Origin of the sequence: Rhodococcus sp. CH91, assembly GCF_022554085.1 — a bacterium.
Taxonomy (GTDB): Bacteria; Actinomycetota; Actinomycetes; order Mycobacteriales; family Mycobacteriaceae; genus Rhodococcus.
The window spans coordinates 113834-171071 of record NZ_JAKFYR010000011.1 but is presented as its reverse complement, the minus strand read 5'-3'; the positions used below and the strand labels follow the sequence as shown (position 1 = coordinate 171071).

At 68.4% G+C, this 57238-nt stretch carries 49 protein-coding genes and 5 tRNA genes (2 of these 54 cut by a window edge); 38 read left to right on the top strand and 16 right to left on the bottom strand.

Translation table 11 applies throughout. The features are described from left to right. Positions 1-158, top strand: partial view of an acyltransferase gene (locus tag MOM01_RS19570; protein ID WP_241387094.1) — the 3' end only. The gene continues 598 nt to the left of window position 1, outside the view; 158 of the gene's 756 nt are visible here — the last part of the coding sequence; the start codon falls outside the window, past its left edge; the stop codon is at positions 156-158. A 36-nt stretch (positions 159-194) separates the two neighbouring features. Continuing rightward, positions 195-1715 (top strand): amidase, encoded by a 1521-nt coding sequence (locus MOM01_RS19565; protein ID WP_241387093.1) that lies wholly within the window; start codon positions 195-197, stop codon positions 1713-1715. Here the strand turns inward: MOM01_RS19565 and MOM01_RS19560 are convergent. Genes MOM01_RS19560 through MOM01_RS19545 form a run of 4 tightly spaced genes read right to left on the bottom strand, consistent with a single transcriptional unit; the run spans position 1658 to position 5832 of the window. Further along, complete coding sequence (locus MOM01_RS19560; protein ID WP_241387092.1) at positions 1658-2248, bottom strand: GNAT family N-acetyltransferase; 591 nt, start codon at positions 2246-2248, stop codon at positions 1658-1660. The two genes, MOM01_RS19565 and MOM01_RS19560, sit on opposite strands and share 58 nt — an antisense overlap. A 13-nt stretch (positions 2249-2261) precedes the next feature. After that, positions 2262-3509, bottom strand: coding sequence for a glycosyltransferase family 4 protein (locus MOM01_RS19555; RefSeq protein ID WP_241387091.1), 1248 nt, complete (start codon positions 3507-3509; stop codon positions 2262-2264). Then, entirely contained in the window at positions 3506-5026 is a 1521-nt protein-coding gene (locus MOM01_RS19550; protein WP_241387114.1) for a 1,4-alpha-glucan branching protein domain-containing protein, read from the bottom strand. The genes MOM01_RS19555 and MOM01_RS19550 overlap by 4 nt, the downstream gene beginning before the upstream one ends. 26 nt (positions 5027-5052) lie before the next feature. Beyond that, the gene (locus MOM01_RS19545; protein ID WP_241387090.1) at positions 5053-5832 is read right to left on the bottom strand and encodes a class I SAM-dependent methyltransferase; all 780 of its coding nucleotides are present in this window, start codon (positions 5830-5832) and stop codon (positions 5053-5055) included. Positions 5833-6060: 228 nt separating this feature from the next. Between MOM01_RS19545 and MOM01_RS19540 the strand changes: the two genes are divergently transcribed. The 9 genes from MOM01_RS19540 to MOM01_RS19500 all read left to right on the top strand — a co-directional run bounded on the left by MOM01_RS19540 (position 6061) and on the right by MOM01_RS19500 (position 16850). Further along, the gene (locus MOM01_RS19540) at positions 6061-6846 is read left to right on the top strand and encodes an electron transfer flavoprotein subunit beta/FixA family protein (RefSeq protein ID WP_241387089.1); all 786 of its coding nucleotides are present in this window, start codon (positions 6061-6063) and stop codon (positions 6844-6846) included. A gap of 47 nt (positions 6847-6893) precedes the next feature. Then, positions 6894-7850, top strand: coding sequence for an electron transfer flavoprotein subunit alpha/FixB family protein (locus tag MOM01_RS19535; RefSeq protein WP_241387088.1), 957 nt, complete (start codon positions 6894-6896; stop codon positions 7848-7850). 208 nt (positions 7851-8058) lie between these two features. Further along, positions 8059-9294, top strand: a complete 1236-nt coding sequence (locus MOM01_RS19530; protein ID WP_241387087.1) for a cysteine desulfurase family protein — start codon at positions 8059-8061, stop codon at positions 9292-9294. After that, positions 9291-10370, top strand: a complete 1080-nt coding sequence (gene mnmA, locus MOM01_RS19525) for a tRNA 2-thiouridine(34) synthase MnmA (RefSeq protein ID WP_241387086.1) — start codon at positions 9291-9293, stop codon at positions 10368-10370. The genes MOM01_RS19530 and mnmA overlap by 4 nt, the downstream gene beginning before the upstream one ends. Next, positions 10367-11392 (top strand): methionine synthase, encoded by a 1026-nt coding sequence (locus MOM01_RS19520; RefSeq protein ID WP_241387085.1) that lies wholly within the window; start codon positions 10367-10369, stop codon positions 11390-11392. The genes mnmA and MOM01_RS19520 overlap by 4 nt, the downstream gene beginning before the upstream one ends. A gap of 37 nt (positions 11393-11429) precedes the next feature. After that, a complete protein-coding gene (gene ligA / locus MOM01_RS19515) occupies positions 11430-13538 on the top strand; it encodes an NAD-dependent DNA ligase LigA (protein WP_241387084.1) in 2109 nt (702 codons plus the stop codon). 133 nt (positions 13539-13671) lie between these two features. Then, positions 13672-13893: a hypothetical protein gene (locus MOM01_RS19510; protein WP_241387083.1), complete on the top strand. Its 222-nt coding sequence runs from the start codon at positions 13672-13674 to the stop codon at positions 13891-13893. A gap of 169 nt (positions 13894-14062) precedes the next feature. After that, positions 14063-14869, top strand: coding sequence for a hypothetical protein (locus tag MOM01_RS19505; RefSeq protein ID WP_241387082.1), 807 nt, complete (start codon positions 14063-14065; stop codon positions 14867-14869). A gap of 4 nt (positions 14870-14873) precedes the next feature. Beyond that, positions 14874-16850, top strand: a complete 1977-nt coding sequence (locus MOM01_RS19500) for a YhgE/Pip domain-containing protein (RefSeq protein WP_241387081.1) — start codon at positions 14874-14876, stop codon at positions 16848-16850. A gap of 27 nt (positions 16851-16877) precedes the next feature. Here the strand turns inward: MOM01_RS19500 and MOM01_RS19495 are convergent, their stop codons facing one another. Next, a complete protein-coding gene (locus MOM01_RS19495; protein WP_241387080.1) occupies positions 16878-17528 on the bottom strand; it encodes an amino acid-binding protein in 651 nt (216 codons plus the stop codon). A 342-nt stretch (positions 17529-17870) separates the two neighbouring features. Here MOM01_RS19495 and gatC point away from each other — a divergent pair, with 342 nt between their 5' ends. Beyond that, the gene (gene gatC, locus MOM01_RS19490) at positions 17871-18170 is read left to right on the top strand and encodes an Asp-tRNA(Asn)/Glu-tRNA(Gln) amidotransferase subunit GatC (protein WP_241387079.1); all 300 of its coding nucleotides are present in this window, start codon (positions 17871-17873) and stop codon (positions 18168-18170) included. Beyond that, complete coding sequence (gene gatA / locus MOM01_RS19485) at positions 18167-19642, top strand: Asp-tRNA(Asn)/Glu-tRNA(Gln) amidotransferase subunit GatA (protein ID WP_241387078.1); 1476 nt, start codon at positions 18167-18169, stop codon at positions 19640-19642. Before gatC ends, gatA begins: the two co-directional genes overlap by 4 nt. A 53-nt stretch (positions 19643-19695) precedes the next feature. Here gatA and MOM01_RS19480 read toward each other — a convergent pair whose 3' ends face one another. Beyond that, positions 19696-20967: an alpha/beta-hydrolase family protein gene (locus tag MOM01_RS19480; protein WP_241387077.1), complete on the bottom strand. Its 1272-nt coding sequence runs from the start codon at positions 20965-20967 to the stop codon at positions 19696-19698. Then, positions 20964-21575 (bottom strand): hypothetical protein, encoded by a 612-nt coding sequence (locus MOM01_RS19475; RefSeq protein ID WP_241387076.1) that lies wholly within the window; start codon positions 21573-21575, stop codon positions 20964-20966. Before MOM01_RS19475 ends, MOM01_RS19480 begins: the two co-directional genes overlap by 4 nt. Before the next feature lie 106 nt (positions 21576-21681). On the opposite strand from MOM01_RS19475, the gene MOM01_RS19470 reads away from it, so the two are divergent. The 4 genes from MOM01_RS19470 to gatB all read left to right on the top strand — a co-directional run bounded on the left by MOM01_RS19470 (position 21682) and on the right by gatB (position 26246). Continuing rightward, entirely contained in the window at positions 21682-22905 is a 1224-nt protein-coding gene (locus tag MOM01_RS19470; RefSeq protein ID WP_374112335.1) for a sensor histidine kinase, read from the top strand. Between the two features lie 10 nt (positions 22906-22915). Continuing rightward, the gene (locus tag MOM01_RS19465) at positions 22916-23593 is read left to right on the top strand and encodes a response regulator transcription factor (protein WP_308197014.1); all 678 of its coding nucleotides are present in this window, start codon (positions 22916-22918) and stop codon (positions 23591-23593) included. A gap of 73 nt (positions 23594-23666) precedes the next feature. After that, positions 23667-24695: a 6-phosphofructokinase gene (locus MOM01_RS19460; protein WP_241387074.1), complete on the top strand. Its 1029-nt coding sequence runs from the start codon at positions 23667-23669 to the stop codon at positions 24693-24695. Between the two features lie 42 nt (positions 24696-24737). Further along, positions 24738-26246 (top strand): Asp-tRNA(Asn)/Glu-tRNA(Gln) amidotransferase subunit GatB, encoded by a 1509-nt coding sequence (gatB, locus tag MOM01_RS19455; RefSeq protein ID WP_241387073.1) that lies wholly within the window; start codon positions 24738-24740, stop codon positions 26244-26246. A 27-nt stretch (positions 26247-26273) separates the two neighbouring features. Here gatB and MOM01_RS19450 read toward each other — a convergent pair whose 3' ends face one another. Continuing rightward, complete coding sequence (locus MOM01_RS19450) at positions 26274-27422, bottom strand: PQQ-dependent sugar dehydrogenase (RefSeq protein WP_241387072.1); 1149 nt, start codon at positions 27420-27422, stop codon at positions 26274-26276. A gap of 77 nt (positions 27423-27499) precedes the next feature. On the opposite strand from MOM01_RS19450, the gene MOM01_RS19445 reads away from it, so the two are divergent. After that, entirely contained in the window at positions 27500-28261 is a 762-nt protein-coding gene (locus MOM01_RS19445; RefSeq protein ID WP_241387071.1) for a DoxX family protein, read from the top strand. 78 nt (positions 28262-28339) lie between these two features. Here the strand turns inward: MOM01_RS19445 and ilvD are convergent, their stop codons facing one another. Together ilvD and MOM01_RS19435 are read right to left on the bottom strand one after the other, a co-directional pair. Then, complete coding sequence (gene ilvD / locus MOM01_RS19440; protein ID WP_241387070.1) at positions 28340-30181, bottom strand: dihydroxy-acid dehydratase; 1842 nt, start codon at positions 30179-30181, stop codon at positions 28340-28342. A gap of 104 nt (positions 30182-30285) precedes the next feature. Continuing rightward, positions 30286-30864: a PH domain-containing protein gene (locus tag MOM01_RS19435; RefSeq protein WP_374112338.1), complete on the bottom strand. Its 579-nt coding sequence runs from the start codon at positions 30862-30864 to the stop codon at positions 30286-30288. Positions 30865-31128: 264 nt separating this feature from the next. On the opposite strand from MOM01_RS19435, the gene MOM01_RS19430 reads away from it, so the two are divergent. From MOM01_RS19430 to MOM01_RS19405, 6 genes are all read left to right on the top strand, one after another. After that, positions 31129-33066 (top strand): acetolactate synthase large subunit, encoded by a 1938-nt coding sequence (locus tag MOM01_RS19430; protein ID WP_241387068.1) that lies wholly within the window; start codon positions 31129-31131, stop codon positions 33064-33066. Further along, positions 33063-33566: an acetolactate synthase small subunit gene (gene ilvN / locus MOM01_RS19425; protein WP_006554535.1), complete on the top strand. Its 504-nt coding sequence runs from the start codon at positions 33063-33065 to the stop codon at positions 33564-33566. The genes MOM01_RS19430 and ilvN overlap by 4 nt, the downstream gene beginning before the upstream one ends. Positions 33567-33616: 50 nt before the next feature. Beyond that, on the top strand, positions 33617-34618 hold the full coding sequence (gene ilvC / locus MOM01_RS19420) for a ketol-acid reductoisomerase (protein ID WP_241387112.1): 1002 nt from the start codon (positions 33617-33619) through the stop codon (positions 34616-34618). Between the two features lie 145 nt (positions 34619-34763). Next, entirely contained in the window at positions 34764-36578 is a 1815-nt protein-coding gene (locus MOM01_RS19415) for a SulP family inorganic anion transporter (protein ID WP_241387067.1), read from the top strand. Between the two features lie 211 nt (positions 36579-36789). Then, a complete protein-coding gene (gene serA, locus MOM01_RS19410; protein WP_241387066.1) occupies positions 36790-38382 on the top strand; it encodes a phosphoglycerate dehydrogenase in 1593 nt (530 codons plus the stop codon). Between the two features lie 80 nt (positions 38383-38462). Then, positions 38463-39473, top strand: a complete 1011-nt coding sequence (locus MOM01_RS19405) for a 3-isopropylmalate dehydrogenase (protein ID WP_241387065.1) — start codon at positions 38463-38465, stop codon at positions 39471-39473. Positions 39474-39519: 46 nt separating this feature from the next. On the opposite strand, the gene MOM01_RS19400 is transcribed toward MOM01_RS19405, so the two are convergent. Continuing rightward, a complete protein-coding gene (locus MOM01_RS19400; RefSeq protein WP_241387064.1) occupies positions 39520-40716 on the bottom strand; it encodes an MFS transporter in 1197 nt (398 codons plus the stop codon). Between the two features lie 110 nt (positions 40717-40826). Here MOM01_RS19400 and MOM01_RS19395 point away from each other — a divergent pair, with 110 nt between their 5' ends. From MOM01_RS19395 to MOM01_RS19365, 7 genes are all read left to right on the top strand, one after another. Then, positions 40827-41603 (top strand): fumarylacetoacetate hydrolase family protein, encoded by a 777-nt coding sequence (locus tag MOM01_RS19395; RefSeq protein WP_241387063.1) that lies wholly within the window; start codon positions 40827-40829, stop codon positions 41601-41603. Between the two features lie 66 nt (positions 41604-41669). Beyond that, positions 41670-43142 (top strand): glutamate--tRNA ligase, encoded by a 1473-nt coding sequence (gltX, locus tag MOM01_RS19390; RefSeq protein ID WP_241387062.1) that lies wholly within the window; start codon positions 41670-41672, stop codon positions 43140-43142. A 182-nt stretch (positions 43143-43324) separates the two neighbouring features. Then, a tRNA-Gln gene (locus MOM01_RS19385) sits at positions 43325-43396 on the top strand. Between the two features lie 202 nt (positions 43397-43598). Continuing rightward, a tRNA-Glu gene (locus MOM01_RS19380) sits at positions 43599-43671 on the top strand. A gap of 83 nt (positions 43672-43754) precedes the next feature. Next, a tRNA-Glu gene (locus tag MOM01_RS19375) sits at positions 43755-43827 on the top strand. Positions 43828-43910: 83 nt separating this feature from the next. Beyond that, a tRNA-Glu gene (locus MOM01_RS19370) sits at positions 43911-43983 on the top strand. Between the two features lie 83 nt (positions 43984-44066). Further along, a tRNA-Glu gene (locus MOM01_RS19365) sits at positions 44067-44139 on the top strand. Between the two features lie 53 nt (positions 44140-44192). Here MOM01_RS19365 and MOM01_RS19360 read toward each other — a convergent pair. Next, on the bottom strand, positions 44193-44705 hold the full coding sequence (locus tag MOM01_RS19360) for a pyridoxamine 5'-phosphate oxidase family protein (protein ID WP_241387061.1): 513 nt from the start codon (positions 44703-44705) through the stop codon (positions 44193-44195). A 72-nt stretch (positions 44706-44777) separates the two neighbouring features. Next, a complete protein-coding gene (locus MOM01_RS19355) occupies positions 44778-45479 on the bottom strand; it encodes an IclR family transcriptional regulator (RefSeq protein WP_241387060.1) in 702 nt (233 codons plus the stop codon). Between the two features lie 124 nt (positions 45480-45603). Between MOM01_RS19355 and leuC the strand changes: the two genes are divergently transcribed. The 3 genes from leuC (at position 45604) to MOM01_RS19340 (ending at position 48568) form a co-directional block, all read left to right on the top strand. After that, positions 45604-47022 carry a 3-isopropylmalate dehydratase large subunit gene (leuC, locus tag MOM01_RS19350; RefSeq protein ID WP_241387059.1) on the top strand — a complete coding sequence of 473 codons (1419 nt, stop codon included), beginning with the start codon at positions 45604-45606 and terminating at the stop codon, positions 47020-47022. A 28-nt stretch (positions 47023-47050) separates the two neighbouring features. Further along, positions 47051-47647, top strand: a complete 597-nt coding sequence (leuD, locus tag MOM01_RS19345) for a 3-isopropylmalate dehydratase small subunit (RefSeq protein WP_241387058.1) — start codon at positions 47051-47053, stop codon at positions 47645-47647. A 159-nt stretch (positions 47648-47806) separates the two neighbouring features. Continuing rightward, positions 47807-48568: an HU family DNA-binding protein gene (locus tag MOM01_RS19340; protein ID WP_241387057.1), complete on the top strand. Its 762-nt coding sequence runs from the start codon at positions 47807-47809 to the stop codon at positions 48566-48568. Between the two features lie 96 nt (positions 48569-48664). On the opposite strand, the gene MOM01_RS19335 is transcribed toward MOM01_RS19340, so the two are convergent. From MOM01_RS19335 to cofC, 3 genes are read right to left on the bottom strand one after another with little or no spacing between them, the layout of a single operon-like run. Beyond that, the gene (locus tag MOM01_RS19335; protein ID WP_241387056.1) at positions 48665-49624 is read right to left on the bottom strand and encodes an NUDIX hydrolase; all 960 of its coding nucleotides are present in this window, start codon (positions 49622-49624) and stop codon (positions 48665-48667) included. Between the two features lie 13 nt (positions 49625-49637). Next, entirely contained in the window at positions 49638-51836 is a 2199-nt protein-coding gene (locus MOM01_RS19330) for an RNA degradosome polyphosphate kinase (protein ID WP_241387055.1), read from the bottom strand. A 21-nt stretch (positions 51837-51857) separates the two neighbouring features. Next, positions 51858-52535: a 2-phospho-L-lactate guanylyltransferase gene (gene cofC, locus MOM01_RS19325; RefSeq protein WP_241387054.1), complete on the bottom strand. Its 678-nt coding sequence runs from the start codon at positions 52533-52535 to the stop codon at positions 51858-51860. A gap of 144 nt (positions 52536-52679) precedes the next feature. On the opposite strand from cofC, the gene MOM01_RS19320 reads away from it, so the two are divergent. The 4 genes in view from MOM01_RS19320 to MOM01_RS19305 are tightly spaced (at most 55 nt apart) and all read left to right on the top strand, a layout consistent with a single transcriptional unit that may run on beyond the window. After that, positions 52680-53678 carry an NAD(P)H-dependent glycerol-3-phosphate dehydrogenase gene (locus tag MOM01_RS19320; RefSeq protein ID WP_241387053.1) on the top strand — a complete coding sequence of 333 codons (999 nt, stop codon included), beginning with the start codon at positions 52680-52682 and terminating at the stop codon, positions 53676-53678. After that, positions 53675-54799, top strand: a complete 1125-nt coding sequence (locus MOM01_RS19315; protein WP_241387052.1) for a cystathionine gamma-lyase — start codon at positions 53675-53677, stop codon at positions 54797-54799. Before MOM01_RS19320 ends, MOM01_RS19315 begins: the two co-directional genes overlap by 4 nt. Before the next feature lie 55 nt (positions 54800-54854). Then, positions 54855-55961: a D-alanine--D-alanine ligase family protein gene (locus MOM01_RS19310; RefSeq protein ID WP_241387051.1), complete on the top strand. Its 1107-nt coding sequence runs from the start codon at positions 54855-54857 to the stop codon at positions 55959-55961. 50 nt (positions 55962-56011) lie between these two features. Then, positions 56012-57238, top strand: partial view of a glutamate-5-semialdehyde dehydrogenase gene (locus MOM01_RS19305; protein WP_241387050.1) — the 5' portion only. The gene runs 57 nt beyond the window's last position; only the first 1227 of its 1284 coding nucleotides appear in the window; its start codon is at positions 56012-56014; the stop codon falls past the right edge of the window.

Sequence of the window (57238 nt, the reverse complement as noted above, 5' to 3'; positions counted from 1 at the left end):
TCCCCGACTACAGCATCGCCGTCGGCTCGCCCGCCAAGGTGGTCAAGAATCGTAAGATGACGTGGGAGAGCGCGGCCGCCGAGCGCGCCGCACGGGAGGCAGCACTCGCCGACATCGCACGGAAGAAGGCGGGGGAGACACCCGCGGACGTGCACTAGTCACCGAGCGCGCCGGAACACTGTCGGGGGACAGCGATGGACTATTCGGAATATCGGCGTCACGACGCGGTCGGTCTCGCCGAACTCGTCGCGACGGGGCAGGTGTCGGCGCATGAGCTGCTCGATGCCGCGATCGGCAGACTCGAGGTCGTCGAACCGGCCTTGAACACCGTCGTACGCCGCCTCGACGAGGACGCCCGCGCGCGGGCGGGCGAATCGCCTTCCGGCCCGCTGGGAGGGGTGCCGTTCCTCGTCAAGGACCTCGGTCAGGACATCGCCGGAGTGCCCACCTCGAGTGGCTCCCGAGCCCTCGCGGCGCTGCCCGCCGAGGACAACTCGGCCATCGTCGACCGCTGGCTCGGCGCCGGACTCGTCCCGTTCGGCAAGACCAACACCCCGGAATTCGGAGCGAAGGGGATCACCGAACCGGAGGCCTTCGGCGCCACCCGCAACCCCTGGGACACCTCGCGGACGCCGGGTGGATCGTCGGGTGGTTCGGCTGCGGCCGTCGCGGCGGGGGTGGTCCCGGCCGCCGGTGCCAGTGACGGCGGAGGGTCCATCCGGATCCCCTCGGCATGTTGCGGACTGGTCGGTCTCAAACCCGGTCGCGGACTCGTGCCGACCGGCCCCCGGGGCGGAGAACCGCTGCACGGCGCCGCCACGAACGGGGTCATCACCCGGACGGTCCGCGACGCCGCCGCGTTTCTCGACGTGATGGCCGGCCCGTATCCGGCGGGGCCCTACAGCGTGGTGCCGCCCGCGGAGTCCTTCGCCGGGGCCATCGCACGACCTCCGGCGCGCCTGCGGATCGGCTACACGACGCCGTCCCCGCTCGGGACCCCGGTCCATCCGGAGGCGATCGCTGCCGTGGAGGACGCTGCCGCGCTTCTCGGCGAGCTCGGGCACCGGGTGGAGCCTGCGGCGACCGGCATCGACGAGCGGCGACTCGCCGAGGACTTCCTCACGATGTGGTTCGCCACGGCCGCCGCCGAAATCGACGATGCGCGCAGGCGATCGGGAGCCGGTGCGGATGCGTTCGAGTTCGACACCCGCATGATGGCCGCCCTGGGGCGAGCCGTCCCGGCGTCGGAATATCTCGCGGCGCTCAGGAGGTGGGCGGACCATACCCGCGGCCTCGCCGCCTTCCACGAGCGCTACGACCTGTTGCTCACACCCACTCTCGCTACGCCTCCGGTCCGGATCGGCGAACTCGCGACACCGCGGTGGATGCGCGCCGTCGGGCAGGTGCTCCTGACGAGCCGCGCGACGTGGATCGCCCGACGTGCGGGGTTCATCGACAGGATGGTCGACGAGAATCTCGGTCCCGTCCCGTACACGCAACTGGCGAACATCACCGGCAGACCGGCGATCTCACTGCCTCTGCACTGGACTCCGGAGGGTCTTCCACTCGGGGTGCAGTTCGTCGCGCCACTCGGCGGGGAGACGACACTGCTCGCGCTCGCGGCCGAACTCGAACAGGCACGCCCGTGGTTCGACCGTCAGCCGCCGCTCGCCCCGGCCTCCGGCCTGCCGAGCGAGCCGAGTGCCTTGAGATAGGGGACGACCTCGCACGGAACTGCCGTCGCGGCAACGAGTTCGGGATGTCTTTCGTCGAGCGAGGCCGGCCGCTGCGCGTGGTAGCCGAGTCGGCGGTACCACGAGTCGAGGAACTGTTCGGACTCGTGCGTGTCGTCTCGGGGGCGGATCACTTCGAGCTGCATCGTCGTGAAACCTGCTGCTGCGCACTCCGTTTCGACGGAACGCACGAGAAGGAGCCCGATTCCGGTGCCGCGGACCGTGGGATCGGTCGCCAGCATCCCGAATTCCGCGGTGGTGTCGTCGATCCGCGCGATGCGGATGCACCCGACGATGCGGCCGTCGAGCCGGGCGATGCGGATCTCCCCGTCCCGCGCCGATCGCGCGACGTCGTCGGCGTCGGTCCGGGTGGTACCCGGACGCCACAGTCCGTCCTCCGCGACGGCGTAGACGGCATTGACGAGCTCGGCCACGGCCGCGATGTCGGGCCCGGGCGTGCCGTCGGGGGCACGGAGTCGCTCGACGAGGACACGCTCTCGGGTCTCCGAGGTCATCGGATCCACTCCCTCAGCCTCGATCCGGAAGCGGACGCTGGGGGATGGTGGGGCGTGCGAGCGGATGGCGGACCCGCCGTTTCGCCGCCGAGTAGACCTGCGCGGTCTCCTCGGCCACGCGCCGCCAGTCGAAGTCGTCCGTCAGCCGTGCCCGCGCAGCGCGGGCACGGGTCTGGGTGGCGGCCGGGTCGTCGAGTGTCTCCCGGACGGCGGAGACCAGGCCCGCGACGTCGCCGGGCCGGAAGGACAGTCCGGTCACACCGTCGACCACGGCCTCGCCCAGGCCACCCGCGGTGGACGCGACGAGCGGGGTCCCCGCCGCGGCCGCCTCGAGGGCGATGATCCCGAACGGCTCGTAGCGACTGGGCAGCACGATCGCGTCGGCGCCGTGCAACCATCCGAGCAGTTCGGTGTGGTCGAGATTGCCCAGGAAACTCACCGATCGTGCGACGCGGTGTACCCGCGCCTGTTCGCGCAGCCACTCGAACTGGGTGCCTTCGCCGGCGACGTAGAGGGTGGTTCCGGGATGCGACCGGCGGATTCGGGGGAGCGCGGCGATCGCGTCCTGCACACCCTTCTCGTATTCGAGGCGGCCGACGTAGAGCAGCCGTGCCGGCCCGGTCCTCGGCTCGCGTTCGCGGTACGACCAGGTGGTGAGGTCGATGCCGTTGCGGATGATCGAGATCTCGGGCAGGTCGGGACCGTACAGTTCGGTCACCTCGTCGTGCATCGACGCCGAACAGGTGATGAGCCTGTCCGATTCGTTGGCGAGCCACCATTCGACGGAGTGCACCTGCCGGTTGATCCGTCCCGACAGCCAGCCGCTGTGGCGACCGGCTTCGGTGGCGTGCAGGGTCGACACGAGCGGCACGTCGAAGTACTCGGCCAGCGCGATCGCCGGGTGCGCGACGAGCCAGTCGTGGGCATGGACGACGTCGGGATGCCATCCCTCACCGATGCCGCCGCGGCTCAGTCCCACCCCGGCGCGGACCATCGCATGCCCCATGGCCAGGGTCCACGAGATCATGTCCTCCCCGAAGTCGAAGTGGGGCGCGTCCTCCGCGACCGCCACCACGAGGACCCCGTCGGCGACATGGCTGACGGTGGGGTGCGTCGAGGCGTCGGTACCGGTGGGCCGCCGCGACAGCACCACGACCTCGTTGCCCGCGCCGGCGAGTTCGGTGGCGAGATGGTGGACGTGTCTGCCCAGACCTCCGACGACGACGGGCGGGTACTCCCACGAGACGAGAAGGATCTTCATTCCGGGCCTCCGTGGCGTCGGGGCAGGCGTCGGGCATCGAGTGCGGGGAAGAGGTTGTCGGCGCGATTCCACGCGTGGGCCAAGCGCAGTGCCGTGTCGTCGCGTCCGGCATCGACCGCTTCGGCGATCTCACGCAAGGCGTGCGCGTGCTTGTGCGCGCGGTCCCGCGCATACTCGGCGGCGGTGTCCTTGCTCACCATGAACGCCCAGTCGCTCGAGACGGTGAGCAGTGCCTCGCGCAGCATCTGGTCATGCGTGCGATTGCGGAATTCCCTTGCACCGGCGTTCTTCTCGCGGGACTTGTCGATGCTGTCGAGGGTCGTACGCACCACCTCGTCGTTCAACCGGACCAGATCGGAGACCTGGTCTCCGGCCCAGACCCGCCAGTCCTTGCCCGATCCCCACGACGAATTCTCGAGATCGACGGAATCGCCGACGTACCCGCGGTCGCGTGCCTCGGCCAGTGTGCCGACCTCGATCCCCGCCTCGGGGAGGGCGCGCAACAAACGCTCGAGGAAGATCGGGCCCTCGAACCACCAGTGCCCGAACAGTTCCGTGTCGAATGCGGCGACGACGAGCGCGTCGCGGCCGATACGTTCGGATTCGCTGCGCAGGCGACGCCGGACGGTCTCGACGAAATCCGCGACGTGCCGGTCGACGGTGCGCGAGGCGAGTTCCGGGTCGTAGGGCGCCTTCTCGTGCGAGGCCACCGTGCGGCCGGTGACGCGGGCAGGCTTGAGTCCGGTGTCGTGACAGTAGGTGTGGAAGTCGCGGTAGGCGCCGTGACCGGGATAGCCGGATTTCGGCGACCACACCCGGTACGAAACCTGCAGGTCACGGCCGAAACACACGACGTCGGAGTCGCGGACGGTCCGGCCGAGCGCGGTGTCGCCGTGCAGTGCCGGGCCGTCCACCATGAAGTGTTCGACACCTGCTGCCGCGTAGCCGGTTTCCATGCCCGGGGTGTAACCGCACTCGGGGCCCCAGATGCCGCGTGGCCGGTGCTGCCAGCGGGCGTGGGCGTCCGAGAGTCCCTCCGACAGGGAGAAAGCGCGGAGGCGAGGGTCGAGCAGGGGCTGGAAGGGATGTGCCAGCGGTCCGCCGAGCAGTTCGACGGCGTCGGCGTCGATCAGTTCGCGTACGACCGGGGATCCTCCGTGACGCCATCGGGTTTCGAACATCTCGAGAGCGGCGGAGGCGGCGCGGTGCTCGCGGGCTCCGAGCGCGCGGTAGGACTCCTCGCGCATACCGGCGGCCTCGTGCGCCCGCAGTTGCCAGTTGCCGAGCCAGTGATGCATTCCGGCGAGGCAGTGCGGGTCGTCCAGCTGCGCCGCGAGCACGGGGGTGATGCCGAGCGTGAGCATCTTCGTGCGGCCTTCGGCGGCGAGTCGCCGGAGTACGTCGGTGACGGGCAGATAGGTCGCTGCCCACGATTGGTAGAGCCATTCCTCGCCGACCGGCCAGCGCCCGTGATGGGCGAGCCAGGGCAGATGCGAATGGAGGACGAGTGCGAACATCCCCGGTTCGCGGGTCGCGGCGGCACTCACGGCGCGGGGTCCTTCACTGCGACGGCGACGAGATCGAGGCTCGCGTCGATGTTCTCGGGGACGATGGAGAAGTCGTCGACCGACACCGCGGCGACGTCGGCGGTGAGATCGTCCGGCCACGGCTCTCCGGCGAGTGCGCGTTCGATCTGGGCGTCGATGAACGATCCACCGTGTTTGGCGTCGAGGGCGCGCAGGGCCGGGCCGTGGTGCACACCGGTGACGAGTTCGACGCGGAAGCCCGCCTCGTCGAGCAGTTCGGTGAGTTCGGCCGCGTTCAGCTCGCGGGTGTGGAACGGATTGAGGGGAGTGTCGCGGCCGGGGGAGAAGGTGATCCGATTGGGCGTGCTGATGAGCAGTTCCCCGCCCGGAGCCAGGACGCGGTGGCATTCGCGAAGGAACTGCGCCTGATCCCAGAGGTGCTCGATGACCTGGAAGTTCACCACGACCTCGACGGACTCGGCGTCGAGGGGAAGTTCGGCGAGGTTCCCCTGCCGCATGTCCACTCGCGGATAGCGGGCGCGGATGTGCGCGACCGCGCTCTCGTCGTAGTCGAGGCCGATGACCCGGTTCGCGACGTCGGCGATCATGTCGGCGCCGTACCCTTCGCCGGCACCGGCCTCGAGTACGGTCCGGCCCGCACATCGGGCCAGGAAGTGCCGGTAGACGACCTCGTGTCGGCGGAACCAGTAGTTCTCTTCGGCGATGCCGGGCACGGTCCGTTCGCCGGTGAGGGGGAGGGTGTGCGCGTCGTCGGCGCGGGCGGGGGTGTCGCTCACCGCGACGACATTAGCCTCCCGTCCACGACTCCCGTCTCCGGTGGTCCAGATCACAGGTTTGCCCGTCCTTCCGTCCGGCTATGGTGAACCGGGTATCCAGTCAAGTTACTGGCTGGTAACTTAGCGTTTGATAATCTATCGCACACGCCGTGTGAAAGACACGAGTGCTCGGTTCAGGCAGCGCCTTGCCGACAAAGGCAGCTACACACAGGAGGTCGACGCAGACCCATGACGAACATCGTCGTTTTGATCAAGCAGGTCCCCGACACGTGGTCCGAGCGCAAGCTCTCGGACGGCGACTACACCCTCGACCGTGAGGCTGCGGACGCCGTTCTCGACGAGATCAACGAGCGCGCCGTCGAGGAAGCTCTGCTCATCAAGGAGCGCGACGGCGGCGAGGTCACCGTCCTGACCGCCGGCCCCGACCGCGCGACCGACGCCATCCGCAAGGCGCTGTCGATGGGCGCCGACAAGGCCATCCACCTCAACGATCCCGCCCTGCACGGATCGGACTCCATCCAGACCGCCTATGCACTCGCCGCGGCACTCGGCCAGATCGAGGGTGTCGAGCTGGTCATCGCGGGCAACGAGGCCACCGACGGCCGCGTCGGTGCCGTCCCCGCGATCATCGCCGAGTACCTCGGCCTCCCGCACCTGACGCACCTGCGCAAGCTCACCCTCGCGGACGGCAAGGCCACCGGCGAGCGCGAGACCGACGAGGGTGTCTTCGGCATCGAGGCTCCGCTGCCCGCCATCGTCTCGGTCACCGAGAAGATCAACGAGCCGCGCTTCCCGTCTTTCAAGGGCATCATGGCCGCCAAGAAGAAGGAAGTGCAGACCCTCACCCTCGCCGACATCGGCCTCGATCCCGAGATCTTCGGTGTCGCGAACGCTGCGTCCACCGTCACCGGTGTGACCCCGAAGCCCCCGCGCACCGCCGGTGAGCGCGTCGCCGACGAGGGCGACGGCGGCACCAAGATCGCCCAGTACCTGGTCGGCCAGAAGATCATCTGATCGCGCCCCCGCGACAACACCTGACATATCTAGGGAGAGAAGCAGTAATGGCAGAAGTACTCGTGCTCGTCGAGCATGCCGAGGGCGCGCTCAAGAAGGTCAGCACCGAACTCATCACCGCCGCACGCGCGCTCGGTGAGCCCTCCGCCGTCGTGGCAGGCGCTCCCGGCACCGCCGACGCACTGCAGGACGCACTCGCCGCCGCCGGCGCCGTCAAGGTCTACGCCGCCGAGTCCGACGATGTCGACAACTACCTGGTGAGCCCCAAGGTCGACATCCTCGCGTCGCTCGTCGAGTCCACCAGCCCCGCCGCCGTCATCACCGCCGCGTCCGTCGAGGGCAAGGAGGTGTCGGGCCGTCTCGCCGCCCGTATCGGTTCGGGTCTGCTCGTCGACGTCGTCGACGTCAAGGCCGACGGTTCGGCCGTGCACTCGATCTTCGGTGGCGCGTTCACCGTCGACGCCAAGGCCAACGGTGAGGTCCCCGTGATCTCCGTCCGCCCGGGTGCCATCGAGGCCAAGCCCGAAGCTGCCGCCGCCGAGCGCGTCGCGGTCGAGGTCCCGGCCCAGGAAGAGAACGCCGTGAAGGTCGTCTCGCGCGATCCGATCGTCGGCGGCGACCGTCCCGAGCTCACCGAGGCGTCCATCGTCGTCTCCGGTGGCCGCGGTGTCGGCTCGGCCGAGAAGTTCTCCGTCGTCGAGGAACTCGCCGACTCGCTCGGTGCCGCCGTCGGTGCTTCCCGCGCCGCCGTCGACTCCGGCTACTACCCCGGCCAGTTCCAGGTCGGTCAGACGGGCAAGACCGTCTCGCCGCAGCTCTACGTCGCCCTCGGCATCTCCGGCGCCATCCAGCACCGGGCCGGCATGCAGACGTCGAAGACCATCGTCGCCGTCAACAAGGACGAAGAGGCCCCGATCTTCGAGATCGCGGACTACGGCGTCGTCGGCGACCTGTTCAACGTCGCTCCGCAGCTGACCGAAGAGGTCAAGAAGCACAAGGGCTGATCGTTCCGGCGATCACTCCACCCCGCGGCCCCGCTCCCGTCAGGAGCGGGGCCGCGCGGCGTATGCGGGATCGGGTGATCTCCCTGTGGCCGACGCCATATCCACGCTGCCGACCGTGCGCGGGACTGCCCACCCTCCGGGTCCGGCCGGGCCGTGGCCACCCTGAGCGCGACGGGCACCCCCGCTCACCCGCTATCCTGGATCGGTCATGACCTCGCCCGCCTCCGGTCCCTCCGGTACATCCACGACCGTCTACCTCGATCACGCCGCGACCACGCCGATGCTGCCTGCGGCCGTCGAGGCGTTGACGGAGGTCCTCACCACGGTCGGAAACGCCTCGTCCCTGCACGGCTCGGGTCGTGCGGCCCGTCGCCGCATCGAGGAGTCGCGGGAGTCGATCGCCGCCGCGCTCGGTGCCCGGCCTTCCGAGGTGATCTTCGTCTCCGGTGGCACCGAGGGAGACAACCTGGCCGTCAAGGGCATCTACTGGGGGCGGCGCGCGCAGGATCCCCGCCGCCGCAGGATCCTCGCGAGCGCGGTGGAACATCACGCGGTGCTCGACGCCGTCGAGTGGCTCGTCGAGCACGAGGACGCGCAGGTGACCTGGCTGCCGGTGGACAGGCTGGGCCGCGTCGACCCCGCCACCCTGCGCGAGGAACTGTCGCGTCACGGCGACGAGGTCGCACTCGTATCCGTCATGTGGGCGAACAACGAGGTGGGCACAGTGATGCCCATCGCCGAGCTCGCCGCCGTCGCCGCCGAGTTCGACATCCCGATGCACAGCGATGCCGTCCAGGCCGTGGCGCATCTGCCCGTCGACTTCGCCGCGAGCGGACTGTCGGCGCTGACGCTGGCCGCCCACAAGTTCGGCGGACCGCAGGGCGTGGGGGCACTGCTGCTCGGAAGGCAGGTGCCGTGCGTGCCGCTCGCCCACGGTGGCGGTCACGAGCGCGACGTGCGTTCCGGTACCCAGGACACCGCGTCCATCGTGGCGATGGCGGCCGCGTTGCGAGAGGTCACTGCGGATCTGCCCGCCCGTACCGCCGAACTCGCGGCGCTGCGCGACTTTCTCGTCGCCGGGGTCGAGGCGGAGATTCCGGATGCGATCCTCAACGGCCCGCGCGGCGCGGAACGCCTTCCCAACAACGCTCATTTCACCTTTCCGGGGTGCGAAGGGGATTCGCTGCTGATGCTGCTCGATGCTGCCGGCATCGAGTGCTCCACCGGTTCCGCGTGCACGGCCGGGGTCGCGCGCGCGAGCCACGTGCTCGTCGCCATGGGCTCCGACCCCGCTACGGCGCGGGGATCCCTGCGATTCTCGCTGGGCCACACGACAACTCGACGCGATGTCGAGAGACTGATCGAGACTCTCCCTTCCGTGGTGGACAGGGCACGCGCCGCCGGGCTGGCGAGCGCCGGTGGACGAGGAGGTGACCGGGGATGAGGATTCTTGCGGCAATGAGCGGCGGTGTGGATTCGGCGGTCGCCGCTGCGCGCGTCGTGGACGCCGGCCACGAGGTGGTCGGAGTGCACCTCGCGTTGTCCACCGCGCCGGGGACGCTGCGCACCGGATCGCGCGGATGCTGTTCCAAGGAAGACGCCGGCGACGCGCGACGCGCCGCCGATGTTCTCGGAATTCCTTTCTACGTCTGGGATTTCGCAGATCGGTTCAAGGAAGACGTGATCGACGACTTCGTCGCCTCCTATGCGGCCGGCGAGACGCCGAATCCGTGCCTGCGATGCAACGAGAAGATCAAGTTCTCGGCACTCGCGGACCGCGCGGTGGCGCTCGGTTTCGATGCCGTCGCCACCGGCCACTACGCGCAGCTGAACGACGGAGTGCTGCGCCGCGCCGTCGACGCGGACAAGGACCAGTCGTACGTGCTGGCGGTGCTCACCGCGCAGCAGCTCTCCCGGGCGATGTTCCCGGTGGGCGACACCCCCAAGAGCCGGATCCGCGAGGAGGCCGCCGAGCGTGGCCTCGCGGTGGCGAACAAGCCCGACAGCCACGACATCTGCTTCATTCCTTCGGGGGACACCCGTGCATTCCTCGGGGCCCGGATCGGTGTGCGCCCCGGCGCCGTGGTGGACGATCGCTCGGGTGAGGTCCTCGCCCGGCACGACGGCGTGCACGGATTCACGATCGGTCAGCGCAAGGGTCTCGGCATCGCGGGTCCCGGGCCGGACGGCCGGCCCCGGTACGTCACGGCGATCGAACCGGACAGCGGTACCGTCCGCGTCGGCCCCGCGGAACAGCTGAAGGTCGCGTCGATCCGCGCCGAGCGGGCCGTGTGGACCGCCGGCACGGCCCCCGTGGGGCCGATCGAGTGCGTCGTCCAGGTGCGCGCCCACGGCGGTCTCGCGCCGGCGGTCGCCGAGGCCGTGGGCACCGGCATCGAGATCATGCTGCGTGAACCCCTCACCGGTGTCGCGGCCGGCCAGGCCGCGGTGCTGTACCGGCCCGACGCAGGCGGCGACATCGTCCTCGGCAGCGGCACCATCGCGGCAGGGGACCGGTGACGGCGCCTGTCACCGGCCGCGAGGTCTGGTCCGGTCTCGCGACCGGGATCGGATCGTGGCCCGGCACGGATGCGCGCGAGGCGGCCGCGGTGGTCGTCGGCGAACTCACCGACCTGCCCCATCTCGTCGAGTTGCCCGCCCGCGGGCTCGGAGCCGACAGCATCGGACGTACGAGTGCACTGCTCGTCGACATGTATCTCGACACGTCGACCACCGGATATCGCCTGGTATCGCGACGCGGTGCCGTGGCCGCGCGGGCGAGAGACCTGCTCACGCAGGACCTCGACGCGCTCGAGGAAGCCTGGGAACGCGCCGGCCTGGACTCCGCACGCCCCGTGAAGGTGCAGTCCGCCGGACCGCTCACCCTCGCCGCCCACGTGGAACTCGCGACCGGCCGGCGTGTGCTCACCGACCACGGTGCCGTGCGCGACCTGGCCGAATCGCTCGCGGAGGGATTGTCGCGGCATGCCGCCGAGATCACCCGCAGGCTCGGTGTGCGGGTCGTCGCGCAACTCGACGAACCGTCGTTGCCGGACGTCCTCGCCGGAACGCTGAAGGGCAGAACCGTCCTCGAGACGGTGCCCGCCGTGCCCGAGCCGGAAGCTCTCGACGTGCTCGACACGACGATCCGGGGGAGCGGGCTGTCCGTCGCGGTGCACTGCTGTGCGAGCACGCTCCCGGCCGATCTTCTGCGGCGCAGCGCGGCCGACGCGGTCGCCTTCGACGTCGGACGAGTGCGGCGAGCCGACCTCGACGCACTCGGAGAGCTGTTCGACTCGGGAACGGTGCCGGTCCTCGGACTGGTACCCGCCACGGCTCCGGCCTCCACCGGCTGGCGGGATCACGCGGCGCCGGCAGTGGACCTGATCGACCGCCTCGGCTTCCCCCGGAAGGTCCTGCGCACGGTCGCGGTCAGCCCGGTCTGCGGCCTGGCCTCCGCCTCCGCGGACCAGGCGCGAGCAGCCCTGCGAACCGTACGGGACGTCACCGCGGCATTCACGGAGGAGCCCGACACGCTCTGAGGGTTCCGGTCGGTCCCCTCGACTAGGCTTGCAGGCTGTGAGTGAACCGACGGACGCACCCATCACCGCTCCTCCGGAGGCGCGTGAGCGCTGGCAGGATCTCGCCGAGCAGGTGCGCGAACATCAGTTCCGCTACTACGTGCGCGACGCGCCCATCATCTCCGACGGTCAGTTCGACGCGCTCCTCGGGGAATTGCAGGCGCTCGAGGAGCAGTACACCGAACTCCGCACCCCGGATTCGCCCACCCAGCTGGTCGGCGGTGGCTTCGCCACCGAGTTCGGTGCCGTCGAACATCTCGAGCGGATGCTCAGCCTCGACAATGTCTTCACCGAGGACGAATTGCGCGCGTGGCTCGCGCGCGCCGAGACCGAGACCGGCGCCCACCCCGACTATCTGTGCGAGGTGAAGATCGACGGTGTCGCACTGAGTCTGGTCTACGAGGACGGCAAACTCGTGCGCGCCGCGACCCGCGGCGACGGCCGCACCGGTGAGGACGTCACCCTCAACGCCCGCACCATCGACGATGTTCCCGTAAAGCTCACCGGCAGCGACGAATACCCGGTTCCGACCCTGCTCGAGGTCCGGGGTGAGGTGTTCTTCCGCCTCGAGGACTTCCAGGCGCTCAACGCCGGGCTGGTCGCGGAGGGCAAGCCACCCTTCGCCAATCCCCGTAACTCGGCTGCCGGTTCCCTGCGGCAGAAGAACCCCGCCGTCACCGCGCGCCGGCGTCTGCGCATGTACTGCCACGGCTACGGCCGGATGGAGGGCTTCGAGCCCCGCTCGCAGTCCGAGGCCTATGCCGCCTTCGCGGCCTGGGGGCTGCCGGTCTCCCCGCACACCGCCCGTGTCCAGGATGCCGAGGCGGTCGTCGAGCGGATGCGCTACTGGGGTGAGCACCGGCATGACATCGAGCACGAGATCGACGGCCTGGTGGTGAAGATCGACGACATGGGGCTGCATCGCCGCCTCGGCGCCACCTCCCGCGCCCCGCGGTGGGCGATCGCCTACAAATACCCCCCGGAGGAGGTCACGACCAAGCTTCTCGACATCCGCGTCAGTGTCGGACGCACCGGACGCGTGACGCCGTTCGCCTACATGGAACCGGTCACCGTCGCCGGGTCCACGGTCTCGCTGGCGACGCTGCACAACGCGTCCGAGGTGGAGCGCAAGGGCGTGCTGATCGGCGACACGGTGGTCATCCGCAAGGCCGGTGACGTGATCCCGGAAGTGCTCGGCCCGGTCGTCGATCTGCGCGACGGCTCCGAGTACGCCTTCGAGATGCCGTCGGAATGCCCCGAGTGCGGCACGCCGCTCGCCCCGGCGAAGGAGGGCGACGTCGACCTGCGGTGCCCGAACGCGCGGTCGTGCCCGGCGCAGTTACGCGAGCGGGTCTTCCACGTCGCGGGCAGGGGAGCGTTCGACATCGAGGCCCTCGGTTACGAAGCGGCCACCGCGTTGTTGCGAGCCGAGATCATTTCGGACGAGGGCGATCTGTTCTCCCTCACGAAGGACGATCTCGAACGGGCACCCTTCTTCCGCACCACGAAGGGCGTGTTGTCGAAGAACGGCGAACGCCTGCTGCAGAACCTCGACAAGGCGAAGGAGCAGCCGCTGTGGCGCGTGCTCGTCGCCCTGTCCATCCGGCACGTCGGACCGACCGCGGCACGTGCGCTGGCCACCGAGTTCGGCAGCCTCGAGCACATCCGGGCGGCGTCCGTCGAAGAGCTCGCGGCCGTCGAGGGCGTGGGCCCCACGATCGCAGCTGCCGTGGTCGACTGGTTCACCGTCGACTGGCACGTCGCGATCGTCGACAAGTGGGCGGCGGCCGGGGTGCGCATGGCCGACGAGCGCGACGAATCGATCCCGAGGACACTCGAGGGACTGTCGATCGTCGTCACCGGCACCCTTGCCGGGTTCTCTCGTGACCAGGCCAAGGAGGCCGTCCTGGCTCGTGGGGGGAAGGCGGTCGGATCGGTGTCGAAGAAGACCGCTTTCGTGGTGATCGGCGACAATCCGGGATCGAAGGCCGACAAGGCGGCCGATCTCGGCGTCCCGGTCCTGGACGAGGACGCCTTCCGGGTTCTGCTCGACGAAGGCCCCGAGGCCGCACGGGCAACACTCGATGACGGCGGATCCGGAGACTGACCGGATTCCGGCCCTGCCACCGCGGTACTGCCGAAATATTCGTCTCGAAAGACCCTGTGACCGCCTCTATTCGGAGTCGATTCCGAATTCCGTGCGAAGGTGACCCTGCCCGCGCATCAAGGGTCGATCCGTCGTGCCCGCACCACGGCACCGGTGCGCCGAACTCGGCGGCCGGCATTGTCCCGCACACAGCGACGAACTGCTGCTCGAACCGTGGATCTCCGTGGCGGCGGAGCCGCACGACCCCGCGCCGCGGACGTCACCGATCCGGCACGGATCGGAGACCGATCTCCGATCCGGCAACGAATATGCGGTGATCGTGAAGAATGGACGCAACGTCGAGAACATTCCGTGAGCAGAGAACATTCTGCGCGCACGGCATCGTGACGGAGAACCGGGCGGTGGATCGCCCACGAACACGATCCGCCGTAGGGACAACGAGGCAGTAACAAGGGCGCTCGATGACTCGGAACGGAAGGCACGAAGACGTGGGAGCATGGGGTGAGGATCTGTCCGGACCCCCCGTGGGGAATCCGCCTGCGGCGGATGCGGACAACGACTCCTCGTCTTCGCAGGAGAGCTCCGACTACGTGACGGAGGAGCTCGGCCCTCCCGCGCATTTCCTGTCGGACAAGGACACCGGCACCCTCGTATCGGCTCGTGGAATCGAACTGCACGGGCCGTGGGGGCACGTCTTCGGCCCCCTCGACCTCGACATCGACGAAGGGGGCGTGACGGTTCTGGCGGCACCGCCGGGCGCCGCACGTACTGCGCTGCTGATGGCATTGTGCGGCAGGATGCGTCTGACCCGCGGTTCGCTGACGGTCCTCGGCTTCGAGAACCGGCCCCGCAAGGTGATCGCGAATTCGGCGATCGCCTGCCTGAACGAACTCGACGGAGTACGCCCCTCGGTCACCGTCCGCGATCTCGTGACCGAGCAGAAACGATGGGATTCGCGCTGGTACAAGATTGTTCCGCGGGTGGACGAACAGGGTGTCGCCGACATGTGCGGGGAGGTCTTCGGCGACGTACCGCTCCCGGCTCTCGGGGCGTTCATCGACGATCTACCCGAACTCCAGCAGTTACTGCTGCGGATCTCGGTGGCGAACACGCGCCGACCACCCCTGCTGGTCGTCGGCCGGACCGACAAGGTCTCCGACGACGCCGAACACGCGAAGTTGCTCGAACGGCTCGTGGCCCTGGGAAAGACCCAGTCGGTCATCACCGGTGACGTCAATCCCGTCGATCCCGCCGTCGGAGTGACGTCCGTGGTGGACATGCACGATCTGCTCGGCCCCGGCGACGTCGGTGTGCTCACCGTGAGGAGGTGATCGAGTGCTCGCAGGACTTTCGCTCGGCAGCGATTCGAAGCGGTACTTCCGGGGCACGCTGCCGCGGATCGCGATCGTCACCATCATTCTCATGCCGCTGCTGTACGGAGCCATGTACCTGTGGGCGTTCTGGAATCCGTTCGCTGCGGTCGACAAGATTCCCGCGGCGATCGTCAACAACGACAGCGGACGGTCGTCCACGGGCGAACAGGTCGACGTCGGAGATCAAGTGGTGAAGTCGCTCGTCGGGTCGGGTCAACTCGATCTCGTCGAGGTGTCGGAGCAGGAGGCCGTCTCGGGGCTGGCCGACGGGAAGTACTACTACACCATCACCATTCCCGAGAACTTCAGCGAAGCAGTGGAGTCTCCGAGCGGCGACGATCCCGAGAAGGCCGATCTCGTCTTCACGTTCAACGACGCGAACAACTACCTCGCGAGCATCATCGGACAGGATGCGTCCGAACAGGTGCTCGGACAGCTGAACTCGACCATCGGGGCCGAAGGTGTCGGCACCGTCCTCACCGGTCTGGAGTCGGCCGGTTCCGGTCTGGAACAGGCCGCTTCCGGGGCCGGCCGGCTCGAGGACGGGATCGGCACCGCCAAGAACGGTGCGGATCAGCTCGCCTCGGGCTCACGGGACCTCGCGAACAACCTCGTCACCGCCCGGGACGGGTCGGCACAGCTCGCCTCCGGCGCGGACGAACTCGCCACCACGGTCGACGGTGTGACAGGCCCGCTGCTGAACTCGATCGAGGGCGGAAGCCTGTCCGGTCTGGCCGCGCAGGCGACCGAATTGCGGGCATCGCTCGAAGCCCTCGAAGCGAGGGTGCCGCCGTCCGCCGTGAACCAGGCCGTCGACCAGGTCCTGGCGATCCTGAATCTGAGTTCGGATCCGCTCGTCCAGCAGGCCATCGCCGTCCTGTCTCCACTGAGCGGGCAACAGGCGATCGCGGAAGCCGAAGCGTTGCGCGCGGAGATCCAGCGCCTGCAGGGCGAGGCGCGCGAACTCGAATACCAGCTCACCGATCCGAACAGCCCACTGCAGAGCGGTCTCGCGCTGCTGACGAGCGGTGATCTCGCGGCCGATGTGGAGCGATTGCGCAGCGGTGTCGACGAACTGAGTTCGGGCGCGAAAGCCCTGAATTCCGGCCTCGTCCAGCTCACCGACGGCAGTTTCCGGCTCGCGGACGGAGCCGGGCAGCTGTCCTCCGGCATGGTCGAACTGCAGTCGGGTTCCCAGGAACTGGCCCAGGCGCTGGGGGAAGGCGCGAAACAGGTGCCGAGCTGGACGGACGCACAGCGCACCGCCACGGCGGAGACGCTGGCGGCCCCGGTGTCCCTGCAGCGCGACTACACGAACGAAGCATCCACCTTCGGTACGGGATTCGCCCCCTTCTTCCTCCCGCTGGCCCTGTTCGTCGGCGGCATCATCGTCTGGATGCTTCTCACCCCGCTGCAGTCGCGGCCGACCGTCGCCGGGCTCGGTGCCTACCGCACGGTTCTGGCGTCCTACTGGCCGGCGCTGCTCGTGGGAATCCTCCAGGTGATCGTGATGTACGCGGTGGTGCACCTGGGTGTGGGTCTCGACGTGAAGCACGTCCTGGGGACGATTCTGTTCCTGATGCTCGTCTCGGCCACCTATCTGGCGATGATCCAGGCATTCAATGCGGTGTTCGGGATCGCGGTCGGTCGCGTCGTGACGCTCGCCTTCCTCATGCTGCAACTGGTGTCGGCCGGTGGTATCTATCCGGTGCCCACCACGGCCAAACCGTTCCAGTACATCCACCCCTTCGATCCGATGACCTACGCGGTCAACGGGCTGCGTCAGCTCACGGTGGCCGAACAGATCGATTCGCGGCTGTGGATCGCGATCGCCGTCCTCTCGGGCCTGCTGTTCCTGTCCCTGACCGCGAGCGCGCTGTCGGTCCGGCGGAACCGGCGGTACACAATGGAACGGCTGTATCCGCCCATCGAGGTCTGATCCGAACTGCTCGCCGGAGGCGGGGTGCTACCGGAGTACGGTGCCGACGATGCCGGCGAAGTAACCGATCCGCGCGATCTCGGACGGGCGGAATTCCGGGCCACCGGGTCGTCCGAGCACGAGAACCCGCTCGGACGACCCGAGGGGCGCTGCCGCGAGCATCGTGTCCATGTCCCGCCAGAGTTGCGGAACCCAGTCGCCGGTGTGGTCGAGCACGGTGGCCTCGTCGAGAGGCATCCAGGGAACGCCGCTCAGATGGGTCTCGGGCGAGCCCGGGCTCCCCGCGATGCGGTAGACGCCGTTCGGCCCGATGCCGAGGACTGTCGCCCAGCCGACCCTCAACACCCGGGGGGCTCCGTCGACGAGGATCTGGATGCGATCGTCGCGCGCGGCGGCGATGTGATCGATCAGTTCGAGTTCGCGGTGCGTGTCGAGGATTCCGGCATAGGGTTTGATCGAGTCGACCGAAACTCCGGGGAGCGCCTCCGCTGCGGTGAGGAGCGTGTCGGGCAGTTTCCCGGGTTCGACATCGACGACGAGATCGTCGATTGCGAAGTCCCGGCCCCGTTCGACGACGTCGAGCGACAGGATGTCGGCACCGACCGAACCGAGCGCCAGGGCGAGCGAGCCGAGGCTACCCGGACGATCGGGGAGCCGGACACGCAACAGATACGACACGTGGGTCCTTCCCGAGTCGAGGGGCCACCGGCCCCGTGGCAAGGGGGCCACCGGCCCCGATCCTCCGGCACTCGCGTGCCGGCCCGGAGCCCGTGTCGGTCTCCGGCAGAGCACATCCTTGCACCTCGCACCCCTCCTTCGGGACGCTGCGACGACGAAGATTTGCCGCGCACCCCCGAATGCCGGGTCAGGGCCGGTTGTGTCACGCGAATGCAACCCAGCGTTGCGAAAGCCGAAACATCTCGGACACGGGAGGGGCCGTCACACCGCCTGCACCGCCGTATCCAGGACGCATTACCCTGGACAGGACGTTCACTCTCCATCGGAAAGGGGCCACTTACGGTGCCTGCCATCTCCCGTGACGAGGTCGCGCATCTCGCCCGGTTGTCCCGGCTTGCGCTGACCGATGCCGAACTCGACGAGTTCGCCGGTCAGTTGGATTCGATCCTCAACCACGTCAAGGCGGTGTCCGAGGTGGCCGCGGACGATGTGGCGCCCATGGCGAATCCGAACGCCGTCACCAACGTGACGCGGCCCGATGTCATCGCGCCCGGTCTCACGCCCGAGGAAGCACTGTCCGGTGCACCGGCCGTGGAGGAGAACCGCTTCTCGGTGCCGCAGATTCTGGGAGAGGGCGAATGAGCGCCGATACGACACGCCTCGACGCCGCGACCCTCGCGTCGAAGATCCACGCCGGTGAGTTGTCCTCGGTGGAGGTCACCCAGGCTCACCTCGATCGCATCGCCGAGGTGGACGGGGAGTACAACGCCTTCCTGCACGTCGCGTCCGAGCAGGCGCTGGCAGCAGCGGCCGAGGTCGACCGTGCCGTCGCGGCAGGCGAGAAGCCGGCGTCCGCCCTCGCGGGTGTCCCGATCGCGCTCAAGGACGTCTTCACCACCACGGACATGCCGACGACCTGCGGCTCGAAGATCCTCGACGGCTGGGTGTCGCCCTACGACGCGACGCTCACGACGAAGTTGCGCGAGGCGGGCATCCCCATTCTGGGCAAGACCAACATGGACGAGTTCGCGATGGGCTCGTCCACGGAGAACTCGGCCTACGGCCCCACCCGGAATCCGTGGGACACCACGCGTATCCCGGGCGGCTCCGGCGGCGGCTCCGCCGCGGCCCTCGCGTCCTACCAGGCGCCGCTCGCGATCGGCACCGACACGGGCGGGTCGATCCGCCAGCCCGCCGCCGTCACGGCGACCGTCGGTACCAAGCCCACCTACGGAACGGTCTCCCGGTTCGGCCTGGTGGCCTGCGCCTCGTCGCTCGATCAGGGCGGGCCGTGCGGCCGAACCGTGCTCGACACGGCACTGCTGCACGAGGTCATCGCCGGGCACGACCCGCGCGACTCGACGTCGGTGAACGCTCCCGTGCGTCCCGTCGTCGAGGCCGCACGCCAGGGCGCCGCGGGCGACCTGAAGGGTCTCAAGGTCGGTGTGGTCAAGGAGCTCCATTCCGACAGCTACCAGCCGGGTGTGCTCTCGTCCTTCGACGCGGCGGTCGAGATGCTCACGAAACTCGGCGCAGAGGTGGTCGAGGTGTCGTGCCCGCACTTCGAGTACGCGCTCGCCTCGTACTACCTGATCCTGCCGTCGGAGGTGTCCTCCAATCTCGCCCGGTTCGACGCCATGCGGTACGGCATGCGTGTCGACGACGGCGCGATGAGCGCCGAGCAGGTCATGGCCGCGACCCGCGCCGCCGGATTCGGCAAGGAGGTCAAGCGCCGCATCATGATCGGCACGTACGCATTGTCCTCCGGCTACTACGAGGCCTACTACGGTCAGGCGCTCAAGGTCCGCACCCTCATCGCGCAGGACTTCGACAAGGCGTACGAACAGGTCGACGTGCTGGTCTCGCCCACGAGCCCGTTCACACCGTGGAAGCTCGGCGAGAAGGTCGACGATCCGCTGGCGATGTACCTGTCCGACCTGTGCACGCTGCCGACCAATCTGGCCGGGCACTGTGCGATGTCGGTCCCGTCCGGACTGTCGGAGGACGACGGTCTTCCGGTCGGCCTGCAGATCATGGCTCCCGCCCTGGCCGACGAGCGCCTGTACCGCGTCGGCGCGGCCTTCGAAGCCGCCCGGGGACCCATCGTCGCCTGATCGGCTTCGGACAGCGACCCGTCGTGCCGTACCACCGGCCGGCGGGTCGCCGTCTATCCCGACTGTGCGGAGCACTGCGTCTGATCGTCGCCGTAGCGGTGTCCGTGCCCGGTCGGTGCGACGAGCGAGGTGAGCAGGTCCACCGTCGTGTGGGCGAAGGTCACCACCGGCAGCCAGGGTGGTGCGGGGGCATCGGTGCGCGTGTGCGACAGATCCGGCGGCGACCACAACAGCGACGGTTGCCACCACACGACCGGATCGGACGCGTTCGCGAGGACGGACGCTCCCGCCGTGCGAACGCCCGCAGGCGGGCCGGTGAGAAAGAGCTCGCACGGCCCGGGTTCGGTGTCCGTGAAGGCGGCGCCGGCTCCCAGCGCTCCGAGCGACTGCCCGTAGACGTGCAAGTCGGGACGCCGCTCCTCCGGAAGCGTGGACAGATGGGCGCGCAGCGCGGCGACGAGCGCTCGGCCCTCCTCGCTCGCTGCCGCCCGATCGAGCAGGAAGGCCGCCCAGCTCGGAAGATCCGCGTACTGCTGCGCGACGAGCGCGACGTCGTCTCCCCACTGGTCCTCGAACCCGCGTACCGCGGCCGCGTCGACCCATCCCGAACCTGTCGGTACGGCCACCACGAGGTGTGCCCGTCCGAACGCGCCGGCCCGGCGTAGTTCGTCCACGGCGAGGGCGGCCCGCGCGGAGGGATCCGGTGCGGCCGACAACGGCACGTAGACCCGGATCGGGGAGTTGTGCGCGGGCAAGGACACGAACCGTTGTCCTTCGCGTCCCAGCTCGTCCCAGGAGACGGCCGAGTCCGCACTGCCGGAGAGGCCGGCCGAGAGCGTGGTGGGTGAGGAGACGGTATCGATCGACCCACCCGGCGACGCGGACACCGTGGCGGCGGAGATTGCCAGCACCGCGACACCGACCGCTGCCGTCCGACGGCGTCGCGCGAGCACGCGCACGAGGTGTGGAACGGCGAGCAGGGCGGCCGCGACGAGCGCGGCGACCGCCGATGCCTCGAGCCAGTACCGTGCGTCGAGGGCCGGCAGCGACATCGCCTCCCGCAGGCGGTTCTGCCACCGATGGGCACCGGCCGCCGCGAGCAGCACCACGGCCGCCCCGACGAATGCCTCGGGCAGGCGGAGTTCGGCCGGTCCGGATCGAGGAGCTCGTCCGCTCCGGCGCAGTACCGCCACGACGAGCCGCACTGTCAGCAGAGCGACCACGATCGTCACTCCCGTGACGGCACCCTGCACGAACGACGCCCTGGGCAGCAGGGAAGGAGCGAGTGAGATCACTGCGGCGAGAACCACGGTGAGGATCGTCATCGTCGTACCTTCCGTGCGGTGAAGACGAGGAGCGCCGAGCCTGCGACGAGGGCCGGGGGCCACGGTGATTCCGCGACGGGACTCCGGTGTCCCTGCCGCCACGAGTTGAATTCCACGGCGGCAGAGGCAACTCCGGCCATCCGCAAGCAGGCGGCGACGTCGGGCTCGGGTCGGCACGCGGTCTCGAGGTGGCGAGCGAACAACGCGTCGAGGTCACGCCGGGCACCGGAACCGAGCTCACCGCCGGTCGTGCGCGCGTACCGGAGGAGGTCGTAGCCGAGATCGTGGACCCGGCAAGCAGATTCGAATGAATCGGGGAGGGGCACCAGGGCGGAACAATCCCCGTCGGGATCGGCGAGCACAGATGTCGACCCGGCCCGGGACTCCACGATCGGGGAGTAGCCCATCACGGTGGTGAAATCACCGGGGAAGGACGACACGGCACCCGAGGTGTCCTCCTCGGCGAGGGCGGTGACGGTCGCGGCGGCCGCGGCGTTCTCCGCCGCGGGCGGGCTGGAGTGAGCGAACGATCCGGGCACGAGGAGGTGCACGGCGGTAGCGAGGAAGGTGACCGAGGCAGCGCGCGCCGCTACGGATTTCACTGTCATGCCCGGCGACGTTAGGAACACGCGGCCCTGCGGCGGACCCCGCGCCGGAGTGATCTCGGTGCGGTCGGCACCACTCCGGGGAGCTACGGGGATCTCACTCTCCGGTATGAGGACAGTCGAGACCGCAGCTTCTAGCGTGAGGAATGTGAAACAGCTTGCACGATCGGGAGTGAACGCTGCCCGCGCCTGGGGGCGCGGGCGATGGAGCATCGTCATCGCTGTCGCTGTCACCTTGATGCTCTATGCGGTCGCCTGGCCGACGCTGCGTCTGACCCACGACATATCGCCTCCGGTCCTGCCGCTGATCTCGGGTGCGGCCGTCCTCCCGTTCGCGCTGGTGTTCATCCGTCCTGCACTGGGCTGGGCGATCAGCGCCGCGACCGCCCTGTTCGTCGCCCTCGCCTACGACCCGGTCGAGGGGTACGGCTATCCCTGGCAGGTCGTCCACATCCTCGTGATGCTCACGTTGCTGTTCGCGGTCGCCGTCCACGAGGAGATCCGGATCGTGCTCGTCGTCTGGGTGGCGACGACCCTGCTGTTCGCTGCGTTCGTGCCCGGTCGAGACGGGTGGGGGTGGGGGATCGGGATCGGCGCGCTCGTCGTGTTCGGCCTGCTGGTGCGCTGGCTGCTCCTGTCCCGCCGGCAACTCGCTCGTGAAGAGGAGGCCAGCGAACACGAACGTGCGCGTCGCGCGATTCTCGAGGAGAAAGCGCGCATCGCGCGCGACCTGCACGACATCGTCGCCCATCACATGTCGATGATCGTCGTGCAGGCGCAGAGTGCGCCCTACCGGCTTCCGGGTGTCGACGACGAGGTGCGTGCCGAATTCGACGCACTCGGGTCCGCCGCACGGGAGGCTCTGAACGAGGTCCGTACCCTGCTCGGTGTGCTGCGCAGCGACGGTCAGCTCCCGGAGCACGAGCCCCAGCCGGGTCTGCACAGCATCGAGGATCTGTTCGACTCCGCGAGGCGGGCAGGAATGCTGCTCGAGACGGAGGCGACCGGTGCGCCCGACCGAGTTTCCGAGGCCGTGGGGTTGACGGTCTACCGGATCCTGCAGGAGTCGCTCGCGAACTCGGCGCGCCACGCGCCGGGTGCCCCGGTACGCGCTCGGCTGGCGTGGGAACCGGGGGCCGTCACCGTCGAGGTGATCAACGGACCCGCGGCGGTGGGGCCTCCCACCATCGGCCACCAGGACCGTAGCGGGGGCAACGGTATCCGTGGGATGGCGGAACGTGCCGCCGTCGTGGGCGGGCAGTTGACGGCGCATCCGCGGCAGGGCGGTGGCTTCGAGGTACGAGCGGTTCTCCCGGTGCTGCTCGAGGCCTAGGGTGGTGCCGGTGACCGAACCGCGACCTGCCATCACCGTGTTCATCGCCGACGACCAGGCCATGGTCCGGCAGGGCTTCGGCGCACTGCTGGGTGCCCAGCCCGATATCAGCGTCGTGGGCGACGCACCGGACGGCCGGGCTGCGGTGTCCGAAGTGGCGAGGCTACGCCCGGACGTGGTCCTCATGGACGTGCGCATGCCCGAGATGAACGGTCTCGATGCGGCCCGGCACATCCTCGCCGACACCCGCGAGCCGAGATCGAAGGTGCTCATGCTCACGACCTTCGATCTCGACGACTACGTGTACGAGGCGCTCGGGATGGGCGCGAGCGGGTTCCTGCTCAAGGACGCACCCGCCGACGAACTCGTCCGCGCCGTGCGGGTCGTCGCAGACGGACAGGCGCTGCTCGCGCCGACCGTCACGCGACGGCTCATCGCCGACGTCACCAGCAGACGCCGGCCCGGCAGGGGCCGCGATCGGGTGCTCGAGCAGCTGACCCCGCGCGAACTCGAGGTTCTCGAACTGATCGCGCACGGGCTGTCCAACACAGAGATCGCGGAGCGCCTGTTCGTCGCCGAGCAGACGGTGAAGACGCACGTCGGGAAGGTACTCGGGAAGCTCCACCTGCGGGACCGGGCGCAGGCGGTGGTGCTGGCCTACGAGTCCGGTCTCGTCACACCCGGCTGAATCGGGCTGCCGTCGCGACGCCGAACGGGCAGGATGGCGGTGCAGTACTGGTCCATCCGACGGGAGGTAGTCCGTGACGCGAATCGGCATTCTCACCAGTGGTGGGGACTGTCCCGGACTGAACGCGGTCATCCGCGGTGCGGTGCTCAAGGGAACCGAGGTGCACGGCCAGGAGTTCGTCGGTTTTCTCGACGGCTGGCGCGGGCTCGTCGAAGGTGATGCGATCCCCTTGAATCGCAGCCGTGTTCGAGGTCTCGCCCAGCAGGGCGGCACAATCCTCGGTACCAGCCGCTTCGGCCCGTATCAGGGACCGAACGGGGGCGCGCAGAACATCCAGAAGACGCTCGACCGGCTCGGCGTCGACGCGGTGATCGCCATCGGTGGAGAGGGCACCGCTGCCGCGTCGAAACGGCTGTTCGGTGAAGGAATCCGTATCGTCGGCGTGCCCAAGACGATCGACAACGATCTCAGTCACACCGACTACACCTTCGGATTCGACACCGCGGTCGAGATCGCGACCGAGGCGATCGATCGTCTCCGCACCACCGGCAACTCGCACAAGCGATGCATGGTGCTCGAGGTCATGGGCAGGCATGCCGGCTGGATCGCACTGCACGCGGGGACTGCGGGGGGTGCGCACGCGATCCTCATTCCGGAACATCCGGAGAGCCTCGAACAGATCTGCGAGTGGGTGACCAGTGTCCGGGACCGCGGGCGTTCACCGATGGTCGTCGTCGCGGAAGGTTTCCGGCTTCCTCACATGGAGGAGGCGTACTCCACCAAGGGTCTCGACGGTTTCGACCGGCCCCGTCTCGGCGGTGTCGCGGAGTTTCTCGCACCGCTCATCGAGAAACACACCGGTATCGAAACCCGTGCGACCGTGCTCGGGCACATCCAGCGGGGAGGCGTTCCCACCGCCTTCGACCGGGTCCTCGCGACCCGCCTCGGCATGGCGGTCACCGATCTCGTCGCCGAGGAGGACTGGGGTCATATGGTGGCGCTGCACGGCACCGACATCGCTCGCGTCGACTTCGACGAGCTGGCCGAGCCGAAATACGTGCCGGAGCGGCGATACCAGGAGATGCGGATCATCTTCGGGTGAGGCCGCGCGGGGACACCGGTGGCGCCGTCTAAAATCGGGATCATGACTGCCTCGGTGTCCGCTGACCTGCTCGCCTACGACGACGTGCTCGCCAAGTTCGAGCCCGTGATGGGCATGGAGGTGCACGTCGAACTGCACACCGCCACCAAGATGTTCTGCCCGTGCCCGACCACCTTCGGTGCGGAGCCGAACACCCAGGTGTGCCCGGTGTGCCTGGGTCTGCCGGGCGCGCTGCCCGTCGTCAACCAGGCCGCGGTCGAGTCCGCGATCCGGATCGGTCTCGCGTTGAACTGCTCGATCACCCCGTGGGGCCGCTTCGCGCGGAAGAACTACTTCTACCCGGATCAGCCCAAGAACTACCAGATCTCGCAGTACGACGAGCCGATCGCGACCGACGGTTACCTCGACGTCGTCCTGGACGACGGCACCACCTGGCGGGTCGACATCGAGCGCGCCCACATGGAGGAGGACACCGGCAAGTCGCTGCATGTCGGTGGCGCCACGGGCCGCATCCACGGCGCGAGCCACTCGCTGCTCGACTACAACCGCGCGGGTGTGCCCCTCATCGAAATCGTCACCAAGCCCATCGTGGGTGCGGGAGAGCGGGCCCCCGAGGTCGCTCGCGCCTACGTGACCGCCCTGCGCGACCTGCTCGAGGCGCTCGATGTCTCCGACGTCCGCATGGACCAGGGCTCGATGCGGTGCGACGCCAACGTCTCGCTGATGCCGATCGGTGCGAAGGAGTTCGGCACCCGCACCGAGACGAAGAACGTCAATTCGCTCAAGTCCGTCGAGGTGGCGGTTCGCTACGAGATGCGCCGCCAGGCCGCGGTGCTCGTCGCCGGTGGCGAGATCATCCAGGAGACCCGGCACTTCCAGGAGGCGGACGGCACCACCTCGCCCGGTCGTCGTAAGGAGACCGCCGAGGACTACCGCTACTTCCCGGAGCCCGATCTCGAGCCGATCGCTCCCGATGCCGCCTGGGTCGAGGAGTTGCGTGCGACTCTGCCCGAACTGCCGTGGCTGCGTCGTGCCCGCATCCAGGCCGAGTGGGGGGTCTCCGACGAGGAGATGCGCGACCTCGTCAACGCCGGCGCGCTCGACCTCGTCATTGCGACCACGGAGGCCGGCGCGCCCGCTTCGGAGGCGCGCTCGTGGTGGGTCGCGTATCTGGCTCAGCAGGCCAACAGCCGTGGCGTCGAACTCGCCGAGCTGCCCATCACGCCCGAGCAGCTCGCCCGCGTCATCGCACTCGTGGCCGAGGGCAAGCTGACGAACAAGCTCGCCCGCCAGGTTGTCGACGGCGTGCTCGCCGGTGAGGGTGAGCCCGACGAGGTAGTGGCTGCGCGCGGTCTCGAGGTCGTCCGCGACGACTCGGCGCTGCAGGCCGCGGTCGACGCCGCTCTCGCCGCCAATCCCGACATCGCCGACAAGATCCGCTCGGGCAAGGTTCAGGCCGCGGGCAAGATCGTCGGCGACGTCATGAAGGCCACTCGCGGCCAGGCCGACCCGGCGCGGGTCAAGGAACTCGTCATCGCCGCGTGCAGCTGACGGTGGGTGGCGGGCGGAGCACCCGGATCAGTCGAATCCGCCGCCACCTGCGGGGAACTGGATCCGGACGACGCGATCGTCGTTCGGACCCGGCTCCGCGCCCGTCTTGTTGATCGTCGAGACCCACAGAAGTCCGTCGGGGGACGAGGCTGCGCCGCGGAGCATGCCGTAGCGGTCCTCCGCCGCGAGGACCGGGGCGGCGGTGACCGCGCCCGTGCCCGGGTCGGTGGTGAGGACTGCGACGGCCTTCGCGTCGGTGAGTGAGATCGCGATTCCGTCCGGTGCTGCCGCGCATCCTGCGACACCGGGCCGCTCGGGCCACGTCCACGCCGGGCCGGTGCCGGTCGAGCCGTCGACGCCCACTCGCTGGAGCCGGTCCTCGAGCGGGGTGCGGTCGGTGACCCACAGGGCGCCGTTCGGATCGCGGCACACGTCGCCGGCGGTCCCGATCCCGGACAGCACCACCGACGGGGTGGCCGCAGCGCCGGGGGCGGGCAACGGAAGTTTCAGGAGCTTGCCCGAGAGGGAACTCGGATCATTTGCGGCAGAGGGGTTCCCGGCGTCGCCGGTGAGCACGGCGAGCTCGGTCGGTGAGACGAACTCGATCGCTCCGGCGTTACCGGACGTGCCGCGAGGGATTCCGGTCAGCACGTCCTTGGGGGTATCGCCCGCGGCGATCCGCACCACCCGGTTGTCGGTGGCCGTGGTGATGTAGGCGTAGAGCAGCCGATCCTCCGCGAAGGTGGGGGAGAGCGTGACGTCCATGAGCCCGCCGTCGCCGGACCCGTCGACCGGGATCGTGGCGACCTCGACCGGCTCCGTCTCCGGCGCGACCTGCAGGATCCGGCCCGTTCGGCGTTCGGTGACCAGCGCGGAGTTCCCGTCGGGCATCGTGACGAGACCTCCGGTGACGTCGAGGCACGTCGCGACCACCGCCGGATCGGGGTCGACGCACGGTCCCGGGGGGCGGGAAGAGGCACTCGGGGTGGTCGTCGTGGTGGTGGGGTCGAGAGGGCCCACGCCCGGTCCCGGGTCGAATGTGGGCTGCGGGGTGAACGGCGTGGTGGTCGAGTCGTCGAAACGTGCACACGAGGGGACGGCGAGGACTCCGACGGCCAGCGCGGCCGCCGCCACGCGCCCGCCCCACGAACTCGTCCACTGCACACCCCACGTCATGCCGCAAACGTTACCGGCACGACGCGCGTGCCCGCGGATGCCGGGTACGGAGGCCGCGCCGGGCCTACGCTGGGAGCGTGGCCGACAAGGAAACCGGTGGAGTGCCGGACGCAGGTTCGAGTCCCTACGACAACCAGCAGGACGAACGGACATTGGAGATGCGCCGACCACGTAGTTCGTATCTCGACCCGGAGGACGTCCCGGGCACGGGGGGAAACCTGTCGGGCAACGACACCTACGCGCCGCCCACCGAACAGATCTATCGGCCGGACCCGGTCTACGGCTCGGAACCGGCCGGCGCGGTGCTTGCCGGGGAGCAACCGCCGGTGAAGGTTCGCCGCGGCACGCTGGATCTGGGCCTGTTCGTACTGCGTGCGGTGGTCGGTGCGACCCTCCTCGTGCACGGACTGCAGAAGCTGACGGGTCTGTGGAACGGTCCGGGCCTGGACGGTTTCGAGGCCACGCTGCGCGACGCGGGTTATCAGCAGCCGGCGGCGCTCGCGATCGCCGGTGCAGTCGGCGAGATCGCTGCCGGCGGACTGCTCGTGCTGGGTCTTCTCACCCCCATCGCTGCAGCCGTGATCGTCGCGATCATGGTCAACGCCGTGCTGTTCAAACACGAGCTCGAGCCGGGGCTCCAGTACTTCGCCACCGAATCGTCCGGATTCGAGTACGAGGTCCTGCTCGTGGCCTGTGCGGTGGCGCTCACCCTCACCGGGCCGGGACGCATCGCGATCGACGGCAGGCGCCGATGGGCGACGCGCCCGTTCCTCGGTTCCCTCGCCGTGCTGCTGCTGGGGGTGGCGGCCGGCGTGTGCCTGTGGATCTTCGGGCGCTGAGACCGTCCGCAGGCCCCTCGACGACAAGAGCCGCGCGATCCCGTCGGATCGCGCGGCTCTTCGTCTTCCCGGCCCGTTCTACAGGACGCGCCGCACGGCGCCCTTGTCGGCGGAGGTTGCGAGCGCGGCGTAGGCACGCAGCGCCTTCGAGACCGTGCGCTCCCGGTCGACGGGCTGCCACGGACGCTCGGAGGCCTCCATCTTCGCGCGCCGCTCCGTGAGGATGTCGTCGTCGACGAGCACCTCGAGGGTGCGGGTCGCGACGTCGATACGGATCCGGTCACCGTTCTCGACCAGGCCGATCACGCCGCCCGACGCCGCCTCCGGGGAGACGTGGCCGATGGACAGACCCGAGGTGCCGCCGGAGAACCGGCCGTCGGTGATCAGGGCGCACACCTTGCCCAGTCCGATGCCCTTGAGGAAGGAGGTGGGATGGAGCATCTCCTGCATGCCGGGGCCTCCGGCCGGGCCCTCGTAGCGCACGACCACCACGTCGCCCGCCTTGATCTTCTTGCCGAGGATGACGGAGACGGCCTCCTCCTGCGACTCGACGACGAAGGCCGGCCCTTCGAAGTGGAAGAGATCCTCGTCGATCCCCGCGGTCTTGAGGATCGCGCCGTCCGGAGCGAGATTGCCGCGCAGCACGCACAGGCCGCCTTCGACGGTGTAGGCGTGCTCGATGTCGCGGATGCAGCCGTTGGCGGCGTCGGTGTCCAGCGACGACCAGCGGTTGTCCGTCGAGAACGGTTCGGTGGTGCGCACCCCGCCCGGAGCGGCGTGGAACAGTTCGAGGGCCGTCTCGGATGCTTTGCCGGAGCGGATGTCCCACGTGTCGAGCCACTCGTCGAAGCTCTTCGTGTGGACGGTGGAGACATCGGTCTCGAGCAGACCGCCGCGTCGCAGCTCGCCGAGGATGGCGGGGATGCCGCCGGCGCGGTGGACGTCCTCCATGTGGTAGTCGGAGTTCGGTGAGACCTTCGACAGGCACGGCACCCGGCGGCTGATCTCGTCGATGGTGGTGAGATCGAAGTCGACCTCGCCCTCCTGGGCAGCGGCGAGCGTGTGCAGCACGGTGTTCGTGGAGCCACCCATCGCGACATCGAGGGCCATGGCGTTGCGGAAGGCGGCCGGAGTCGCGATGTTGCGCGGCAGCACGGACTCGTCGTCGTCGCGGTAGTAGCGCAGGGCCGCCTCCACGATGGTCGTGCCGGCGGTCTCGAACAGCGCGCGACGCGCCTCGTGGGTGGCGAGGGTCGATCCGTTGCCGGGCAGGGCCAGGCCGAGGGCCTCGGTCAGGCAGTTCATGGAGTTCGCCGTGAACATGCCCGAGCACGAACCGCACGTCGGGCATGCGCTGCGCTCGACCTCGTCGAGGCCCGCGTCGTCGACGGCCTCACTGGCGGAGGCGGAGATCGCGGTGATGAGGTCGGTGGGTGCGTGGGCGACACCGTCGACGACGACGGCCTTGCCGGCCTCCATCGGACCGCCGGAGACGAAGATCGTCGGGATGTTCAGACGCATCGCGGCATTGAGCATGCCCGGGGTGATCTTGTCGCAATTGGAGATGCAGACCAGGGCGTCGGCGGTGTGCGCGTTGACCATGTATTCGACGGAGTCCGCGATGATCTCGCGGCTCGGCAGCGAGTAGAGCATGCCGCCGTGACCCATCGCGATGCCGTCGTCGACAGCGATGGTGTGGAACTCGCGTGCCACGCCGCCCGCTTCGCGCACTGCCTTCGCGACGATCTCACCGACGTCCTTGAGGTGGACGTGACCGGGTACGAACTGCGTGTAGGAGTTCGCGATCGCGACGATCGGCTTGCCGAAGTCGGAATCGGTCAGGCCGGTGGCGCGCCACAGGGAGCGCGCCCCTGCGGCGTTTCGTCCGACGGTGGTGGTGCGTGACCTCAACGGGGGCATGGTCTGACTTCCTTGACGGTGGCGGTGTGCGCAATCGGCCGGCCGTGCCCGGGCGCCGGGCTGGGGCGGGTGCGGGCGGCGGCAGGGACGAATCTACTCGTGTGTTATTCGGGACGCCTATCCGCGTCCGACGGAACCGCTCCGGAGACGCTGTCCTCGTTCGTCCCGACAGTCGTAGCGTCGCTCTCGACCGCGGTTGCCTCGTCGTCGGTTCCGGTGTTGCCGGCGGTCTCGGCGTGGTCCGTCTCGGCCTGCGCTTCCGCCTCCGCCTTGCGTGCGGCGGCGTAGGGATCGGGGATACGGCCTCCGCTGGCTTCCGAGAGTTGCGGCAGGCGGCCGAAGGTCACCACCGGCAGTGCGACCTCGGAACCGTCGGTGAGGCCGGCGCGGGCCCAGCCCCGCTTCGGGAATCGGATGCCCTCGAGGGAATCCCACTTCAGGGTCGTGGTCGAGAAGGTCGACCGCGCGACGATGCCGTCGGGGCCGACGACCGTCCTCACCCGCACGATCCATGCGGCGACGAGGAAGGGGATGATCAGAGTCCATGCGAAGGCTTCCGGCCACGCGAGCGCGGGGGAGGCGAGCGCGAGGAGGAGCAGAGCGCACGCGAGGAACGACAGTCGCGAGATCTGGATGACCTGCGTCGTCGATTCGGGCGTGTGGGATGATGGAGTCGGTGGCACGGGCTGCTGGGAAGATGACACCTCTACATCTTCTCACTGCAGCCACGGCATCTCACATTCTGGGACAGTGAACCGCACCAAGTTGACTGTCTGGACACCATGCGCCTACCGTCGAGCGCGTGAATCAGAATGGGTTGCTCGTAATCGGCCGGCGCGTCGTCGCCTGAGCCGCATTCTGCAACTCGCCCACGACGCGCCACCCTCGTACAGCACACGCTGACGAGGGTTTTTTGTTGCCCGGAGCCAGAATCAGAGGAATTCGCAGTGAGCGCACCAACCGCACGGCCTCAACCCTCGCCGCGAAAGCCGGGGTCCGCCACCCCGACTCCCGCAGCTGCCGCAACGCAGCCCACCCGTCGTCAGGTCGCCCCCGAGCGGGTCACCGGCGCCCAGTCGGTGGTCCGCGCACTCGAAGAGCTCGAGGTCGACACGGTATTCGGCATTCCCGGCGGTGCGATCCTGCCCGTCTACGACCCGATCTTCGATTCGCGGCGTGTGCGCCACGTGCTCGTCCGCCACGAGCAGGGTGCGGGCCATGCTGCCACCGGTTACGCCCAGGCCACCGGCAAGGTGGGCGTGTGCATGGCCACGTCCGGACCGGGCGCGACCAATCTGGTGACCCCGCTCGCGGACGCCCAGATGGACTCCGTGCCCGTCGTCGCGATCACCGGTCAGGTCGGACGCCCGCTCATCGGCACCGACGCCTTCCAGGAAGCGGACATCTCCGGCATCACGATGCCGATCACCAAGCACAACTTCCTGGTCACCGACGGTGCGGACATCCCGCGCATCCTGGCCGAGGCGTTCTACCTCGCCTCCTCGGGCCGTCCCGGCGCCGTCCTCGTCGACATCCCCAAGGACATCCTCCAGGCGCAGACCACCTTCAGCTGGCCGCCGGAGATGCACCTGCCCGGCTACCGGCCCGTGACGAAGCCGCACGGCAAGCAGGTGCGTGAAGCCGCGCGGCTCATCGCCGATGCGAAGAACCCCGTGCTCTACGTCGGCGGCGGTGTCATCAAGGCCGAGGCATCTCCCGAGCTCCTCGAACTCGCCGAGCTGACCGGTATCCCGGTCGTGACGACCCTGATGGCGCGGGGCGCCTTCCCGGACAGCCACAACCTGCACTGCGGCATGCCCGGTATGCACGGCAACGTCGCAGCGGTCGCCGCACTGCAGAAGAGCGACCTGCTCATCACTCTCGGTGCCCGCTTCGACGACCGGGTGACCGGGCAGCTCGATTCCTTCGCGCCCGACGCGAAGGTCATCCACGCCGACATCGATCCGGCGGAGATCGGCAAGAACCGGCACGCCGACGTGCCGATCGTCGGCGACTGCAAGGAGGTCGTCGTCGAGCTGATCGAGGCGATCCGCGCCGACCTCGCGACCGGCACGAAGCTCGACTACGCGGCCTGGTGGGCCTATCTCGACGACATCCGTCGCACCTACCCGCTGAGCTACGACCGTCCCACCGACGACACCCTGTCGCCGCAGTACGTCATCCAGGCCGTCGGCAAGCTCGCCGGTCCCGACGCGATCTACTGCGCCGGTGTCGGACAGCACCAGATGTGGGCCGCGCAGTTCGTCGACTACGAGAAGCCGCGCACCTGGCTCAACTCCGGTGGTCTCGGCACCATGGGCTATGCGGTGCCCGCCGCGATGGGCGCCAAGATGGGCCGCCCCGATGCCGAGGTGTGGGCCATCGACGGTGACGGCTGCTTCCAGATGACCAACCAGGAACTCGCGACCTGCGCGGTCGAGGGTGTGCCGATCAAGGTCGCACTGATCAACAACGGCAACCTCGGCATGGTCCGGCAGTGGCAGACCCTCTTCTACGAGGAGCGGTACTCGAACACCGACCTGGCGACGCATTCGCTGCGCATCCCCGACTTCGTCAAGCTCGCCGAGGCCCTCGGATGCGTGGGTATCCGCGTCGAGCGCGAGGAGGACGTCGAGCCGGCGATCCGCCGGGCGCAGGAGATCGACGACCGTCCCGTGGTGATCGACTTCATCGTCGGCAAGGACGCTCAGGTGTGGCCGATGGTCGCCGCCGGCACGAGCAACGACGAGATCATGGCCGCGCGCGACATCCGCCCGTTGTTCGACGACGACGCCGCCGCCGACGATCCCGCCGTCATCCACGAGACCATCGACGCGCTCGAAGCCCGCAGCGAGAACGCCGCGGCCCAGGAGGAGACCAAGTGAGCACGAGCCACACTCTCAGTGTTCTCGTCGAGGACAAGCCGGGCGTGCTCGCCCGAGTCGCATCGCTGTTCTCGCGACGCGGGTTCAACATCGAATCCCTTGCCGTCGGTGGTACCGAAGTGCCCGACATCTCGCGGATGACGATCGTGGTGACCGTCGACGAGTTCCCGCTCGAGCAGGTCACCAAGCAGCTCAACAAACTCGTCAACGTCATCAAGATCGTCGAGCAGGAGGACGAGGCGTCCGTCGCCCGCGAACTCGTGCTCATCAAGGTGCGGGCGGACGCCAGTGTCCGCACCCAGGTCATCGAGACGGTGAATCTGTTCCGCGCCAAGGTGATCGACGTCTCGCCCGAGTCGTTGACCATCGAGGCCACCGGTACGCGGTCCAAGCTCGATGCGCTGCTGCGCATGCTCGAACCGTACGGAATCCGCGAGATCGTCCAGTCCGGTGTCGTCGCGGTCGGACGCGGTCCGAAGTCCATCACGGCTACCCGTTAGCCTTAACACACCCATACTTGTTGAAAGAGGTAATCACTGTGGCAGTCGAGATGTTCTACGACGACGATGCCGACCTGTCGATCATCCAGGGTCGTAAGGTCGCCGTCATCGGCTACGGCAGTCAGGGACACGCGCACTCGCTGAGCCTGCGCGACTCGGGCGTCGACGTTCGCATCGGTCTGAAGGAAGGCTCGAAGTCGCGGGCCAAGGCCGAGGAGGCCGGCCTCACCGTCGGTACGCCCGCCGAGGTTTCCGAGTGGGCCGACGTCATCATGGTCCTCGCCCCCGATACCGCACAGGCGTCGATCTTCAAGAACGACATCGAGCCCAACCTGAAGGACGGCGACGCGCTGTTCTTCGGCCACGGCCTGAACATCCACTTCGGCCTCATCGAGGCTCCGGAGAACGTCACCGTCGGCATGGTCGCCCCCAAGGGCCCCGGCCACCTCGTGCGTCGTCAGTTCGTCGACGGCAAGGGCGTCCCGGCGCTCATCGCCGTCCACCAGGACCCCAAGGGTGAGGGCGAGGCTCTTGCCCTGTCCTACGCGAAGGCGATCGGCGGCACCCGCGCGGGCGTCATCAAGACGACCTTCAAGGAAGAGACCGAGACCGACCTCTTCGGCGAGCAGGCCGTTCTGTGCGGTGGCACCGAGGAACTGGTCAAGACCGGCTTCGACGTCCTCGTCGAGGCGGGCTACGCGCCGGAGATGGCGTACTTCGAGTGCCTGCACGAGCTCAAGCTCATCGTCGACCTCATGTACGAGGGTGGCATCGCCCGCATGAACTACTCGGTGTCCGACACCGCCGAGTTCGGTGGCTATCTCTCCGGCCCGCGCGTCATCGACGCCGGCACCAAGGAGCGCATGAAGGACATCCTGAAGGACATCCAGGACGGCACCTTCGTCAAGCGTCTCGTCGCCAACGTCGAGAACGGCAACAAGGAGCTCGAGGGGCTCCGCAAGGAGAACGCCGAGCACGGCATCGAGGTCGTCGGCAAGCAGCTGCGCGACCTGATGAGCTGGGTCGATCGCCCGATCACCGAGACCGCATAGCTCGTCTCGAGGCGCCACGACGGCAGCCCGCCATCCCGAAAGGATGGCGGGCTGCCGTCTTTCCGCCGCAATGGCCGGTCGGTGTGCAGGAACGGATCTCTCCAGTTGGCGGACGGGGAGTGTATCGGCGGACCATACTTGGCCAATGTCGCTCTCGGCCGCCGCCAGCCGGCTTCCCGGCATCGCCACGGCGCGCGCATATCAGCGCGAATGGCTGCGGACCGACATCGGTGCGGGCTTGGTGGTCAGCGCACTGCTCGTGCCCACCGGCATGGGCTACGCAGCCGCGGCCGGACTGCCTGCCCACATGGGCATGTACGCGACCATCGTGCCGATGCTCGTGTACGCCCTCGTCGGTCCGTCGCGCATTCTCGTGGTCGTTCCGTCCTCGGCTCTGGCGCCGCTGATCGCCGCGGCCGTGATCCCCCTCGCCTCGGCAGGAGATCCCGCACGTGCGGCGGCTCTCGCGGGTCTGCTCGCCCTGATCGTCGGAACACTGTTGTTGTGCAGCGGAATTCTGCGCCTCGGATTCATCACCGAACTGCTGTCCAACCCCATCCGCGTCGGGTTCCTCAACGCCATCGCATTTATCGTGATCGCGAGCGAGCTTCCCCACCTGCTCGGCGTCAGTACCCGCGAGACCCACCTCATCGCGAACCTCCGTAACGCTGCGGATGCGGTGCGCGGCGGCGCGCTCGAATCACTCGCCTTCCTCCTCGGCGGTGCGACCCTGATCCTGATCGTCGTGATTCAGGCACTGTGGCCACGAGTTCCGGGCATCCTGATCGGGGTCGTCATGGCTACCGGGGTCACAGCCGCTTTCGGACTGGGCGGCAAAGTCGAGACGGTCGGTGCGCTCCCGTCGGGCTTCCCCGGACCGGCACTCGGCGGGCTCGAGTTGAGCGACGTGGCAACGCTGCTCGGCCCTGCTGTGGCGATCGCCGTCATCGGTTTCGCCGACACTTCCGTCGTGTCCCGCGCTTTCTCGTCTCAACGCGGTGAGAACGTGGACGGAAGTTCCGAAATGCGGGCGCTCGGAGCGGTCAATCTTGCTGCCGGGGTCACCGGAGGGTTCCCGGTCTGCGGGAGCGGAAGCCGCACGCCCGTGCTCCAGCGGAGGGGCGCACACACACAACTGGCCGGAGTGGTGGGAGCGCTGACGGTCGCGGCTTTCCTCCTCCTCGCTCCGGGCGCGACGGCGGACCTCCCGCGGTCCGCTCTGAGTGCCGTCGTCATCGTCGCAGTGAGTGCGCAGTTCAAATTCGGCAAGGTCCGGCATCTGTGGCAGGTCGCCAAGATCGAATTCGGTTTGTGTATCGCGGCATCCGTGGCCGTCATCCTCACGGGCGTCCTGCGCGGCGTTCTGATCGCGATTGCGCTGTCGCTGATGGCGTTGGTGATCCAGGCCTGGCGACCTCACCGGGCCGAGTTGGTCGAGGTCCCCGGGATCGCGGGATATCACGACAGAGCGCGTCATCCGGAAGGTCACCGGATCCGAGGGCTCCTCCTTGCGCGGTTCGACGCACCGTTGTTCTTCGCCAACGGCTCGATTCTCACGAGATATGTGCGCGACCTCGTCCAGGAGCGGTCCGATCGCATCGAATGGGTGGTACTGGTCGCCGATCCGATCACCGATCTCGACACGACGTCGGTCGAAGAGATCGAGCGGCTCGACGAATACCTGTCGCACAACGGGATTCGGTTCTTCTTCGCAGCGCTGGAGGGGCAGGAGAGAGACAAGCTTCTGCGCATGCAGTCGGAGAGCCGTTTCGACCGGGATCGGTTCTATCCCACGCCTCGTGCCGCCGTGATCGCCTTCCGGCACCGGCACGACACCGGTGTCACGCGCCGGACGATTCGTGCGCGTCCGGACATTTCGCCGACGGGAATCGCCGGACGGCGCGCACGGCGGAGGCCGCGCCCGGTACCGGGCGCCGGGCGTGTGCGGCGGCGACGCTGAGGTACCCGCGACGCCGTCCGGCCGGATATTGATCGGGCCCAGGATCGCGTGGGGGACTCCACCCCGACCCGATATTCGCCGGTGGGCGATCCCGGTGGGCCCGTAGTGGAGACCGGGGCACTAAACTGTGAGCGGTCCCGGGTGAACACGCCTTCTGCCGGACGCCGGCGCCGGCGACCACCCACACATTCACGACACAGGGAGTTCGCACGTGAGCCAGAATGGCCGTCCAGTAGTCCTGATCGCCGACAAGCTTGCGCAGTCGACCGTCGATGCGCTCGGTGACGGTGTCGAGGTGCGCTGGGTGGACGGCCCGGATCGCCCCGCCCTGCTCGCGGCCGTGCCCGAGGCTCAGGCGTTGCTGGTCCGCTCCGCGACCACCGTCGATGCCGAGGTGCTCGCTGCGGCACCCGATCTCAAGATCGTCGGTCGCGCCGGTGTCGGTCTCGACAACGTCGACATCGCCGCTGCCACCGAACGCGGAGTGATGGTCGTCAACGCGCCCACCTCCAACATCCACTCCGCCGCCGAGCACGCGGTGGCGCTGCTCATGTCCGCAGCACGCCAGGTGCCGGCCGCCGACCGCACCCTGCGTGAGCGCACGTGGAAGCGCTCGAGCTTCAACGGCACCGAAATCCTCGGCAAGACGGTCGGCGTCGTCGGCCTCGGCCGCATCGGCCAGCTGTTCGCTCAGCGGCTCGCGGCCTTCGAGACCCACGTCATCGCGTACGACCCCTACCTGCCGGCCGCGCGTGCCGCGCAGCTGGGCATCGAACTCGTCGACATCGACGAACTCGTCGCGCGCGCGGACTTCATCTCGGTGCACCTGCCCAAGACCAAGGAGACGGCCGGCCTGATCAACGCCGAGCGGCTCGCCAAGGCCAAGGACGGGGTCATCATCGTCAACGCCGCCCGCGGTGGCCTGATCGACGAGGACGCTCTCTACGACGCGCTCGTCGACGGCAAGGTGCGTGCCGCCGGTCTGGACGTCTTCGAGACCGAGCCGTGCACCGATTCGAAGCTCTTCGACCTCGACAACGTCGTGGTCACCCCGCACCTGGGTGCCTCGACCGCCGAAGCGCAGGATCGTGCCGGCACCGACGTCGCCAAGAGCGTGCTGCTCGCCCTCGCCGGCGAGTTCGTGCCGGACGCCGTCAACGTGTCGGGCGGTCCCGTGGGCGAAGAGGTCGCGCCGTGGCTCGAGCTCGTCCGCAAGCTGGGTCTGCTCGCCGGCACCCTTTCGCCCGAGGCCGTGCAGAACGTGCAGGTCGTCGCGAGCGGTGAGCTCTCGGCGGAGAACGTCGACATCCTCGGTCTCGCGGCGCTGCGCGGTCTGTTCTCCGCGAGCAGCGACGAGCCCGTCACCTTCGTCAACGCCCCCAAGCTCGCCGAGCAGCGTGGCGTCACGGTCGAGGTGGAGCGTGTCAGCGAGGCCCGGACGCACCGCAGCGCCGTCGAGGTGCGCGCGGTCTCGCCGGACGGACACGTCACCTCGGTGGCAGGCGCCCTGACCGGCCTGCAGCAGGTCGAGAAGATCGTCAACATCAACGGCCGCAGCTTCGACCTGCGTGCCGAAGGTCACAACGTGATCGTCCACTACCAGGATCGCCCGGGCGTGCTCGGAACGCTCGGCACCGTGCTCGGCAACGCGAACATCGACATCCAGGCGGCGGCGCTGAGCCAGGACGCCGAGGGACCCGGTGCGACCGTGATCCTGCGCGTCGACCGTGTCGTGGGCGACCCGGAGATCGCGCAGATCGTCGAGGCGCTCGACGCCCGCGTCGCGCAGGTCGACCTGTCCTGATCGTTTCGTTCCCCATCATCCGGTGGCCGCGACCGTCTGCACGGTCGCGGCCACCGTCGCACAGGAAGTGAGTAGCGTTCATGAAACTTGCGGTCATCCCCGGAGACGGCATCGGAGTCGAAGTCACGGCAGAGGCGTTGAAGGTCCTCCGCGCGCTCGTCCCGGAGCTCGAGACGACGGAATACGATCTCGGCGCTCGCCGGTACAACGAGACGGGTGAGCTCCTGCCCGAGGCCGACCTCGCCGCCATCCGTGAGCACGACGCGATCCTCCTCGGCGCCATCGGCGACCCCTCGGTCACGCCCGGTGTTCTCGAACGCGGTCTGCTGCTGAACATGCGGTTCGCGCTCGACCATCACGTCAATCTCCGGCCTGCGCGCCTGTACCCGGGTGCGAAGTCGCCGCTCGCCGCCGATCACGAGATCGACTTCGTCGTGGTCCGCGAGGGCACCGAGGGCCCGTACACCGGTAACGGGGGAGCGATCCGGGTGGGCACCCCGCACGAGATCGCCACCGAGGTCTCGGTGAACACCTGGTTCGGTGCCGAGCGCGTGGTGCGCTACGCCTTCGAACTCGCGCAGACCCGCCGCAAGCACCTGACGCTGATCCACAAGACCAACGTGCTCTCCAACGCCGGAGCGATCTGGACGCGGGCCGTCGAGACGGTGGGCAAGGAGTTCCCCGAGGTCACGACTGCCTACTGCCACATCGATGCGGCGACGATCTACATGGTCGACGATCCGTCGCGTTTCGACGTGATCGTGACCGACAACCTCTTCGGCGATATCGTCACCGACCTCGCCGGTGCGGTCACCGGGGGTATCGGCCTCGCTGCCAGCGGTAACATCGACGCCTCGGGCACCAACCCGTCGATGTTCGAACCCGTCCACGGTTCGGCGCCGGACATCGCCGGTAAGGGCATCGCCGATCCGACCGCCGCCATTCTGTCCACCGCCCTGCTGCTGCGCCATCTCGGGCGTGAGGAGGAGGCTCTGCGTGTCGAGCGCGCGGTGGAAGCCGATCTCTCGACCCGCGGCGACGGTCTGATCGTGACCACGGAAGTGGGCGACCGCATCACCGCCGCACTCTGACGTGCACGTGTGGTTCCGGCGCTCACCGCCGGAACCACACGGTCCGTCAGTCCCGTGGCACCACGGGAACCGCGACGGCGGGAGCCACCGCGGCCAGTGCGAACGCTGCCGGGAAACCGACCGCGGCGATGAGCCCCCCGAAGACGGGGCCCACCGCGGCGGCGAACACGAACTGCCCGGTGTTCTGGATACCGAGCGCCCGCCCTCCCCAATAGGGCCCCGCGATCTCCGCCACGGCCGTGAACGCCAAGCCGTTCGGGGCGGAGGTCAGGACGGAGGCGACGAGCAGAACACCAATGGCAAGAGGTGAATTCGTCAACGACACGCCGGCGAGCGCGATCATCGACACCACGACGGCCGCCGCGACGATCCGCATCGGCCCGAGTCTGCTGCCCACCCTGTCGGACCACGCGCCGGTGACGACACGACCGAGTGCGCCGAGGATCTGAGCCACGGTGATGACGAGACCGGCACCGACCTCGTCCCATCCCCGATCGGTGATCAGCCACACCAGGGCGTATGTCCACACGACGTATTGCGGAACCACGAGCAGGATCGACGCGAGATGGATGCGCGTCAGCGACAGTGACGTCCGGTAGGGGTTGGCGAGGGCACCGGTGCGTTCCGCCTCCGCACGGCCGGGGCGCGGCGGATCGATCACGCCCACCGCGCAGGCGAGGGCTGCCACGCCGCACGCGAGTGCGGGAAATGCGAGCGCCCAAGCGATTCCGTGGCCGCCCGCGAGGGTCGGGATCACCAGTGCGCCTGCCGCGACACCCAGCGGTACCGACATCTGCCGGATGCCCATCGCGAGTCCGCGTTGCCGCGGAGGGAACCAGCCGACGACGACCCGGCCGCTCGCGGAATTGGCGCTCACGGCTCCGGCCCCCGCACACATCAGCAGGATGCCCAGCAGAGCGGCGGAAGCCGTGCGGGAGAGTTCGAGCGAGGCTGTCAGGCTCGCGACGCACATCGCTGCGGCGGCGAGTCCGAGTCCGGCTGTCAATGCGAGCCGTTCGCCGAATCGGTCGGCGATCGCCCCCCACACCACGAGAGTGAACACGCCACCGAGGAGTGGTGCGCCGGCGAGCGTTCCGGCTTGGGCGAGCGTGAAGCCGGCGTCCTGGTGCAGTGTCGGAATGAGGAAGGCGACGCCGTTGACGACGGTGGCCTGCGCGGCCTGCGCCAGGACGCCGAGGGCCAGGATCAGCCACCGCCGGCGACCGATGTCCGGTGTATCCATACTTCTCACTATCTGAGATGTTCGTTCCGTTATATGAAATTTGGTTCGGACTCTATACCTGCGGCACCCGGGCGTCGATCGCGGTAGACGGGCACCGTTAGACTCCGGGCATGCGCCTTGGTCGAATTGCCAGCCCGGATGGTGTCGCGTTCGTGAGCGTCGAGGGGGAGGGAGATTCCGCGACGGCGAAGGAGATAGCCGAGCATCCCTTCGGCAACCCCACCTTCACGGGCCGTAGCTGGCCCCTCGCCGACGTGCGGATCCTCGCGCCGATCCTCGCCACCAAGGTGATCGCGGTAGGCCGCAACTACGCCGCGCACGCCGCCGAATCCGGCAACGAGGTGCCCGACGAGCCGATGATCTTCCTCAAGCCCAACACGTCGATCGTGGGTCCGGGAGCGCCTATCGTGATCCCGCCCACCACCTCGCTCGTCCACCACGAGGCCGAACTCGCCGTGGTCATCGGGCGCCCGTGCAAGGACGTCCCGGCAGCGAAGGCGCGCGACGTCGTCCTCGGCTACACGATCGCCAACGACGTGTCCGCGCGCGACCACCAGAGCAAGGACGGGCAGTGGGGACGCGCGAAGGGGCACGACACCTTCTGTCCACTCGGCCCGTGGATCGAGACCGACATCGACGCGTCCGATCTGGAGATCTCGGCAGAGGTCGACGGGCAGATCCGTCAGCGCAGCAGGACCTCGAAGATGGTGCACGACGTCCCGAAGCTCATCGAGTGGATCTCCGGCGTCATGACGCTGCTCCCGGGCGATGTCATCCTCACCGGCACGCCGGAGGGTGTCGGGCCGATCGAGCCGGGAGACACCGTCTCGATCAGCATCGAGGGCATCGGCACCCTCACCAACCCGGTCGTCGCCAAGGGATCCTGATCTGAGCTCGGGGCGGGGCGGATAGCCTGGAATGGTCTCCCGTCGATCCTCAACCCCGAGCGAGTCATGACCACCAGCGAAGTACGCGTACGTTTCTGCCCGTCACCGACCGGAACCCCGCACGTGGGACTGGTGCGCACCGCCCTGTTCAACTGGGCGTTCGCGCGTCATCACGGCGGCACCTTCGTGTTCCGTATCGAAGACACCGACGCCGCGCGCGACACCGAGGAGTCCTACCAGGCGATCCTCGACGCCCTCCGGTGGCTCGGCCTCGAATGGGACGAGGGCCCGGAGGTCGGCGGCCCGTACAAGCCGTACCGGCAGTCGCAGCGACGCGACCTCCACATCGAGATCGTCCGGAAGCTCCTCGAGGCCGGCGAGGCGTACGAGTCCTTCTCGACGCCGGAGGAGGTCGAGGAGCGGCACCGGGCGGCCGGCCGCGACCCGAAGCTGGGCTACGACAACTTCGATCGCGACCTGACCCCGGAGCAGCGGCAGGCCTATCTCGACGAGGGACGCAAGCCGGTCGTGCGTCTGCGCATGCCGGACGAGGATCTGACGTGGAAGGACCTCGTCCGCGGTGAGACCACCTTCAAGGCGGGCTCGGTTCCGGACTTCGCGCTCACCCGCAGCAACGGCATCCCGCTGTACACGCTCGTCAATCCCGTCGACGATGCCTTGATGAAGATCACGCACGTGCTGCGCGGCGAGGACCTGCTGTCGTCGACGCCTCGCCAGCTCGCGCTCTACGCGGCGCTGCAGCGGATCGGTGTGGCCGATTTCACGCCCGAATTCGGGCATCTGCCGTTCGTGATGGGCCACGGCAACAAGAAGCTGTCCAAGCGCGACCCGGAGTCGAATCTCTTCCTGCACCGCGACCGCGGGTTCATCCCCGAAGGTCTGCTCAACTACCTCGCGCTGCTCGGCTGGGGTCTTGCCGACGACCGCGACGTGTTCTCGCTCGACGAGATGGTGGCCGCCTTCGACATCTCCAAGGTCAACTCGAACCCGGCGCGATTCGATCAGAAGAAAGCCGATGCGATCAACGCCGAGCACATCCGCATGCTCGACCCGGCGGACTTCGCGGGCCGGCTGAAGGCCTATCTCGTCGAGCACGGCCATATCGGTCCCAGCGTCGACGACACGCTCTTCCGGACGGCGGCGGACCTCGTGCAGACCCGCATCGTCGTCCTGTCCGACGCGTGGGATCTGCTGAAGTTCCTGTTCGTCGACGAGGCCGACTTCCGCCTGGACGAGGCGTCCGCGGCAAAGAACCTCAAGGAGGATGCGGCGCCGGTGCTCGACGCCTCCCTGGCCGCGCTCGAGGGGCTGGAGGAGTGGACCACGCCGGCGATCGAGGAGGCGCTGCGGGTTGCGCTCATCGAGACGCTCGAACTCAAGCCGCGCAAGGCGTTCGCCCCCGTGCGGGTCGCGGTGACCGGTTCGCACATCAGCCCGCCTTTGTACGAGTCGATGGAGTTGCTCGGCCGTGAGCGCACGCTCGCGCGGCTGCGGGCGGGACGCGCTCGCATCGCCTGACAGCTGCCGTAGGCATCGGCCCGTCACCGCCCAGGGTGGGGTGACGGGCCGTTCTGTATCTTCGCCGATTTCAGGGCCTTGACCAGGCGATTTGTAGTTGGTGGCGGGGTTGGTGCTAATCTTCTTCTCGGTTCGGAACGGAGGCCGTGAAGCCCGCAGGGCAGGCCGAAGAGACAGACCATTGGGGTATGGTGTAATTGGCAACACAGCTGATTCTGGTTCAGCCATTCTAGGTTCGAGTCCTGGTACCCCAGCTGAGATGCGGCGGTTTGCCCGCAGCGTCTCGGCCAGCTAAGCTGGCTGAGCTTCCTCCGGGGAGCGACAGAGAAGNTCTGGTTCAGCCATTCTAGGTTCGAGTCCTGGTACCCCAGCTGAGATGCGGCGGTTTGCCCGCAGCGTCTCGGCCAGCTAAGCTGGCTGAGCTTCCTCCGGGGAGCGACAGAGAAGAAGTTCCAGGCCCCCGTCGTCTAGCGGCCTAGGACGCCGCCCTCTCACGGCGGTAGCGTGGGTTCGAATCCCATCGGGGGTACAACGGACTCCCACCGATCTCAGGATCGGTGGGTGTTCTTCTCTGCAGCGGCATCGACCCGTCGATGCCGAGGAAAGTTCCAGGCCCCCGTCGTCTAGCGGCCTAGGACGCCGCCCTCTCACGGCGGTAGCGTGGGTTCGAATCCCATCGGGGGTACAACGGACTCCCACCGATCTCTGGATCGGTGGGTGTTCTTCTCTGGAGCGGCATCGACCCGTCGATGCCGAGGAAAGTGCCAGGCCCCCGTCGTCTAGCGGCCTAGGACGCCGCCCTCTCACGGCGGTAGCGTGGGTTCGAATCCCATCGGGGGTACAACGGACTCCCACCGATCTCTGGATCGGTGGGGGTTCTTCTCTGCAGCGGCATCGACCCGTCGATGCCGAGGAAAGTGCCAGGCCCCCGTCGTCTAGCGGCCTAGGACGCCGCCCTCTCACGGCGGTAGCGTGGGTTCGAATCCCATCGGGGGTACAACGCGAAGGCCCTCCGATCATCGATCGGAGGGCCTTCTTCGTGTCGGTGCGTCAACGGGCGGCCGGCGACAGATATGCGGCTGTCGTGCCACCGATCTCCAGAGCGGGCATCCCGAGCTTGCGGTGATCCCACGATCGCACCCGCTCGGGAACCACGCGAACGGCCACGCGCTTGTGCATCATCTGTTCCACCGCGGGACGGGCCTCGTCCGTATACGGAGCGGTGTATCGCTCCCAGACGTCACGGCAGACGGCGAACAGGCGGTCGTGGTCGTCCGTGATCTCCGCACGGCCTTCGATGGAGACACCCCGCAACTGGTCGTAGGTGTCGCCGGCCTCCACGAGGACGGTGACCCGGTCGTCACGGCGGAGATTGACGACCTTCTGCGACTTGGACTTCGTCTCGAACCAGATCTCCCCGTCCAGCACCGAGTACCACATGGCGACGAGATGGGGGGTCCCGGTCGGTCCGAGCGTGGCCAGGTTTGCCACCCGACTGCGGTGGAGGAACTCGTCGATCTCCGAGTCCGTCATGGTGATGTCTGCGCGGCGGTTGATTCCCATGCGAAGCACTGTGACACACGATCACCGCGGACTGTGACGCAGGACGCACCGCCGCCGCCACCGGTAATCGGCTCAGAGCCGCTTCTGAAGCGCCTCTGCTGCCGCCAGGAGGTCTGCAGCCCACCGGGCACCCGGCCGGCGCCCCATGCGGTCGATGGGGCCCGAAACCGACACTGCCGCGATCACTGCGCCGGTGGCGTCGCGAACCGGGGCAGCGACCGAGGCGACGCCGGGCTCGCGCTCGGCGGCGCTCTGGGCCCAGCCACGGCGCCGGACCTCGACGAGGACACGTTCTCCGAAGGCGGCTTCGGGCAGGATGGCTCGCTGGGTGGCCGTATCGGCCCATGCGAGCAGAACTTTCGCGCCGGACCCCGCGGTCATCGGCAGACGCGCACCGACGAGGACGGTATCGCGAAGGCCCGTCGGGGGTTCGAGGGCGGCGACACAGACGCGTTGCGTACCCTCTCTGCGGTAGAGCTGCACGCTCTCACCGGTGATCTCGCGCAGTCGGGGGAGTACGAGCGAGGCGGCTTCGACGAGGGTGTCACCTGCGCCGGCGGACAGTTCGGCGAGCGCGGGCCCGGGGCGCCACTGCCCGTCCGTGTCCCGCATGAGAAGGCGGTGTACCTCGAGGCCGACGGCGAGACGGTGCGCGGTCGCGCGCGGAAGACCGGTCCGAGCGCACAACTCGTTGAGGTTGCAAGGTTGTTCGGCCACCGCATGGAGGACTGTCATCGCTTTGTCCAGCACTCCGATCCCGCTATGCTGTCTCATAGGTCGATACCTCCGTCTCGCATAATGAGAAGCATATCGCATGCCGAGTGCGGTGGAGACGACACCATGCGCGACCGGACGGCCCCCGGATTTCGCGTTCGTCACGTACGACAAGGTGGAGAACATGGCTGGAAAGACTCTGGCGGAGAAGGTGTGGGACCAGCACGTGGTCGTGCGCGGTGAAGGAGAGGGTGCGGCACGGCAGCCGGATCTGATCTACATCGATCTGCACCTCGTGCACGAGGTGACCAGCCCGCAGGCCTTCGACGGTCTGCGGCTGGCCGGACGCACGCTGCGGCGTCCCGATCTCACGATCGCCACCGAGGATCACAACGTCCCCACGGTCGACATCGACAAGCCGATCGCCGACCCGGTTTCGCGCACGCAGGTCGACACGCTGCGCCGCAACTGCGAGGAATTCGGTGTTCGGCTGCACCCCATGGGCGATATCGATCAGGGCATCGTCCACGTCGTCGGCCCGCAGCTCGGTCTCACGCAGCCGGGGATGACGGTGGTGTGCGGCGACAGTCACACCTCGACGCACGGAGCCTTCGGTGCCCTCGCAATGGGTATCGGCACCAGTGAGGTCGAGCACGTCATGGCCACGCAGACGTTGTCGCTGCGGCCGTTCAAGACGATGGCGATCAATGTCGACGGCACACTCGCTCCCGGCGTGACGAGCAAGGACCTGATCCTCGCGATCATCGCGAAGATCGGGACGGGCGGGGGGCAGGGTTACGTCCTCGAGTACCGGGGTGAAGCGATCCGGGCGCTGTCCATGGAAGCGCGGATGACCATCTGCAACATGTCGATCGAGGCCGGGGCTCGCGCCGGCATGATCGCGCCCGACGAGACCACCTACGAGTTCGTCAAGGGGCGCCCGCATGCACCGAAGGGCGCCGACTGGGACGCGGCCGTCGCGGCATGGGAACAGCTGAAGACCGACGACGACGCGGTTTTCGATGCCGAGGTCCACATCGACGGCAGCGCACTGACGCCCTTCGTCACATGGGGTACCAATCCCGGGCAGGGTGCACCGCTCGGTGCCACGGTGCCGGTACCGGAGGAGATCGCAGACGAGACCGAGCGGTCGGCCGCCGAGAAGGCGCTCCGCTACATGGATCTCGAACCGGGCATGCCGCTTCGCGACGTCCGGATCGACACCGTCTTCGTCGGCTCCTGCACCAACGGCCGGATCGAGGATCTGCGTGCCGTTGCGGACGTTCTGAAGGGTCGCAAGGTCGCCGACGGCGTCCGGATGCTCGTCGTGCCCGGGTCGATGCGGGTGCGGGCACAGGCGGAAGAGGAAGGCCTCGGTGAGATCTTCACCGCCGCAGGCGCCGAATGGCGGCAGGCGGGATGCTCGATGTGCCTGGGAATGAACCCTGATCAGCTCGCGCCGGGGGAACGCTCCGCGTCGACATCGAACCGGAACTTCGAAGGACGGCAGGGAAAGGGCGGCCGTACGCATCTCGTCTCCCCGGCCGTCGCCGCCGCAACCGCGGTGCGGGGCACGCTTTCTGCCCCGGCCGATCTGGACTAGACCACAGGACCGACGAGGAGAATTTTCGATGGAAGCCTTCACCACTCACAAGGGCATCGGCGTCCCGCTGCGCCGGTCCAATGTCGACACGGACCAGATCATCCCCGCCGTGTACCTGAAGCGCGTCACCCGTACGGGATTCGAGGACGGTCTGTTCGCCGCATGGCGCACCGACCCCTCGTTCGTGCTCAACACCCCTCCGTTCGACCGCGGCAGCGTTCTCGTCGCCGGACCGGATTTCGGTACCGGTTCGTCGCGTGAGCACGCGGTGTGGGCACTGTCCGATTACGGCTTCCGGGTTGTCATCTCGTCCCGGTTCGCCGACATCTTCCGCGGCAACGCCGGGAAGGCCGGACTGCTCGCCGCCGAGGTCGCGCAGGACGACGTCGAATTGCTCTGGAAGCTCATCGAACAGCAGCCCGGGCTCGAACTCGAGGTGGATCTGACAAACCGGACTGTGACCGCCGGAACCACAGTGGTGCCGTTCACCATTGACGACTACACCAGGTGGCGTCTGCTCGAAGGTCTCGACGACATCGGATTGACATTGCGCCAGGTAGACGCGATTTCCGAGTACGAAAAGTCAAGGCCGTCATGGAAACCGAGTACCCTTCCGGCGCCCTGAAAACACCCCTGGATCAGCCCGGGCCGACGCTCCCGTCGGCCCGGGCTCGCCTGTTATTTGCATGAGAATCCGCGTGGCACATAGACTCTTGCCCGTTTGCGGGTCTACCGTGGACTCGAGTCGGTCTGACGGTGGACCGTGTACAGGCGGAGGAATGCAATGAACAAGGCAGAACTGATCGATGTTCTGACCGAGAAACTCGGTTCGGACAGGCGTACGGCCACGGCGGCCGTCGAGCACATGGTGGACGCGATCGTTCGCGCCGTGCACGAGGGTAAGAGCGTCACCATCACCGGCTTCGGTGTCTTCGAGAAGCGTCGCCGGGCCGCTCGTGTCGCTCGGAATCCGCGCACGGGTGAGACGGTCAAGGTCAAGCCGACCTCGGTGCCGGCCTTCCGGCCCGGCCAGTCCTTCAAGAACATCATCGCGGGAACCCAGAAGCTCCCCGCGACGGGCCCGGCCGTGAAGCGCGGTGCAGCCGCAGCGGCCAAGAAGACCGCAGCAGCCAAGAAGGCGGCGAAGAAGACTGCGGCCAAGAAGACCACGGCCACGAAGGCCACCGCGGCGAAGAAGACCACCGCGGCGAAGAAGACCACGGCCACGAAGGCGGCTCCGGCGAAGACGTCCACCGCCACCAAGTCGACCGCGGCGACGACGACCCCGGCCACGAAGGCGGCTCCGGCGAAGACGTCCACCGCCACCAAGTCGACCGCGGCGACGACGACCCCGGCCACGAAGGCGGCTCCGGCGAAGACGTCCACCGCCACCAAGTCGACCGCGGCGACGACGACCCCGGCCACGAAGGCGGCTCCGGCGACGAAGTCCACCGCCACCAAGTCGACCGCGGCGAAGAAGACCACCGCGGCGAAGAAGAGCCCGGCGAAGAAGACCACGGCTCGTAAGACTGCAGCCAAGAAGTAGGGTGCACTCCAGGTGCGGCCCGCCTGCGTGCGGGTCGCACCGAGCCTGCGACGGCGGCCACCGGATTTCCGGTGGCCGCCGTCGCATGTTCGGGGATCAGGTGCGGCGCGTGTCCGCGCTCGCCCGCCCGTCGACAGGCAGTGGGCTGTCGAGGTGATCGGCGGCGACCAGACGGTCGCCTCGCAGCGACAGCACCCACATACTGGCCTTCCGGTTACGCGCCGGGGGCAGCACCACGCCGTCTCGCTCCGCCCACCACCCGAGGAGGGGCGGGATCACCTTGCCCTGACTGCAGATCACGGGCGTGCCGGGCCCGGACGCGATATCCAGCGCCCGCTTGCGGCTGCGATCCGGATCGGCCCGGTATTCCTCCTCCGACAAGGACGGTTCGAGAGTGACCTCGAGTCCGTGACTCTCCGCGAACGGCTCGACCGTCTTGATGCACCGGGTGCGATCGGCCGAGACCACCCGGTCCCCACCGAATGCCGTCAGTTGCGCGACGAGAGCGGCGGCCTGCGCCCGCCCGGACGCATCGAGCGGGCGGAATCGATCGTCGCCCTTGTACTTCTTGCGGCTTCCGGCCTTGGCATGCCGGACGAGCAGCGCGGTGGTGGTGTCGAGCGGCACCCGGCGGAAGCGTCGCAGGACACTGCGATCCATCGGGTAGGACAGCATGTCGAATGCTTTCTCGGGGGTCACCCAACGTAATTCGTCCACCTCCTCGTTGGGCGTGAACTGCCCGTCGAGGGTGCGGGCGATCCAGTAGTCGACCCTTTTGAGTTTGCGATGCCCCGGGATGGGATAGGTCACCTTTCCGAGACTCCGCCCGAGCGCGGCCCGGAATCCGGTCTCCTCCTCGATCTCGCGCGCAGCGGCGACCACTGCCGTTTCGCCGGCGTCGAGTTTGCCCTTCGGAAACGACCAGTCGTCGTATCGAGGACGATGTACCAGTGCGATCTCCGCGTCGTGCGCGGAGTCGTCGGCCGCGGGGCGCCAGAGGATCGCGCCCGCCGCGAAGATGTTGGCCTTCACGGGCTTGTCGCGTGAGTCGGACAACGTTTCCTCCACCTCAGGACGCGCGGCTGCGCATCAGCTCGACTTGATGGTCCCGGGCTGCCGTGCCCGGCTCGGGTGACGCCCTCCACGTCCCGTCGGCCTCGAGTGTCCAGCAGCGGGTGACGGGATCCAGAGCGGAGTCGAAGATCTTCTCCAACTGCGAACTCAGCCGGGGATCCTTCACCTGAACCATCACTTCGACGCGCCGGTCGAGGTTTCGGTGCATCATGTCCGCGCTGCCGATCCAGAACTCGTCGCTGCCCCGGAATTGGAACAGGCGCGAGTGTTCGAGGAACCGGCCCAGAATCGATCGCACCGTGATGTTCTCGCTGAGTCCGGGAACGCCCGGCTTGAGCGCGCAGATGCCGCGCACCACGACCTCGACCGTCACTCCGGCGCGCGACGCGCGGTAGAGCGCATCGATGACCTGCTCGTCGACGAGTGCGTTGGCCTTGAGGCGGATTCCGCTGGGACGCCCGGCGTTGTGATGCTCGATCTCGCGTTCGACGCGTTCGATGATGCCCTTGCGTACCCCGTGCGGCGCGACGAGCAGATTGCGGTACTGGGCCTTGCGTGAATACCCGGTGAGCGTGTTGAACAGGTCGGTCAGGTCGGCGCCGATCTCCGGGGAGGAGGTCAGCAGGCCGACGTCCTCGTACAGGCGCGCCGTCTTCGGGTTGTAGTTGCCGGTGCCGATATGGCAGTAGCGGCGGATCGTCGAGCCTTCCCGGCGCACGACGAGGCAGGTCTTGCAGTGGGTCTTGAGGCCGACGAGGCCGTAGACGACGTGGACGCCCGCCTGTTCGAGTTTGCGGGCCCATTTGATGTTGGCCTGCTCGTCGAAGCGTGCCTTGATCTCCACGAGTGCGACGACCTGCTTGCCCGCTTCGGCCGCGGCGATCAGCGCGTTGACGATGGGGGAGTCGCCCGACGTCCGGTACAGGGTCTGCTTGATGGCGAGCACCTGGCTGTCGGCTGCGGCCTGCTCGATGAAGCGCTGGACACTCGTGGAGAACGAGTCGTAGGGGTGATGGACGAGGATGTCGCCTTCACGCAGAGTCGAGAACACGCTCTTCGGGGTCTCGCGTTCCCCGAAGGCGGGATGCGTCGCCGGAACGAAGGGTGCGTCCTTCAGGTCGGGCCGGTCGACGGCGTGGACCTGCCACAGGGACGACAGGTCGAGCAGGCCCGGCAACTGCACGACGTCCACCCTGTCGACGTCCAGTTCGCGCAACAGCAGGTCGAGCATGTGCTCGGTCATGTCGTCCGAGACCTCGAGCCGTACGGGAGAACCGAATCGGCGCCGGGCGAGTTCGCGTTCGAGGGCCTGGAGGAGATCCTCGTCACGATCCTCCTCGACCTCGAAGTCCGCATTGCGGGTGACCCGGAAGGCGTGGTGCTCGACGATCTCCATGCCGGGGAACAACACGTCGAGGTGCGCGGCGATCAGTTCCTCGAGGGGAAGGAAGGCGGGCAGGCCGTGCGAGGAACCGGCCCGGTCGACCCGCACGAAACGGTCGACGTTGTCGGGCACCTTCACGCGAGCGAAGTGCTCACCCGATGACTGCGAATCCTTCACCGTCACAGCAAGATTCAGAGAGAGTCCGCTGATGTAGGGAAAAGGGTGGGCGGGATCGACGGCGAGCGGAGTCAGAACCGGGAAGACCTGTTCGGCGAAATACTGTGTCAGCCGGCCGCGTTCGTCCGGCGTCAGATCGGCCCACCGGATGATCGAAATGCCTTCGGCCGCCAGGGCGGGCAGGACCGAGTCGAGGAAGACCTGTGCGTGCCGCCCGGCGAGTTCGCGGGTGCTCGACGCGATGAGGGCGAGCTGGGTGCGGGGTGACAGACCGTCCGCGGATCGCACCGACAGTCCGGTCTCGGCGCGGCGTTTGAGGCCTGCGACTCGCACCATGTAGAACTCGTCGAGATTCGACGCGAAGATCGCGAGGAATTTGGCTCGTTCGAGCAACGGCTGGGAGGTGTCCTCCGCGAGGGCGAGGACACGGGCGTTGAAATCGAGCCAGCTCTGTTCCCGGTTGAGATAGCGATCGACGGGCAGCGTGCTGTCCTGATCCCTCGTCAGCTGCAGCGCGGTCGCCGCCGGGGGAGCACTGGTGGCCGTGGCCACGCGACCCGGGGGGCGCGTGGAACCCGTCTGCCTCGCGTGTTCGGGCCTTGTCGTCGAGTCGGGAGCATCGCCGTTCGTCACCAGTTCATTGTGGCAGAGGCGTCAGGAGGAGAGGTTCTCTCGAGCGGGGCTCGGCACCTCGAACCCGAGTTCGTTCAACACCCTCGCGGTCGCGTCTCCGACACCGAGGCGGTGCGCGCCGGCCAGATCGTCGAGGGTATCGACGTCGAGACGCAGACCGGGTAGCGGATCCGGCACCTCGTACGCCCCCGCCCGGAGATGCCGGAGGGCCGAATCCGGACCGAAGAAGAACGGGGGCATCGTGCCCGGTGTGCAGTGCAGCAATGCCGTGGTGCCTCGTGAGGTGTGATCGCTCACCACCGCCAGTCCCGCGCGGCGGGCGGCCTCGCGGGCGCGACCGAACTCGTCGGAGCGCAGCGCCGGGAGATCGGCCTGGAGCGCGACCAGTTCGGCGTCCCGTCGGCGTTCCCGCACGTGGCGCGCCGCAGCCCGCAGAGCCTCGTTGAGAGGATCGTCGGCCCCGGGGGAGACGGGGTCGGGGAAGACGTGGGCACCGCAGTCCCGGGCCGTGTCCGCGACGCGCGCGTCGACGGTGACGACGGTGACGCTCACGTCCCCCGCGAGCAGCGCTGCCGTGACGGTGTCGCGCAGCATCGCGAGCACGAGTGCGGCGCGCGCTCGCGGGTCGAAGGAGTCGGCCAGCCGCGACTTCGCCAGGCCGAGGGCCTTGACGGGGACGAGCACGTGCGTCGCGGTCATGAGCGCGATTGTGCCAGTCCTCTCGCCACGGACGATGTGCGGTCCGGCGACCGAGCGGGCACGGTGCGGGCCGGGACTGCGCGATACTGGGTGCGATCGTGGTGACTGGGCCCGAGCCGGGGCCGGAACGAGAGTGAGGATCGTGTGACCACAGCAGCAGTTCTGGGCGCGGGTTCGTGGGGGACGGCGTTCGCCAAGGTGCTGGCGGATGCCGGAACGGACGTGACGCTCTGGGCACGGCGCGAGGAAGTGGCGCGGTGTATCGCGGAGCGGCACGAGAACCCCGACTATCTGCCCGGCGTCGAGCTGCCGCACTCGTTGAAGGCCACCGCCGACCATCGGGTCGCCGTGGAGGGCGCCGACTTCGTCGTGCTGGCCGTGCCCAGCCAGACCCTGCGGTCCAATCTCGAGCGGTGGAGCGCCGATATCGGCTCGGACGTCTCTCTCCTGAGCCTGGCCAAGGGAATCGAGAGCGGCACCCTGATGCGGATGAGTCAGGTGATCGGTCAGGTCACCGGCGCCGAACAGAATCGCATCGCGGTCTTGTCCGGGCCCAACCTCGCGCGCGAGATCGCCGACGGGCAGCCGGCGGCGACGGTGATCGCGTGCCCCGATTCCACCCGAGCGATGGAAATCCAGAAATCCTGTGCGACCGGATATTTCCGCCCGTACACGAATTCCGACGTGATCGGCTGCGAGATCGGCGGAGCCTGCAAGAACGTCATCGCCCTCGCGTGCGGCATGGCAGCCGGGGTGGGGCTCGGTGAGAACACCGTCGCGAGCATCATCACGCGCGGCCTCGCCGAGATCATCCGCCTCGGGACCGCGCTCGGGGCGAAACCGGCAACGCTCGCAGGACTCGCCGGCGTCGGCGACCTCGTCGCGACCTGCGCGTCCCCGCTCTCACGCAATCGTTCGTTCGGTGAGCGCCTCGGCCGCGGCGGTTCGCTCGAGAGCGCGCAGGAGGCGACGCACGGCCAGGTCGCCGAAGGGGTCAAGTCGTGCACCTCGGTTCGCGCTCTCGCGGCGAGTTACGACGTCGAGATGCCGCTCACCGACGCGGTTCATCGCGTCTGTCACGAAGGTATGTCGGTGCACGATGCGATCGGGCTGCTCCTCGGACGACGGATCAAGCCGGAATGAGCCGTCTGCCGGGCGACTCGACGCGCTGTGTGAAGGCCGTTGCCCACGAGGGCCTTCCGGGATCTCCCCTGCAGCCGGGTCCGGTCTTCGCCGCTCCCTATCTGCTCGGGGAGGATGAAAGGGACGACGTCGACACCTATGCGCGGGCGTCGAATCCGGGCTGGCGCGCCCTCGAGTCGGCCCTCGCGGCACTCGAACACGCGTCGGCTGCGCGTGTCGTCGGCTCGGGCATGTCGGCGATCACCGTGGCGTTGCGAGCGCTCACCTCCCCGGGAGGCACGGTCGTCGTCCCGTCCGAGGGCTACTACCAGGTGCGTATGTTCGCGACCGAGTATCTGGCACCGCACGGAATCGAGGTGCACGAGCTCTCCGTCGCCGAATTCGGGGACGGATCGTTGCAGCAGGTGCTCGACGCGGCCGGTCCGGGTGCGCTCGTACTCGCCGAGACCCCGTCGAATCCCGGCCTCGACACGGTGGATCTGCGCGAGACCGCGGCGCTGTGCCACCGGGCCGGTGCGGTGTTGCTCGTCGACAACACGACTGCGACACCACTCGGGCAACTCCCTCTCGATCTCGGTGCCGACGTGGTGGTGGCCAGCGGCACGAAGTCGCTCAGCGGTCACAGCGACCTGCTGTTCGGATACGTCGCCGTCGCGAACGACGACCTGCTGCCCGCGGTGGACCGGGAACGGCTGCTCTCGGGAACCGTGCTGGGCCCGTTCGAGACCTGGTTGGCGCACCGCAGTCTCGGCACCGCCGGATTGCGCTTCGAACGGCAGTGCGCGAATGCGCTCGCCGTCGCCGAGATGCTGCGGAGCCACCCGGCGGTGAGCGGTGTGCGTTATCCGGGACTCGAGACCGATCCGGCCTATGCGGTCGCCGCGCGGCAGATGCGTCGCTACGGCCCACTCGTGACGTTCCGGCTACCGACCCGCGACGACGTGTACCGCTTCGTCCGCGCAACCGAACTCGTCACCCCCGCGACCAGTTTCGGCGGAATCCACACCACCGCCGATCGTCGCGCTCGCTGGGGCGACGCGGTGCCCGAGGGGTTCGTCCGATTGTCGTGCGGAATCGAGGACACCGACGATCTGCTCGCGGATCTCGACGCGGCCCTGTGAACGTGCGTAGGACTCGCCCGTTCCGCGGAGAGCGTCTACCGGTACGGTTCGACATGTGAGTACGCCCCGCATCCGGGTGGCCGTCGTCTTCGGTGGCCGCAGCAACGAACATTCCGTCTCCTGCGTTTCGGCAGGCAGCATCCTCCGGAATCTGGATCCCGAGAAGTACGAAGTCGTACCGGTGGGAATCACCACCGAGGGTGCCTGGGTGCTCGGTGACGCCGATCCTGCGCGCCTCGCTGCTGTGGGTCGCGAACTGCCTGTCGTCGACGGCACGGGCCGCGGTCTCGTGCTGACCGCGGATCCGACGCGCCGGGGCGACATCGTCGCTCTCGACGAGGATGCATTCGGCACGATCCTCGCTTCCGTCGACGTGGTCTTTCCCGTCCTGCACGGAGCCTACGGCGAGGACGGCACGATCCAGGGGCTCCTGGAACTGGCGGGAATCCCGTACGTCGGGCCGGGGGTGCTCGCGAGTGCCGCCGGGATGGACAAGGAGTTCACGAAGAAGCTGCTCGCCGCCGAAGGGCTTCCGGTGGGCTTCCAGGTCGTCATGCGCCCGGGCACCTCGAGCCTGACCGAGCAACAGAAGGATCGGCTGGGATTGCCGGTCTTCGTCAAGCCGGCCCGAGGCGGGTCGTCGATCGGAATCAGCCGTGTGGCGGACTGGGCGGCATTCGACGCCGCCGTCGACAAGGCGCGCCTGCACGATCCCAAGGTCATCGTCGAGTCCGCGATCGTCGGCCGGGAGGTCGAGTGCGGGGTACTCGAGTTTCCCGACGGCGACGTCCGCGCCAGTGTCGTCGCCGAGATCCGCATGCCCGACACCTCCGCCGACCACGAGGCGTTCTACGACTTCGACACGAAGTATCTCGACGACATCTGCGAATTCGACGTCCCGGCCCGTCTGGACGAGGAGATATCGGACCGCATCCGGGCTCTCGCCGTCCGTGCCTTCCGCGCCCTCGACTGCCAGGGGCTCTCCCGCGTGGACTTCTTCGTCACCGAGAACGGACCGGTGATCAACGAGATCAACACGATGCCCGGTTTCACGTCGATCTCGATGTACCCGCGCATGTGGGAGGCGACCGGCGTGGACTACCGGAACCTGTTGTCGATCCTGGTGGACACCGCGCTCGCGCGGGGGACCGGACTGCGCTAGACGGGCACTGTGCCTGTGGACGGCACAGTCGGCGCGACTAGTCTGGACCCATGACTGCCGTGACCCCCGACTCAGTCGCGACCGACGCCGGCTCGGACGTCCGCGAGATCGTTCATTCCGCCGCCCGGCGCGCGCGCATCGCCTCGCGTCGTCTCGCGCTGCTCACCACCAAGGAGAAGGACGCCGCGCTGCATGCCGCGGCCGACGCTCTGCTCGCCGCGTCCACCACCGTCCTCGCCGCAAACGCCGAGGACATCGAGGCCGCACGCGCCGCCGGTATCGAGGAGGCCATTCTCGACCGGCTGCGCCTGACCGCCCCCCGGATCGACGGCATCGCAGCGGGACTGCGCCAGGTGGCGGGACTGCCCGACCCGGTCGGTGGAGTGGTCCGAGGATCGACGCTGCCCAACGGCCTGGAACTGCGCCAGGTGCGCGTCCCGCTCGGTGTGGTCGGGATGGTCTACGAGGCCCGGCCCAACGTCACCGTCGACGCCTTCGGGCTGGCACTGAAGTCGGGTAACGCCGCGCTGCTGCGCGGTTCGTCGTCGGCGGCGCGCTCGAACGCCGCGCTCGTCGAGGTGTTGCGTGCCTCGCTCGAGGAGCAGGGTCTTCCCGCCGACGCCGTCCAGTTGCTGCCGAGCGCCGACCGCTCGTCGGTCACCCATCTCATCCAGGCCCGGGGACTCGTCGACGTGGTGATCCCGCGCGGGGGCGCAGGCCTGATCGCCGCAGTGGTCCGCGACGCCACCGTTCCCACGATCGAGACCGGCACGGGCAACTGCCATGTCTACGTGCACTCCGCGGCCGACCTCGAGATGGCGGAGAAGATCGTGATCAACGCGAAGACGCGTCGTCCGAGCGTGTGCAACACCGCGGAGACGATCCTCGTCGACGCCGCGATCGCCGACACCGCCGTCCCGAAGCTGCTGCAGGCCCTGCAGTCGCAGGGTGTGACCGTCCACGGCGACCTCCCCGGCCTCGTGCCGGCGACCGAGAAGGACTGGGCCGAGGAGTACCTCTCGCTCGACGTGGCCTTCGCGGTGGTCGACGACCTCGATGCCGCGGTCGATCACATCGACCGTTACGGCACGGGCCACACCGAGGCCATCGTCACCGCGGATCTCGCTGCTGCGCGAGAGTTCACGACGCGCGTGGACGCCGCAGCGGTTATGGTCAACGCTTCGACGGCGTTCACGGACGGCGAGCAGTTCGGTTTCGGAGCGGAGATCGGTATCTCCACCCAGAAGCTGCACGCGCGCGGTCCGATGGGCCTGCCC

Excerpts from the sequence above, each read along its gene's own strand:
- ilvC (WP_241387112.1), top strand. The coding sequence starts at position 33,617 with ATGTTCTACGACGACGATGCCGACCTGTCGATCATCCAGGGTCGTAAG.
- MOM01_RS19475 (WP_241387076.1), bottom strand. The coding sequence starts at position 21,575 with ATGACAGTGAAATCCGTAGCGGCGCGCGCTGCCTCGGTCACCTTCCTC.
- MOM01_RS19395 (WP_241387063.1), top strand. The coding sequence starts at position 40,827 with ATGCGCCTTGGTCGAATTGCCAGCCCGGATGGTGTCGCGTTCGTGAGC.
- ilvD (WP_241387070.1), bottom strand. The coding sequence starts at position 30,181 with ATGCCCCCGTTGAGGTCACGCACCACCACCGTCGGACGAAACGCCGCA.
- MOM01_RS19530 (WP_241387087.1), top strand. The coding sequence starts at position 8,059 with ATGACCTCGCCCGCCTCCGGTCCCTCCGGTACATCCACGACCGTCTAC.
- gatB (WP_241387073.1), top strand. The coding sequence starts at position 24,738 with ATGACTGCCTCGGTGTCCGCTGACCTGCTCGCCTACGACGACGTGCTC.
- MOM01_RS19560 (WP_241387092.1), bottom strand. The coding sequence starts at position 2,248 with ATGACCTCGGAGACCCGAGAGCGTGTCCTCGTCGAGCGACTCCGTGCC.
- MOM01_RS19400 (WP_241387064.1), bottom strand. The coding sequence starts at position 40,716 with ATGGATACACCGGACATCGGTCGCCGGCGGTGGCTGATCCTGGCCCTC.
- leuD (WP_241387058.1), top strand. The coding sequence starts at position 47,051 with ATGGAAGCCTTCACCACTCACAAGGGCATCGGCGTCCCGCTGCGCCGG.
- cofC (WP_241387054.1), bottom strand. The coding sequence starts at position 52,535 with ATGACCGCGACGCACGTGCTCGTCCCCGTCAAGGCCCTCGGCCTGGCG.
- MOM01_RS19480 (WP_241387077.1), bottom strand. The coding sequence starts at position 20,967 with ATGACGATCCTCACCGTGGTTCTCGCCGCAGTGATCTCACTCGCTCCT.
- MOM01_RS19555 (WP_241387091.1), bottom strand. The coding sequence starts at position 3,509 with ATGAAGATCCTTCTCGTCTCGTGGGAGTACCCGCCCGTCGTCGTCGGA.
- MOM01_RS19360 (WP_241387061.1), bottom strand. The coding sequence starts at position 44,705 with ATGGGAATCAACCGCCGCGCAGACATCACCATGACGGACTCGGAGATC.
- MOM01_RS19405 (WP_241387065.1), top strand. The coding sequence starts at position 38,463 with ATGAAACTTGCGGTCATCCCCGGAGACGGCATCGGAGTCGAAGTCACG.
- MOM01_RS19540 (WP_241387089.1), top strand. The coding sequence starts at position 6,061 with ATGACGAACATCGTCGTTTTGATCAAGCAGGTCCCCGACACGTGGTCC.
- MOM01_RS19450 (WP_241387072.1), bottom strand. The coding sequence starts at position 27,422 with ATGACGTGGGGTGTGCAGTGGACGAGTTCGTGGGGCGGGCGCGTGGCG.
- MOM01_RS19535 (WP_241387088.1), top strand. The coding sequence starts at position 6,894 with ATGGCAGAAGTACTCGTGCTCGTCGAGCATGCCGAGGGCGCGCTCAAG.
- leuC (WP_241387059.1), top strand. The coding sequence starts at position 45,604 with ATGGCTGGAAAGACTCTGGCGGAGAAGGTGTGGGACCAGCACGTGGTC.
- MOM01_RS19415 (WP_241387067.1), top strand. The coding sequence starts at position 34,764 with ATGTCGCTCTCGGCCGCCGCCAGCCGGCTTCCCGGCATCGCCACGGCG.
- MOM01_RS19565 (WP_241387093.1), top strand. The coding sequence starts at position 195 with ATGGACTATTCGGAATATCGGCGTCACGACGCGGTCGGTCTCGCCGAA.
- MOM01_RS19355 (WP_241387060.1), bottom strand. The coding sequence starts at position 45,479 with ATGAGACAGCATAGCGGGATCGGAGTGCTGGACAAAGCGATGACAGTC.
- MOM01_RS19315 (WP_241387052.1), top strand. The coding sequence starts at position 53,675 with ATGAGCCGTCTGCCGGGCGACTCGACGCGCTGTGTGAAGGCCGTTGCC.
- MOM01_RS19470 (WP_374112335.1), top strand. The coding sequence starts at position 21,682 with ATGAGGACAGTCGAGACCGCAGCTTCTAGCGTGAGGAATGTGAAACAG.
- MOM01_RS19550 (WP_241387114.1), bottom strand. The coding sequence starts at position 5,026 with ATGTTCGCACTCGTCCTCCATTCGCATCTGCCCTGGCTCGCCCATCAC.
- MOM01_RS19340 (WP_241387057.1), top strand. The coding sequence starts at position 47,807 with ATGAACAAGGCAGAACTGATCGATGTTCTGACCGAGAAACTCGGTTCG.
- gatA (WP_241387078.1), top strand. The coding sequence starts at position 18,167 with ATGAGCGCCGATACGACACGCCTCGACGCCGCGACCCTCGCGTCGAAG.
- mnmA (WP_241387086.1), top strand. The coding sequence starts at position 9,291 with ATGAGGATTCTTGCGGCAATGAGCGGCGGTGTGGATTCGGCGGTCGCC.
- gltX (WP_241387062.1), top strand. The coding sequence starts at position 41,670 with ATGACCACCAGCGAAGTACGCGTACGTTTCTGCCCGTCACCGACCGGA.